We start from the raw sequence: 57,671 nt of genomic DNA, 5'->3' as shown, positions 1-57,671 counted from the left end.
GTCCCGAGACGGTGATCTCGCCCATGTGCGAGAGATCGAAGAGCCCGGCCCTGGTCCGTACGGCGTTGTGCTCGTCGCGCTCGCTGCCGTACCGCAGCGGCATGTCCCAGCCCGCGAAGTCGGTCATGGTCGCGCCCAGCGCGCGGTGCACGGCGTCGAGAGCGGTCGTACGGGGGGTACTGCTCGGCGGGGCGTGATTCATCGGAGTGGCTCCCAGGGCATGACGACGAGGACGGTCCTCCCCATCTGTCATCGGAACCTGAGAGGTTCACCACGACCACCCGTGTCAGGGGTCATGACTTGCACCTTGGGTGGGGCCGCCGCACAGCGGCCCGCTTTTCAGATCTGCCTCATCCACGCGGTACGGGGCCTGAGAGATTCAAGGGAGGAACTTGCTCCTTCGGCGCCCGGTGCACACGGTGACCGGGACTCTCCCGCGCGGATTCAAACGGCCGGTATGCAGTTGGCGGGCACATCATCGCACGCATCCGGGTGGTTCGGAGCGCCTGGCCCGCAACTTGCCGGACGGCGTGAAAAGCTTGTGGCGCATTACCATTTCTTTACACTTTGTGGGCAAGGTTCATGGGCCAGACCGACTGAGCTGACAGGGGGACGGCGAACATGTCGCAGAGGGCGGGGGCATATGTGACGACCGCGGGGGTGCCGGCGCAGCAGGGGGTGTCCGACCGGGAAGCCGTGGCGCGGCCCGTGGCGGTCGTACGGGATCTACGGGGGCGGCGGGGCCGGGTGCCGGAGTCCCTGGTCTTCACCGCCGGGGATCTGGTGGTGGTCTCCGGGCTGCCGGGCAGCGGCAAGTCCACCCTGATCCGGCGGGCCGCCGCGGGCGGCGGGATCGACTCGCAGGACGCCAGGGACCGCTGGGAGCGCAGACTGCCGGGCAGCCTCCCCTATGCCGTCTACCGCCCGCTCGTCCGTATAGCGCATTACGCGGGACTGCGGCGCGCGCTCCGCTCCGGCGAGAGCGTGGTCGTGCACGACTGCGGTACGCAGAGATGGGTACGGCGCTGGCTGGCCCGCGAGGCCCGCAGACGGGGCCGCGGGCTCCATCTCGTCCTGCTGGACGTGGCACCGGAGGTGGCCCGCGAGGGCCAGCGGGAGCGCGGTCGCGGGGTTTCCGGCTACGCGTTCGCCCGCCATCGCAGGGCGGTCCGCCGTCTGCTGGTCGGCGCCGAGTCGGGCCGGCTGCCCAAGGGCTGTGCCACGGCGGTGCTCCTGGACAGGGACGCGGCGGGAGCGCTGGACCGGATCGTCTTCCCCCCGAAGCCCGGCCCCTGACCCCGAAGCCCGGCCCGTGACGGCGCGGTGACCGCCGCACACGCGGGTACGGGCCCCCGCCTGCGGCGTTAGGGTGCTGCGGCAGGCACGAGGGTGGAGGAAGCGACTGTGAACACTGCATGGCCGGGCAATGAGCTGGAAGAGGTGCTCGCCGCCTCGCTCGGCAGCCGGGGGGCGGGCGGACGGCTGGTGGAGGTGCTCGGACGCAGCGAGGTCTGGGTGCCGCTGCCCAACGGCGGGGGGCCGGACAGCCCCGGTCTCGATCTGCCGACCCTGGAGATAGAGGGCGCGCCCTATGTCCCGGTCTTCAGCTCCCAGCAGCAGTTCCTCCAGTGCGTCGGCGCCCATATGCCCTTCACCGTGGCGCCGGCCCGTGATTTCGCCCGGGGCCTGCCCCCGCAGCTCGGTATCGCGGTCAACCCGGGCGGCATGGTCGGACTGCCGCTGCCGCCGCCGGCCGTCGCCGAGCTGTGCCGGGCGGGACGGACCGCGCTCGACGGACAGGCGAGCGGCGCCCGGGTCAGGCTCTTCCAGCCGGACTGGCAGGAGGACCCGGTCGACTTCCTCTCCGCCGCCGCGGAGGAGTTCGAGACATCCGGTGTGGTGCTCTCGGCCCGCCGCGCGCTCGCCAGCGTCGAGGGGGACTCCCCGGCGCTCTTCATCGGCGTACAGCTCTCGTCCTGGGAGAGCGCCGACCGCAACGCGCCGCTGGACGCGCTCGGGCGCGCGCTGGGGCGGGTAGGGGTGGGCTGGCCCGTCAATCTGATCCTGCTGGATGTGGCCCAGGACCCGGTGGGCGACTATCTCCTGGCGAAGGTGCGGCCGTTCTACCAGCGCGCGTAGAGGCGTCGGCCGCGGCGGTCGCGGGTACGAGAGGCGCGATACGCGATACGCGAGGAGCGGTCACCCCGGACGGAGCGCAGGCCCCGTCCGGTCGCCGGCGGGGAGCGCACCGGGCGTCAAGGGTGTGTCAGGGCGGCCCCCTAAGCTGGTTTGATGGCTGGGCCCCCGTGTGCCGGTACGGGCCCTCCCGCACAGGGGCCGACGGGCTCCGGGGGTGCTGGCCGAATGGTGGATCGAAGAGGGGCGGGACCCACAGTGAGCGCGTCAGGCACCGCGGCGGCCGGGCAGGTCGAGCAGATGCTGCGCCAGGTGACGCCAGGACGCTACGACGCGTACGAGGCGCTCCTCCAGGCTCTCGCCGACGACAGCGTCTGGATGCTGCTCTGGCACGGCCGGGCCGGCTCACCGGACTCCCAGTACGGCAACATGGAGGTCGACGGGCTCGGGTACGCCCCGTGCGTCACCTCCGCCCAGGAGCTCGCCGTCAGCGGCTGGACCCGCGCGCACGAGGTGGTCACCGGCCGTGACATCGCCCGCGCGCTCTACCCCGACCGCTGGGGCATCTGGCTCAACCCGCACGCGCCCGGCGGCGGGATCGGCATCCCCTGGCTCGATCTGCGGCGGATCGCCACCGGGCTGGAGCGGATGCCCGCGGGACCGCTGCGGCTCTCCGAACCGGCCATCGCGCTTCCGCAGTTCTACGCCCTGCTCACGCAGAACGCCCACCGCACCCCCGCGGTCCGCTCGCTGCGCCGCGCCTGGGTGCAGCCGGCGCTCGGGGTGCCGTATCTGACGATCGGCCTCGATCTGTACGACACGAGCCCGGCGTCCGTCGACTCCGTACGCGCGATGATGCGGCAGTCGATCACGGCGGTCCCGGACGGACTGCCGGTGTCGACGGTGGCGATGTCCGACGAGTACGACCCGGTGACGATGTGGCTGCGGGCCAATTCCCGCCCGTTCTACGACCGCGAGGCGCACGCGGGGCCGGCGCCGACCTCCGGATACGGCTATCCGCCGCCCGCTTCCCACGCCTACTGAGCCCCCGGGCGTCCCCCGCGTCCGCCGGACGACCTGCCGCGCACGATACGGATGCTCCGATTCCGCCGTAGATCGGACGAGTTGAGTCGTATGTCCGATCTGGTGGAATAGTGACCGAGTTGGTCCGCTGAGACGAGCGTGCCGTCCGGATAACGGAACACCTCTACCCGCATCACGTTTGAGCAAACATTCCCCGTTGGGGCTGGCGGGTGATCGCGAAGTGGTTGAAGACTCCGGGGAGCAGGTGGTCTCGGCCTAGTGTGCGATGCGCTGACAGAAGCAGTTCCCGCCACAGGGAGACCACGTGCGTCATGTGATGTGAAAGTGCCGCTACAGCGGCGGTCATGGGCCGGCCACCGTCGGCCGAGAGGGGTCTCCAGCGCAATGACGGCACCTATCGAGACCACCGGGTCGGCGGCGACAGCGCAGCCGGAAGCGGTCCTGGAGGGCGCCGGGGGCAAGCAGATCGAAGGCCGTTCGCTCGGCCGGATCGCGTGGACGCGTTTCAAGCGGGACAAGGTCGCCGTAGCGGGCGGCGTCATCGTGATCCTGCTGGTTCTTGTCGCCGTACTGTCCAAACCGATCCAGGCGGTGTTCGGTCTCGACCCCAACGCCTTCAACCAGGATCTGGTCGATCCCACCCTGCTGGCGCCCAAGGGGGGCTTCGGCGGTATGAGCTGGGATCACCCGCTGGGCGTCGAACCGCAGACCGGGCGTGACATCCTGGCCCGTATCATCGAGGGCTCATGGGTCTCCCTGGTGGTCGCGGCCGGATCGACGTTGCTCTCGGTCGTCATCGGCGTCGTGATGGGCGTCGTGGCAGGTTTCTACGGCGGCTGGGTGGACAGCGCCATCAGCCGCATGATGGACACCTTCCTCGCCTTCCCGCTACTGCTTTTCGCGATCTCGATCTCGGCGTCGCTCCAGGGCAACGCCTTCGGTCTTGAGGGGCTTCCGCTCCGTATCGCCGTACTGATCTTCGTGATCGGCTTCTTCAGCTGGCCGTACATCGGCCGGATCGTGCGCGCGCAGACGCTCAGCCTGCGTGAGCGGGAGTTCGTGGAGGCGGCCCGGTCGCTGGGTGCGCGGGGACCGTTCATCCTGTTCCGGGAGCTGCTGCCGAACCTGGTCGCGCCGATCCTCGTGTACTCCACCCTGCTCATCCCCACCAACATCCTCTTCGAGGCTTCCCTGAGCTTCCTGGGTGTGGGTATCGCTCCGCCACAGGCTTCATGGGGCGGCATGCTGTCCACCGCGGTCGACCTCTACCAGGTCGACCCGATGTTCATGATCATCCCCGGCATGGCGATCTTCATCACCGTGCTGGCTTTCAATCTGCTGGGGGACGGGCTGCGTGACGCACTCGACCCCCGTGGCAAGTAATAGCGGCCCTGCCGCATCGGTCAATCGAGGGGGCTTTCCTCAGGATGAACAGCAGAAAGACGGCAGCGGCCATCGCCGTGACGCTGGCCATGGCGCTCGGTGCGAGTGCCTGCGGCAGCTCCGACAAGAACGACAGTGACGGCAACAAGGGCGGCGGGGGCGGCAGCGCCAAGGCCGATGCCGCGATGTCGAGCATCGTCAACTCGACCGACAAGAAGGGGGGGACGGTCGTCTTCGAGCACTCCAGCGGCCCGGACTCCCTGGACCCGGGCAACACGTACTACGGCTGGGTGCAGAACTTCTCCCGCCTGTACGGCCGTACCCTGGTCACCTTCAAGCCGGCCGCCGGCAAGGAAGGTCTGGAGGTCGTCCCCGACCTCGCGACCTCGCTCGGCAAGGCCAGCCCCGACGCCAAGACCTGGACGTACACGCTCCGCAAGGGCGTGAAGTTCCAGGACGGCACCGAGGTCACCTCGAAGGACGTCAAGTACGCGATCGAGCGCAGCAACTTCGCGCCCGAGGCCCTCTCCAACGGTCCGACGTACTTCAAGTCGTACCTCGTGGGCGGCGACAAGTACAAGGGTCCCTACAAGGACAAGTCCCCCGAGGGTCTGAAGTCGATCGAGACCCCGGACGACTACACGATCACGTTCAAGCTGAACAAGCCGTTCGCGGACATGGACTACCTGGCCACCTTCTCGCAGACCGCCCCGGTTCCGCAGGCGGCCGACAAGGGTGCCGAGTACGTCCAGAACATCGTGTCCTCCGGCCCGTACAAGTTCGACTCGTACAGCGAGAGCAGCGGTGCGACGCTCTCCCGCAACCCCGAGTGGGACCAGGCCAGCGACCCGATCCGCAAGGCGCTGCCGGACAAGATCGAGCTGAAGCTCAACATCAACGCCACCACGATCGACGAGCACCTGCTCAACGACACGATCACGGCGGACGCCGGTGGCACCGGGCTCCAGTCCAAGACCCAGCCGAAGGTGCTCGTCAAGGCCGACGAGAAGGCCAAGACGGACAACCCGTACGCGGGCGCGCTCCAGTACATGGCGATGAACGTCAACGTGAAGCCGTTCGACAACGTCGACTGCCGCAAGGCCGTGCAGTACGCGGTGGACAAGGCCGGTGCGGTCAACTCCATCGGTGGTTCGGTCAAGGGTGACCCGGCCAGCACGCTGATCCCGCCGTCGGTGAGCGGTTACAAGAAGTTCGACCTGTACGCGACCCCGGGCAACAAGGGTGACGAGGCCAAGGCCAAGGCCGCGCTGACCGCCTGTGGCAAGCCGGGCGGCTTCAAGACCACGCTGACGGCCCGCGCGGACCGTCCCGACGAGGTCACCGTCGCCACCCAGATCCAGGAGAGCCTGAAGAAGGTCGGGATCACGGCGGACATCAAGACGTTCCCGTCCGACAAGTACTTCACGGACTTCGCCGGTGTGCCGGCCTGGGTCCACAAGAACAACGCGGGCCTGATGATGATGGCCTGGGGTGCCGACTGGCCCAGTGGATTCGGCTTCCTCGACCAGATCGTGAACGGTTCGGCCATCAAGCCCTCCGGTGGCACGAACCTGATGGAGCTGAACGACCCGAAGATCAACAAGGCGCTGTCGGACGGCATCGGCACCGTTGACCCGGCCGCCCGTCAGGCCGCCTGGGGCAATGTCGACCAGCTCGTCATGGAGAACGCCTCGGTCGTCCCGCTGTTCTACCGCAAGAACCTGCTCTACCGTCCCGCCTCCGCGGGCAATGTCACGGTCACCGAGGCGTACCTCGGCATGTACGACTACACGCTGCTGACCTCGACCAAGTGACACCGGTGGCACCGGGAGGGACCGGTGCCACCCCGTAACACCTGTAACACCTGTACATCAAAACAGCACCCCCCCGAAAGGCAGGTGAAGGTGCCGGGCCGTCCTGGCGTACCCCGTCAGGACGGCCCGGCACCAAACGGCTGTGGCTGCGTACATCATCCGACGCGTCTTCGCCGCGGTGTTGCTGCTGCTGGTGGTCAGCGCAGTCACGTTCGCGATCTTCTTCCTTGTGCCCCGCCTCGGCGGGCAGACGACCGACTCGCTGGCCGCCCAGTACATCGGCAAGAGTCCCACCCCGGACGCCATCGCCGCTGTCAAGAAGAACCTGGGGCTCGACCAGCCTCTCTACCTGCAGTACTGGCACTTCATCAAGGCCATCGTGGTCGGAGCCGAGTACAACTTCGGCCCCAACCCCTCGATCTGCCATGTGCCCTGCTTCGGCTACTCGTTCAAGACACATGTCGAGATCTGGCCCCAGATACTCGAGCGCGTGCCGGTGACCCTGTCGCTCGCCGTCGGCGCGGCGGTCCTCTGGGTGATCTCCGGTGTCGCGATCGGTGTGCTCTCCGCGCTCAAGCGGGGATCGATCTTCGACCGGCTGGCCATGGGCGTCGCCCTGGCCGGTGTCTCGCTGCCCATGTTCTTCACCGGTCTCGTCTCCCTCGCCCTGTTCAGCTTCCACTGGACGATCTGGGACGGCCTCCACTTCGTACCGTTCACCGAGAATCCCGGTGAGTGGGCGTGGAATCTGATCCTTCCCTGGTGCACGCTCGCCTTCCTCTACTCGGCGCTCTACGCACGGCTCACCCGCGCGGGAATGCTGGAGACGATGGGCGAGGACTACATCAGAACCGCGCGGGCGAAGGGGCTGCGGGAGAGCCGGGTGGTCGTCAAGCACGGTCTGCGCGCGGCGCTGACCCCGCTCGTCACCATCTTCGGCATGGACTTCGCGCTGCTGCTCGGCGGCGCGGTCATCACCGAGAACGTCTTCTCCTTCCAGGGCATGGGCGCCTACGCCATCCTGGGCGTGAAGCAGAGCGACCTGCCCATCGTGATGGGCGTGACACTGGTCGCCGCCTTCTTCATCGTTGTCTGCAACCTGCTGGTGGACCTTGTGTACGCCGCGATCGACCCCCGGGTGAGGCTCTCATGAGCGACGTACAGAAGACCGACGCGGACCAGGCCGCCACGGGTACGGGTACGACGGGTGCGGGCGCGGGTACGGGTTCCGCCGGGGGCGCCGCCGACAAGTTCCTCTCCGTACGCGATCTGCGGATCCACTTCGACACCGACGACGGTCTGGTGAAGTCGGTCGACGGCGTCAGCTTCGATCTGAAGGCCGGCCAGACCCTCGGTATCGTCGGGGAGTCCGGCTCGGGCAAGTCCGTGACCTCGCTGGGCATCATGGGGCTGCACAGTTCCGAGCGGGCCAGGATCTCCGGTGAGATCTGGCTGGACGGCGAGGAGCTGATCGGCGCCGGCACCGAGCGTGTGCGCAAGCTGCGCGGCCAGAAGATGGCGATGATCTTCCAGGACCCGCTGTCCGCGCTGCACCCGTACTACAGCATCGGCGCGCAGATCGTGGAGGCCTACCGCGTCCACAACGCGGTGGACAAGAAGACCGCCAAGAAGCGGGCCGTCGAGATGCTCGACCGGGTCGGCATCCCCGAGCCCGCGCGGCGCTACGACGACTATCCGCACCAGTTCTCCGGCGGTATGCGCCAGCGCGCGATGATCGCGATGGCCCTGGTCAACAACCCGCAGCTGCTGATAGCCGACGAGCCGACGACCGCCCTGGACGTCACCGTCCAGGCGCAGATCCTCGACCTCATCCGGGATCTCCAGAAGGAGTTCCACTCGGCGGTCGTCATCATCACCCACGACCTGGGCGTCGTCGCCGAGATCGCGGACGAGCTGCTGGTGATGTACGCGGGCCGCTGTATCGAGCGCGGGACCGCGGAGAAGGTCTTCTACCAGCCGCAGCACCCCTACACCTGGGGTCTGCTGGGCTCGATGCCGCGTATCGACCGGGAGCAGACCGACCGGCTGGTGCCGGTCAAGGGAACCCCGCCGAGCCTGATCAACGTCCCGTCCGGCTGCGCCTTCCATCCGCGCTGCCCGTACGCCGACGTCCCCAAGGACAACATCACCCGCACCGAGCGTCCTGAGCTGCGGCAGATCACCGACGGGCACTTCTCCGCCTGCCATATGTCGCCGGCGGAGCGGGAACAGATCTGGACCGAAGAGATTGCGCCGAAGCTGTGACTGATCCGAGCAAGAAGATTCCCGAGCAGGGGGCGGGCCAGGGACCGGACGGTTCCGGCCCCGAGCCGCTCCTCAAGGTCACCGGCCTGGCCAAGCACTTCCCGATCACCAAGGGTGTGCTCAAGCGCAAGGTCGGAGCGGTCCAGGCGGTCGACGGGCTGACCTTCGACGTCCGCCCCGGCGAGACCCTCGGTGTGGTCGGCGAGTCCGGCTGCGGCAAGTCGACGATGGGCCGGCTGATCACACGGCTGCTCGAACCGACCGGCGGAAAGGTCGAGTTCGAGGGCCGGGACATCACGCATCTGTCCGCCGGCGCCCTGCGGCCGATGCGCCGTGACGTCCAGATGATCTTCCAGGACCCGTACGGCTCGCTGAACCCGCGCCACACCGTCGGCGGGATCATCGGCACCCCCTTCAAGCTCCAGGGCATCGAGCCCGAGGGCGGTGTGAAGAAGGAGGTCCAGCGGCTGCTGGAGCTGGTGGGCCTCAGCCCCGAGCACTACAACCGCTATCCGCACGAGTTCTCCGGCGGCCAGCGGCAGCGCATCGGTATCGCACGGGCGCTCGCGCTCAACCCGAAGCTGGTCGTGGCCGACGAGCCGGTCTCGGCGCTGGACGTGTCGATCCAGGCGCAGGTCGTGAACCTGCTGGACGACCTCCAGGACGAGCTGGGTCTGACCTATGTGATCATCGCGCACGACCTCTCGGTCATCCGCCATGTCTCGGACCGGATCGCGGTGATGTACCTCGGCAAGATCGTCGAGCTGGCGGACCGCGCGTCGCTGTACGAGTCACCGAAGCACCCGTACACCAAGGCGCTGCTCTCCGCGGTGCCGGTGCCGGACCCGAGCAGGCGCGGGGCGAAGAGCGACCGGATCCTGCTCAAGGGCGATGTCCCGTCGCCGATCAATCCGCCGAGCGGCTGCCGCTTCCACACGCGGTGCTGGAAGGCGACGGAGATCTGCAAGACGACCGAGCCTCCGCTGCTCCAGCTGGCGCCGGGCCACCAGGCGGCCTGCCACCACCCGGAGAACGTGCAGGACACCGTGTCGGTGACGGCGCGGGAGACGGTGGAGGTGCGCGCCGAGGCCGGGTCGGGGGAGACCGGGACCGAGGACGGGCCGAAGGACGCCGGCGCGGGACCGGACGCCGGGGCCGGGGAGTAGCTGGCAGCACGGTGGCGCGCGGGTGCCCGACCCGGGTACCGGAGCGCGCGACAGGCAGGGCCGGCCGGCCCCTGGTCCCCACGGGGCCGGGGGCCGGCGGCATGTGCGCCCCCACCGCGTTCGTGCAGCGGAGGGGCCGGAGTTCTCACGGCTGTAACCCTTGTAAGCTACTGCTTAGTACAGCCATCTTGTAGGGTTGTCTTCCATGGCACAGGCATCCATCGCGTCCATCGGCGACAGCGAGTTCGACCGCGCTACGGCCCTCACCCGGCGGGAACCGGGCGTCCACGACGCGCTGCTCTCCCCGGGATGGACGATCATGAACGTCCTCAACGGGGGCTATCTGCTGGCGCTGATCGGCCGCGCGCTCGGCGACACCCTGCCGCACACGGACCCGTTCGCCGTCTCGGCGCACTACCTCACCCCGTCGACCCCCGGCCCCGCCGTGGTGCGTACGGAGGTGATACGGACCGGCCGTACGCTCTCCACCGGCCAGGCGTCCCTCTTCCAGACCGCCGAGGACGGCTCCGAGGTCGAGCGGATCAGGGTGCTCGCCTCGTACGGCGATCTGGACGCGCTGCCCGACGATGTGCGGACGGCGGCGAAGCCGCCCGAGATCCCACCGCTGGAGCGCTGTGTCGGCTCCGCCGACGGGCCGCCGCCGCCCGGCGACTTCGCGATGATCGACCGGCTCGATCTGCGGCTCGACCCGGGGACGGCCGGCTGGGCCGTCGGCGCTCCCTCCGGGCTGGGCGAGATGCGCGGCTGGTTCCGCTTCGCGGACGGCCGTGACACCGATCCGCTCGCCCTGCTGCTGGTCGTGGACGCGCTGCCGCCGACCGCGTTCGAGATGGGCCTCAAGGGCTGGACCCCGACGGTCGAACTGACCACCCATGTGCGCTGCCGCCCGGCGCCGGGCCCGCTCCGGGTCGCCCTCACCACCCGTAACCTCGCCGGAGGCTTCCTTGAGGAGGACGCGGAGATCTGGGACAGCGCGGACCGCCTGGTGGCCCAGTCCCGCCAACTCGCCCGCGCGCCACGCGGCTGACGCCCCGGCGGGTCACGGCCCCGGCCGGGCGGGCCCCGCGCACCGTCGGCGCGGGAGCCGGTCTCCTCGGGGTGAGGCCAACTCGGTGTCGCGGGCCGGGGATCCGGACGTGCCGTGCCGGGGGTCCGGTCGCGGCGCCGGCGGCCGGTCCGGTGGGGTGCGGGGCGCGGCCGGTGCGGACCGGGCGCGTGTACGGCTTCCGTGACTCGTAGAATCGAGCTCACCATGGCTTACCTCGACCACGCCGCGACCACTCCGATGCTGCCGGAGGCGATCGAGGCGATGACCGCCCAGTTCGGCTTCGCCGGCAACGCCTCCTCGCTCCATGCCGCCGGCCGCCGGGCCCGCCGTACCGTCGAGGAGGCCCGCGAGACGCTCGCGGAGGCCCTTGGCGCACGGCCCAGCGAGGTGGTCCTCACCTCGGGCGGCACCGAGGCCGACAACCTCGCCGTGAAGGGCCTGTACTGGTCCCGCCGCGCCGCGGACCCGGCCAGGACCAGGGTGCTGGCCAGTCCCGTGGAACACCACGCCGTCCTCGACGCCGTGCACTGGCTCGGTGAGCACGAGGGCGCGACCGTCGAGTATCTGGCGGTCGACTCCCACGGCCGGGTGCTGCCGGAGACACTGCGCGAGGCCGTCGCGCGTAACCCGGGGGATGTCGCCCTCGCCACCGTCATGTGGGCCAACAACGAGATCGGCACCATTCTGCCGGTCCGTGAACTGGCCGAGGTGGCCGCGGAGTTCGGGATTCCGCTGCACTCCGACGCCGTCCAGGCCTTCGGTCAGACGGAGTTGGACTTCGGTGCCTCGGGGCTCGCCGCGATGACCGTCTCCGGGCACAAGATCGGCGGCCCGTACGGCATCGGCGCGCTGCTGCTGGGCCGTGAGTACACCCCCGTACCCGTACTGCACGGCGGTGGCCAGGAGCGCCATGTGCGCTCGGGCACCCTCGACGTCCCCGCGATCGCCGCCTTCGCCGTCGCGGGCCGGCTCGCCGCCGAACGGCGCGAGCGGTTCGCCCAGGACATCGGCGCCCTGCGGGACGAGCTGATCGAGGCCGTACGCGCGGCCGTCCCCGATGCCGTGCTCGGCGGAGACCCCGCCCACCGGCTGCCCGCCAACGCCCACTTCAGCTTCCCCGGCTGCGAGGGCGACTCGCTGCTCCTGCTGCTCGACGCCCAGGGCATCGAGTGCTCGACGGGCTCGGCCTGTACGGCGGGTGTGGCGCAGCCGAGCCATGTCCTGCTCGCCACCGGCAGCGACCCCGATCTGGCCAGGGGCACCCTGCGCTTCTCCCTCGGCCACACCTCGACCAGGGCGGATGTGGAAGCGGTGGCGAAGGCCATCGGCCCGGCCGTCGACCGGGCCAGAAGCGCCGGGCTCAGCTAGGCCGGTGCCGGTGCCGGTGCCGGTGGCGCGTCGCTGCCGGGCGCGGCACGAGGTCCGACCGGCTCAACCCGGTCCTGGCCCGCTCGGCCAGGACCTGTCGCGGCCGCACAGGACCACGTCCTGACCCTGCCCTGCCCCGGCCGGCCCGACCGCCCCGGTGTCAGACCGTGCCCGTCCGCTCCCTGTCCGTGCCCGCCTCCCGCACCAGCTCCATATAGCGGTCCCAGTCCCAGTACGGCCCGGGGTCCGTGTGGTCCGTGCCCGGGACCTCCACATGGCCGATGATGTGCTCCCGGTCCACGGGGATGTCGTACCGCGCGCATATCCCGGCCGTCAGCCGCGCCGAAGAGCGGTACATCGCGTCCGTGAAGGACGAGCGCCGGTCCACCCATCCCTCGTGCTCGATGCCTATCGACCGCTCGTTGTAGACGCGATTGCCCGCGTGGTACGCCACGTCCAGCTCGCGGATCATCTGCGCCACATGGCCGTCCTTGCGCACCACATAGTGCGAGGCGGCGCCATGGGACGGATCGCGGAAGACCTTGAGCGCCACCTGATAGCTGCCCTGGACGACATGGATCACCACGCGGTCCACCACATAGTCGTCGGGCCTGTCCGCCCGGCGCCAGTTCGCCGGGGAGGCCGCGACCCACTGCGCCGACGCGTAATCCAGCTCACCTTCCTTGCGCGGCTTGTCGATGCCCGGCACCCGCCACCACAGCCGCGAGACCTTCTCGTGCGCCAGCACACCGCCGCCGAGCAGCGCCGCCGCGCCGCCGATCAGCACCGTCCTGCGATTGATCTCCCCGGAATCCGCGGCCCTGCGATGGCGTCCGCCGCCGCCCCTGCCCCTGGCCGTGCCCGGTGTTTTCTCGCCCATGTGATCGTCAACGCAAACCGGGGCGACTCCGGTTCCCGCCGGGCCGTACTCTGGGGAGGCCATGACTCAGAATCCCCAGCGCCCACTCCGTGTGCTCGCCGCCATGTCGGGCGGCGTGGACTCCGCCGTCGCCGCCGCCCGTGCCGCCGAGGCAGGCCACGACGTCACCGGAGTACATCTGGCGCTCTCCGCGAATCCGCAGTCCTTCCGTACGGGCGCGCGCGGCTGCTGCACCATCGAGGACTCCCGCGACGCGCGCCGCGCGGCCGATGTGATCGGTATCCCGTTCTACGTGTGGGATCTCGCCGAACGTTTCCGTGAGGACGTCGTCGACGACTTCGTCGCGGAGTACGAGGCGGGCCGTACCCCCAACCCGTGTCTGCGCTGCAACGAGAAGATCAAGTTCGCCGCGCTGCTCGACAAGGCGCTCGCCCTCGGCTTCGACGCCGTGTGCACGGGCCATTACGCGACGGTCGTCACCGGCGAGGACGGCACCAGGGAGCTGCATCGCGCGAGCGACATGGCCAAGGACCAGTCGTATGTCCTCGGGGTGCTGGACGAGCGGCAGCTCGCACACGCGATGTTCCCGCTCGGTGACACCCTCACCACCAAGGACGAGATCCGCGCGGAGGCCGAGCGCCGTGGTCTGGCCGTGGCGAAGAAGCCCGACAGCCATGACATCTGCTTCATCGCGGACGGCGACACCCAGGGTTTCCTCGCGAAGCGTCTGGGCCGGGCCGAGGGCGACATCGTGGACGAGTCCGGTACGAAGGTGGGCAGCCACGACGGCGCGTACGGCTTCACCATCGGCCAGCGCAAGGGCCTGCGCATCGGTCATCCGGCCGCCGACGGAAAGCCCCGCTACGTCCTGGACATCTCGCCCGTCGACAACACCGTGACGGTCGGCCCCGCGACCGCGCTGGATGTCGTGGCGCTGACGGCCGTCAAGCCCCGCTGGTGCGGTACGGCGCCCGAGGGCCCCGGTGGCTACACCGCCCAGTTGCGCGCGCACGGCGGTGAGACCGCGGTGACGGCGGAGCTGACGGACGGGACACTGCGGGTCAGCTTCGCGGAGCCGGTCCGCGGGGTGGCCCCCGGCCAGGCGATCGTGCTGTACGACGGCACGCGCGTGGTCGGCTCGGCGACGATCGCGACGACACGGCGGCGTACGACGGCACTGGCCGGCTGACGAGCGGCCGCCCACCGGGTCGGCCGCCCACCGGGTCGGGCGCTCATCGTTCTCGGCCGCCCACCGGGTCGGGCGCTCACCGTGCTGGGTTGCCGCTCGCGAGGTCGGCCGTCCGGCGGAGAGGCCCGTTCCCGTGCGGAGGCCGTGCGGCCCCCGCACGGGGGTGAAGTCCGTGTCCGGGTGACGGGGGCGCCGTCTACCTGCCCGTCTGGAGCGCGGACCAGGTGGCCGCGCCGACGATGCCGTCCGCGCCCAGCCCACGCCCGCTCTGGTAGTCACGGACCGCCTGCGCCGTCCCCGACCCGAACTGTCCGTCGATGGACACCGTCCGTCCGAGCGCGGCGGTCAGCGCGCGCTGGAGACGCTCCACGGCCGCGCCCGTGCTGCCTTCCCGCACCACCGGGGTGCTGCCCGCGGCGAGCAGGGCCGTCCAGGTACGGGCGCCGACGACACCGTCCGAGGTGAGACCCCGGGCGGTCTGGAAGGACCTGGCCGCGTTCACGGTCCGGGTGCCGAAAACGCCGTCCGCGGTGCCCGCGTCGTACCCCTGCTGGTTCAGCAGGGTCTGGACCGCCGTCACCTGGGCGCCGGTGGAACCACTCCTGAGGGTGGAGTACGAGGCGAAGTTGAGCTGCACGCCCCCGCCGCCGGAGCTGCCGCCCACGAGCTGCATGTAGTAGTTCCAGTTCCAGTTCGGCCCCGGATCGGTGTGGTCGTTGCCCGGTACCTCGGCATGGCCGACGACATGCGCCCGGTCCTTGGGGATGCCGTACCGGTCGCACAGATACTTCGTCAGGGCGGCCGAGGAGCGGTACATCGCGTCGGTGAACCAGCTCGGGTCGGCGACGTACCCCTCGTGCTCTATCCCCAGGCTGGAGGAGTTGGCCGAGCGCGCGTGGTACGCGGTGTCGCTGTCGCGGACCATCTGCGTGACCGCGCCGTCCGACGAGCGCACCACATAGTGCGAGCTCACCTGCGAGGACGGGTTCTGGAACCAGCTGATGGTCCCGGCGTACGAGCCCTGGGTGACATGGACGACCACGGTGCTGATCGACGCGCTCCGGCCGGCGGAGTAGTTGGCCGCGTTGGCGGGGACCCAGGCGGCGGGCGGATAGTCGGGGCTGAGCGCGGCGCGCTGCCGGCCGCCGGCCGCGTCGGCCGCGTCCGCCGCGTACCGTCCGCGCTCGGGCTCGACGGCGCGCGGCCGTACGGTGACCCGCTCGCCGCCCGCGACATCGGCGGTGATGCCCTGCCCGAGGAGCGTGTAGACGGTGTCGGCGTAGAGCCGGGCCGTGGCGGTGTCGGTGGCTCCGCCGTAACGGGCGACCACCGGGTACCACTCGTCCACGCTGCGGCGCTCCGCGGCGTCCAGCCCCAGCCCGTCGGCGTAGGAGCGCAGTACGGCCGCGCCGCCGCGGATGTTCGCCGCCGTGTCCGTACGCAGCCCGGTGCTCGGCTCGCCGGTCAGCTCGGCGGCCTTCTCCAGGGTGCGGCTCCGCGGATTGCTCACGAGATGCATCACCCCGTAGCCATTGGCCTGGCTCGGCTCGCCACGGTGCCCGTCGAGGTGGGTCTCGCCGTATCCGACGGCCACCAGCAGATCCCGCGGCACACCGAATTCCGAGGCCGCGCGCGCGAAGGCCCGGTCCATGGAGTCACGGTCCGCCGGGCCGACGGGAGCGGGCGCGGCGCCGGCGGGCTGGGCCGTGGCGATGAGCGCCGCGGTGACCAGAGCACCGAGCGCGGACAGTGCCGTCCGTCTCCATGGCGTCGATCGTCGGTACATGCTTCCTCCTGGTCGGTCGGTTCGACGGTCTCCGCGCGAGCGGATCCGGGGTCTACGCCCGTTGAACGACCAGACCTATCGGTGAGTCATGCCCATGTCAAGAGTCTCCAAGTGGCCCCGCGCTGAACGAGGTTGGGCGATTCTGACATCTCGTCACGCACGGACCTCCGGGTCCACGCGGCGCGCGATGTCCACGCGGCGCGCGATGTCTACGCGGCGAAGAAATCCTCCAGCACCGGTGCCAGCACATGCGGGGCCACATCGTGGGTCTGGCCCGTCAGGGTGCGGTGGCGGCCCCGGGGCAGGGCCCTGGCCACCGACCTCGCCGTGTTCCGCAGGAGGATCGGACTGCATCCGCCGTCCACGACCATCGAACGGGTCCTGATGGACTTCAGCCGCTCGGCCGGGACCAGCCCCGGGCCCAGCACCGCGTTGTCGTACGCGAGCGTCTCCGCGAGCGCCGTCAGATCCGCCCACATCGGCGACCGCCGCATGCCGCTGATCATCTCGGGCGCCACTCCCACGACGGTCATGAACAGCTCGACCGCCTCGGTCCTCCGCCCGCGTGCCAGCAGACCGGGAAGGCGCTCGGCGTAGGCCGCGTACTCCGCCAGGTCGGTCGGATCGGTGGCGTACGGCGGTTCGTACACGGCGAGCTGAGTGACCGTCAGCCCGGCCGCCGCCGCTTCCAGTACGAGTGCCGCGCCCGAGGAGACGCCGTACACGGACGCGCTGCCGCCCGCCTCCGTGATCAGGGCCGCCAGATCCTCTATCTCCCTCTCCACGGCGTACGGAGCGGTGTCACCGCTCGCGCCGCGCCCGCGCCGGTCGTATATGAGCACTTCGAAGACCGGCGCGAGCAGCTTCGCCAGCGGAGCCTGTGATTCCGCCGTATTGAGCGCGCCACCGACCAGAATCACCGGTGGGCCCTCGCCCGTCCGCCGGTAAGCGATGGAGGTACCGTCCCCCGATTTGGCAGTACACACGTGGTCCATGGTGATGCAGACCGGCGCGCCGCGTACAACTCATCGCCCAACGGCGAAGATTTTTCCCGGTCCCTTCCCTCCCGGTCCCGGACTTCTTCTCAGTCCGGGACGATCTCGGTGTCGTAGAAGCAGAAGTGGCCCTTGATCTGCGCGACTTCGGCCTTGGGCGTGGGATAGCCCCAGACCAGATCGGCGGCGTCGGGCAGCGACCAGTAGGAGGCGTCGCCCTTGAACGGGCAGTGGGTGGTGGTCGCCGAGGGGGTCAGCAGCTCCGTACGCACATCCTCCGGCGGGAGGTAGTAGCGCACCGGGCAGCCGGTCTCCCGCAGCACCAGCGGACTGCGGCTCTCGGCGAGCACCTGTCCGTCGCGTACGACGCGTACATGCTCGGTGCCCTGCTCGACGGTGATGGTGTGTCCCGTGGCCATGGTGTTCCGTCCCTTCGGTGTTCCCGGCTCATGCGTTTGCCGTGTTTCCCGGCTCTCGCCACTCTCTTCAGCAACGATCCGGCGCGCGGTCTTCCCGGCCGGACCGTACCGGCCCGTACCGTTGCCCCATGAATATCTGTGTCTTCCTCTCCGCCGCCGATCTCGACGAGCGCTACACCCGCCCCGCCCGTGAATTCGCCGAGCTGATCGGCAAGGGCGGCCACACCCTGGTGTGGGGCGGCTCCGACAGCGGACTGATGAAGGTCGTGGCCGACGGGGTGCAGGAGAGCGGCGGCCGGCTGGTCGGGGTCTCGGTGGACTTCCTCGGCGAGTCCGCGCGGCCCGGCGCCGACGAGATGGTGATCGCCAAGGATCTCGCCGAGCGGAAGGCACTGCTCCTCGCCAAGTCCGACGCGGTCGTGATCATGGTCGGGGGCGCGGGCACGCTGGACGAGGCCACGGAGATCCTGGAGCTGAAGAAGCACGCCCTGCACACCAAGCCCGTGGTGCTGCTCAACACGGCGGGCTTCTACGACGGGCTGAAGCAGCAGTTCCGGCGGATGGACGAGGAGGGCTTCCTGCCGGTGCCCCTCACCGACCTGGTCTTCTTCGCGGAGGACGGGGTCGGCGCGCTCGCCTATCTGGAGGAGAACGCGGGCGTGCGCTGAGCGGTCCGGGGCGGGAGTACGGGGGGCGCGGGGCGGTCCTGAGCGGGAGCGCCGGTCTGTCCGGAGGGGGAGCGCCGGTCTGTCCGGAGAGGCGTGCGCGGGCCTGCGCGGGCCTGTCAGGGGTGGGGTGCGCGGGTGTGCGCGGGGCGGTCCGCGGTGATGCGACCATGACCGCATGGCTACCCATCTCATCACCGGTGCGGGCTCGGGCATCGGCGCCGCCGTCGCGCGCCGTCTGCACGAACGCGGCGACGACCTGCTGCTTCTCGCCCGTGACGCCGGCCGCGCCAAGGAACTCGGCGCGGACTTCCCCGGTGCCCGTACGCTCGTCGGCGATCTCGCCGCCCCGGACCGGCTCTCCTGGGCGCTCGCCCAGCAGCCGCAGCCCGACCGGCTCGACTCGCTCCTGCATATCGCGGGTGTGGTCGATCTCGGTCCGATCGGCGAGCTGACCCCCAAGGTCTGGCAGCACCAGCTCACCGTGAATCTGGTCGCCCCGGCCGAGCTGACCCGGCTCTTCCTGCCCCAGCTCCGGATCTCCCAGGGCCAGGTGATCTTCGTCAACTCGGGTGCCGGGCTCAACGCGCACGCCGAGTGGGGCGCGTACGCCGCCTCCAAGCACGGTCTGAAGGCGCTCGCCGACTCGCTGCGCCGCGAGGAGATGCCGAACGGGCTCCGGGTGACCTCCGTCTATCCGGGCCGTACGGCGAGCCCCATGCAGATCAAGGTCCATCAGCAGGAGGGCAAGGAGTACGACGCGTCGCGCTGGATCGACCCCGGTTCGGTGGCGACGACGATCCTCGCCGCGCTCGATCTGCCGCGTGACGCGCGGATCGACGATGTGACCGTACGGCCCGGCCGATGAGCGATCTCGTCTGGGGACCCGCCACCGGCGTCGGCTCGATGCCCGGTGGTGACGCGCGGGAGACCGCCAAGGCCGTCACCGGCACCTTCGAGGACTTCCCGTATCTGCCGGAACTGCCCGCGCGGGGGCCGGGCGCCGACATGATCGGCCGTACGGCGGGGCTGCTCGTCGAGGTCTACGCGCGGGTGGAGCCGAGCGGCTGGCGGATCGGCGACCGGCCGGGACGGGACACCCGGCGGGCCTGGTCCTGGCTGGGCGAGGATCTCGACGCGCTGGAGGAGTTCACCCAGGGCTACGAGGGCCCGCTCAAGATCCAGGCCGTCGGGCCGTGGACGCTCGCCGCCTCGCTGGAACTGCGCAACGGCGAGTCCGCGCTCGGCGACCCGGGAGCCTGCCGTGATCTGACCGGATCGCTGGTGGAGGGGCTGACCGGGCATCTCGCGGAGGTACGCCGCCGGATCCCGGGGGCCGTACCGGTGCTCCAGCTCGACGAGCCGTCCCTCACCGCCGTACTGCGCGGCCAGGTCAGGACGGCCAGCGGTTACCGCACCCACCGGGCTGTGGACCGCCAGGTGGTCGAGAGCGCGCTGCGGGAGGTGACCGCGGTGAGCGGGGGTACGGCGGTCGTGCACTCCTGCGCGCCCGACGTGCCGTTCGCGCTGCTGCGGCGGGCGGGCGCCGCGGCCGTCTCGTTCGACTTCGGACTGCTCACCGAGCGTGACGAGGAGTCGATCGGTGAGGCGGTGGAGGGCGGTACGAAACTCTTCGCCGGGATCGTGCCGGGCACCGACGGCCCATTGTCGGACCCGGCCGGTAGCGTCATGGGTGTCAGAACGTTGTGGCGCAGGCTGGGGCTGAATCCGGGGACTCTCGCCGAGTCCGTGGTGCTCACCCCCTCGTGCGGGCTCGCGGGCGCTTCACCCGCGTACGCGCGCGCTGCGCTCGCGCACTGTGCCAGGGCCGCGAGATCCCTCGCGGACAACCCTGAGTGACAATCCCGGGTGACGGGCCATGGTGAACGGGAGGACGAAACGGTGGCTGGCGAAGAGCGGACCGGAGTACCGGCACAGGCGCGTTCGAGCGTGCCCGCGGAGGCGCGGGACCAGCACGCCCAACTCGCCGAGCAGATCGAGGAGCACCGCTTCCGGTATTACGTGAAGGACCAGCCCGTCATCAGCGACGGCGAGTTCGACCGGCTGCTCAGATCGGTGGAGGCGCTGGAGGAGACCTATCCGGAGCTGCGTACGCCCGACTCACCGACCCAGAAGGTCGCGGGCGCCTATGAGACGGACTTCACGGCGGTGCAGCACCGCGAGCGGATGCTCTCCCTGGACAACGCCTTCGACGACGAGGAGCTGGCCTCCTGGGCCGATCGTGTCGCCAAGGACGTGGGCACCACCGACTACCACTTCCTGTGCGAGCTGAAGGTCGACGGGCTCGCGGTCAATCTCACCTACGAGCACGGCAGACTGACCCGCGCCGCCACCCGCGGCGACGGGCGCACGGGCGAGGACATCACGCCCAATGTCCGTACGATCGCGGAGATTCCGCACCGTCTGGCGGGGGAGCGCGTGCCGGCCCTCGTGGAGATCAGGGGCGAGGTCTACTTCCCGATGGAGGCCTTCCAGGAGCTGAACGCGCGGCTGGTGGAGGCCGGGGACAAGCCCTTCGCCAATCCGCGGAACGCGGCGGCGGGTTCACTGCGCCAGAAGGACCCCAAGATCACCGCGACCCGTCCGCTGCACATGGTGGTGCACGGCATCGGGGCGCGCGAGGGGTTCGGCATCGACTGCCTGTCGCACGCGTACGGCCTGCTGCGCGAGTGGGGTCTGCCGACCGCCCGGTACAACAAGGTGGTCGACGGCCTGGAGGGCGTGCGGGAGTTCATCGCGTATTACGGGGAGCACCGCCACTCGGTGGAGCACGAGATCGACGGGGTGGTCGTCAAGCTCGACGAGATCCCGCTCCAGGGCCGGCTGGGCTCGACCTCACGCGCCCCGCGCTGGGCGATCGCCTGGAAGTACGCGCCGGAGGAGGTCAACACCAAGCTGGTCAACATCCGCGTGGGCGTGGGCCGTACGGGGCGCGTCACACCGTACGCGCAGGTCGAGCCGGTCACCGTCGCCGGTTCCGAGGTCGAGTTCGCCACCCTGCACAACCAGGACGTGGTGAAGGCCAAGGGTGTCTGGATCGGCGACACGGTGGTGCTGCGCAAGGCCGGTGATGTCATCCCGGAGATCCTCGGCCCCGTCATCGATCTGCGGCCCGACGACGCCTACGAGTTCGTGATGCCGGCCGTGTGCCCGGAGTGCGGCACGGAGCTGCGGGCCATGAAGGAGGGCGATGTCGATCTGCGCTGCCCCAACGCGCGTAGCTGCCCCGCCCAGTTGCGCGAGCGGCTGTTCTATCTCGCCGGCCGCAAGTGTCTGGACATCGAGAACTTCGGCTATGTGGCCGCCGCCGCGCTGACGAAGCCGCTGGAGCCGGAGACGCCCCCGCTGCTGGACGAGGGCGATCTCTTCGATCTGACGGCCGATCAGCTCCTGCCCATCAAGGCGTATGTCCTCGACCAGGACAGCGGACTGCCCAAGCGCGATCCGAAGACCGGCGAGGAGAAGATCGCCACGGTCTTCGCCAACCAGGAGGGCGAGCCCAAGAAGAACGCCCTGGCGATGCTGGAGAACATCGCGGCGGCCAAGGAGCGCCCGCTGGCCCGGATCATCGCCGGGCTCTCCATCCGCCATGTGGGGCCCGTCGCGGCCGAGGCGCTGGCCAGGGAGTTCCGTTCGATCGACCGGATCGAGCGGGCCACGGAGGAGGAGTTGGCGGCCGTCGAAGGTGTCGGTCCCACCATCGCCGCCTCCCTCACCCAGTGGTTCGAGGTCGACTGGCACCGCGAGATTCTGCGCAAGTGGCGTGCGGCCGGGGTCCGTATGGAGGACGAGGGCGCGGGCGAGGACGAGGGCCCGAGGCCGCTGGCGGGACTGACGGTGGTCGTCACCGGCACCCTGGAGCGGTACACCCGGGATGGCGCGAAAGAGGCGCTCCAGAGTCTTGGCGCGAAAGTGACCGGCTCCGTTTCGAAGAAGACCGGATTTGTGGTCGTCGGTGAGAACCCAGGTTCGAAATACGACAAGGCGATGCAGCTCAAGGTGCCCGTGCTGGACGAGGAGGGCTTCGCCGTACTGCTCGAACAGGGCCCGGACGCCGCCCGGGAGGTCGCGCTCACGGCCGAGGAGCCCGAGGAGGCCGCCGAGGGGACGGCCGAGGTCCCCGGCACGGGGACGACCGGCGGGACGGACGGGGAGACCCCCGAAGGGACCAGCGGGGACACCCCTGAGGGGACCACGGGGGAGACGTCCGCGGAGCCGGCCGCGAAGAGCCCTCAGGAGTAGTGCGCGACCGTCGGGTTCGGGCCGCAAAGCTCACCCGTTCGGCGCATACCAGATGGATACGGATGGGCAGGTCGCATTCGGGCAACAGCTGTAGAGCGCTGCCCGTTGACGCCTTTCGCGGCCTACTGTTGGGATGTGCGCCTGTCGTGCACGGCTGCGTGGTGCGATTTCAGCCGTGATGGCATGACAACGTGCCATCGCGTGGCATCGGCTCCGCCGGCTGTGAGAGGGACGGGAATGAAACCGACCGAGAGCGCCGCCCCGGTCTCACCCCCGCGTGGTTTCGCGGGAATTGCGGGCACTGCGGCGAAAACGCCCGTTCTTGTGGTGGGACTCGCCGGGATCCTGCTGGCCGCCGGCCTCATCCGCACGGTGCGGGACGGCCATGCGCTCTTCCCGGGCGGTTCGACGGGCTGGGCGATGGCCGTGCTGACCGGCATCATCGTCGGCCATCTCGTGGCGCTCGGCCGCGACCGCTGGTGGGGCGGCACGGGCTCGGGCGCGGCCCTCACCCTGGCCGTCCTGCTGCTGTACGGCTGGGTGCCCGCCGTGCTCGTCAGCCTCTCCGTCGTGGTGCTGGTCGGTATGGCACGCAGACACCGCTGGCGGCAGGGCGTCCTGCACGGCGCGGCGGACATGCTGGGCATCGGCGCCGCCGCGCTCGTCCTGAGACTCTTCGATGTGCTGCCCACCGTCGAGGAGCCCTGGGACCCGCTCGACTGGGGGATCGAGGCCGTCCCGGAGATCGTGCTGGCGGCCGGGGTCCATCTGCTCGTGACCCGGCTGCTGTTGTGGTACGCGCTGGCCCCGCAGGGCGGCGGGCTCCCGACCGTGGCCCGTACGGCCCTGTACCGCCAGGGACTTGTCGCGGTCGCCCTGCTCGGTATCGCCCCGCTGATCTGTGTGGTGGCGATGACCGTGCCGGTACTGCTGCCGCTCTTCTCCATCCCGCTGATCGCCCTGGACTCCACGCTGTGGATCGCCAGGGCACGGGCCGAGGAGCAGCTCCGTGACCCGCTGACGGGTCTGCCGAACCGGCAGTGGCTGCTGGAGCGGACCTGGTCGGCGCTGGAGGACGCGGAAAGCCTCGGCGCCCGATCCGCGCTGGTCCTGATCGACCTCGACCGCTTCCGCTCGGTCAATGACACGCTCGGCCATCTCGCGGGTGACCGGCTGCTGCTCCAGATAGCCGACCGGCTCCGGCTGGCGCTGCCGCGCGGGGCGGAGGCCGCGCGCCTCGGCGGCGACGAGTTCGCGGTTCTCCTGCCGACCTGCGACTCCACGACCAGCGCCCAGCGCGTCGCCCGCCATCTCGTGGCCGAACTGTCCTCGCCGCTGGACCTCGACGGTCTGACGCTGGTCCTGGAGGCCAGCGCCGGAGTCGCCGTCTACCCCGATCACGCGCTCGACGCGGAGGGGCTGCTGCGCCGGGCCGATGTCGCGATGTACCAGGCGAAGCGGGACCGTACGGGAGTCGAGGTGTACGAGTCCAAGCGGGACTCCAACACCCCCGACCGCCTCGGTCTGCTGGGAGATCTCAGACGCGCGCTGGACGCCGGCGAGGTGGAGCTGCACTACCAGCCCAAGGTCCGGTTCGACGGCCAGGTCGCGGGCCTGGAAGCGCTGGTGCGCTGGGTGCACCCGGAGCGCGGCCGGGTCCCTCCCGACGAGTTCATCGCCATCGCCGAGTCCTCGGGCCTGATGCCGCATCTCACCGAGTACGTCCTCGAAAGCGCCCTCGCCCAGGTCGCGCGGTGGCGTTCCCAGGGACTGAAGGTGCCGGTCGCCGTCAATGTCTCGCCGCGCGATGTCCACACCCCCGGTTTCGCGGGGGCGGTCGCGGCGCGGCTCGCCCGCCACGGTGTGCCGGCCGGCTCGCTCCAGCTGGAGATAACGGAGCATGTCCTGCTGGAGGACCCGCAGCGCGCCGCCGACACCCTGGCGGGGCTGACCGGGCACGGCGTGAAGATGTCGCTCGACGACTTCGGCACCGGGTACTCCTCGCTGGTGCATCTGCGGCGGCTGCCGGTGAGCGAGCTGAAGATCGACCGCTCCTTCGTGGCCCGGCTGGCCGTCGACACCGAGGACGCGGAGATCGTTCGCTGCACCGTCGATCTGGCGCACTCGCTGGGCCTGCTGGTCGTCGCGGAGGGTGTCGAGGACGACGAGACCTGGGAGCGGCTGCGGGACCTGGGCTGCGACGCGGTCCAGGGCTGGCTGGTGGCCGCCGCGATGCCGCCGTCCGAGGCGACGGCCTGGCTGCTGGCCAGGGGCGAGCGCGGCTGGCAGCGTCCGGCGGAGCTGGAAGCGGCCCGCCGCAAGCAGTCGGGCCAGGTCGTGGAGCAGTCCGGCCACGTGGTGCAGTAGCGCCCGGCCCGCCCCCCCGGCGGCCGGGAAAGGGCCGGCGGCCTCAGCGGGCGGAAAGGGCTCCTGCGGCCCCTGCGGCCCCCGGCGCCCCGGCCATCGAGCGGCCCGCCGCCGCACGCCGCCGCACGCCGCGGTCGCTCACAGAAAGCGACGGTCCGCGCACGCGGAGACGTTCTTCCCGCCAGGACGCGGCCCGGTCGCCCAGGAGCCCGTCCCCCGGCGGCGGGGGCGATTTATCTGTTGCGTGGTGAGGTGACCGCGCCCTCTAGGATTGGGCTCAAAGAAGCCATCAACCCCTGAGGATCGCTGAATGCCTGGCATCACGCGCGAGGAGGTCGTTCACCTCGCTCGGCTGGCGCGTCTGGAGCTGTCCGGCTCCGAGCTCGACCACTTCGCCGGACAGCTCGACGACATCATCGGCGCGGTCGCCCGCGTATCCGAGGTCGCCGACCAAGACGTACCGCCGACCTCCCACCCGCTGCCGCTGACCAATGTCATGCGCGCGGACGAGGTCCGTCCGTCGCTCACCCCCGAGCAGGCGCTCTCCGGCGCCCCTGCCCAGGAGCAGCAGCGTTTCAAGGTGCCGCAGATCCTGGGGGAGGACTAACAGCCATGACGGACCTGAGCAGGACCGAGAACATCATCAGGCTCACCGCCGCCGCGATCGCCGGGAAGATCGCCGCCGGCGAACTCACGGCCGTGGAGGTCACCGAGGCCCATCTCGCCCGTATCGAAGCGGTCGACGAGAAGGTCCATGCCTTTCTCCATGTGGACCGCGAGGGCGCGCTGGCCCAGGCCCGCGCCGTGGACGCCAAGCGCGTGGCCGGGGAGAAGCTCGGCCCGCTGGCCGGAGTCCCTCTCGCGCTCAAGGACATCTTCACCACCGAGGGCGTCCCGACCACCGTCGGTTCCAAGATCCTCGAAGGCTGGATCCCGCCCTACGACGCGACCGTCGTCAAGAAGCTCAAGGACGCGGACGTCGTCATCCTCGGCAAGACCAACATGGACGAGTTCGCCATGGGGTCCTCCACCGAGAACAGCGCGTACGGCCCGACCGGCAACCCCTGGGACCTGACCCGGGTCCCCGGCGGCTCCGGCGGCGGTTCGTCCGCCTCGCTCGCCTCGTACCAGACGCCCCTCGCCATCGGCACGGACACCGGCGGCTCCATCCGCCAGCCCGCCGCCGTCACCGGCACGGTCGGCGTCAAGCCCACCTACGGCGGGGTCTCCCGCTACGGCATGGTCGCCTTCTCGTCCTCCCTCGACCAGGGCGGCCCCTGCGCCCGTACGGTCCTGGACGCGGCCCTGCTGCACGAGGTGATCGCCGGCCACGACCCGATGGACTCGACCTCCATCGACGCCCCGGTCCCGTCGGTCGTCGAGGCCGCGCGCAACGGCTCGGTCGCCGGGATGCGCGTCGGTGTCGTCAAGCAGTTCCGCGGCGAGGGCTACCAGGCCGGAGTCGTCCAGCGCTTCGAGGAGTCGGTGGAGCTGCTCAAGGAGCTCGGCGCCGAGGTGGTCGAGCTGGACTGCCCGTCCTTCGACCTCGCGCTCGCCGCGTACTACCTGATCGCGCCGTCCGAGTGCTCCTCCAACCTCGCCCGCTTCGACGCCATGCGCTACGGCCTGCGGGTGGGCGACGACGGTACGAAGTCCGCCGAGGACGTCACGGCCCTGACCCGTGAGGCGGGCTTCGGGGACGAGGTCAAGCGCCGCGTCATGCTCGGCACGTACGCGCTCAGCTCCGGTTACTACGACGCGTACTACGGCTCGGCGCAGAAGGTCCGTACGCTCATCACCCGGGACTTCGAGAAGGCCTTCGAGCAGGTCGACGTGATCGTCTCCCCGACGACCCCGACCACCGCCTTCCCGATCGGTGAGCGCGCCGACGACCCGGTGGCGATGTATCTGGCGGACCTGTGCACCATTCCGACCAACCTGGCCGGCAACGCCGCGATGTCGCTGCCCTGCGGCCTCGCGCCGGAGGACGGCCTCCCGGTCGGTCTCCAGATCATCGCCCCCGCCCTGAAGGACGACCGTCTCTACAAGGTCGGTGCCGCCGTCGAGGCCGCCTTCGTGGAAAAGTGGGGGCACCCGCTGCTGGAGGAGGCACCGTCACTATGACCAGTGCAATGAGCAAGGCCAAGGGTTTCAAGAAGTCCAAGGCCGGCACGTACCTGTCGATCGGGACCACCGCTTTCGGCGCGATCAGCGTCGTCAAGCAGGCCAGGACGGCCCGCCAGGACAATGACACGCTCCGGCTGGTCGACGCGGTCGTCTCCGCCGCCGCCATCGTCACGGGCGTCGCTCTGCTCCTGCGTGAGCTGAAGCGCCTGGGCGACGACGACGTCCTGCTGGGCTGAGAGGGAAAGTTTCACTGTGACCGTCATTGAACTCGTGTCGTACGAGGACGCCCTCGCGACGTACGACCCCGTCATGGGCCTGGAGGTCCATGTCGAGCTCGGCACGAAGACCAAGATGTTCTGCGGCTGCTCGACCGAGCTGGGCGCCGCGCCCAACTCACAGACCTGTCCGATCTGTCTGGGCCTGCCGGGATCGCTCCCGGTCGTCAACGCGATCGGTGTCGAATCGGCGATCAAGATCGGGCTCGCGCTCAACTGCGAGATCGCCGAGTGGTGCCGCTTCGCCCGGAAGAACTACTTCTATCCGGACATGCCGAAGAACTTCCAGACCTCCCAGTACGACGAGCCGATCGCCTTCAACGGCTATCTGGACGTCCAACTGGAGGACGGCGAGATCTTCCGGGTGCAGATCGAGCGCGCCCACATGGAGGAGGACACCGGCAAGTCGACCCATGTCGGCGGTGCCACCGGACGGATCCATGGCGCCTCGCACTCCCTGCTCGACTACAACCGCGCCGGAATCCCGCTGATCGAGATCGTCACCAAGCCCATCGAGGGCGCCGGCGCGCGGGCCCCCGAGGTCGCCAAGGCGTATGTCGCCGAGCTGCGTGAGCTGATCAAGACGCTCGGTGTCTCCGAGGCCCGGATGGAGATGGGCCAGATGCGGTGCGATGTGAACCTCTCGCTGCGCCCGCACGGACGCGAGAGGTTCGGTACGCGCTCCGAGACGAAGAACGTGAACTCGCTGCGCAGTGTCGAACGCGCCGCGCGCTTCGAGATCCAGCGCCATGCCGCGGTGCTGAACTCCGGCGGCACGATCATCCAGGAGACCCGGCACTTCCACGAGGAGGACGGTTCCACCACCTCGGGACGGGTGAAGGAGGAGGCCGAGGACTACCGGTACTTCCCGGAGCCCGACCTCGTACCGGTGGCGCCCTCCCGTGAGTGGGTCGAGGAGCTGCGCCAGGGGCTGCCGGAGCTGCCGCGCGTGCGCCGCAACCGGCTGCGTGAGGAGTGGGGCGTCTCCGAGCACGACATGCAGTCGATCCTCAACGCGGGCGCGATCGATCTGATCGTGGCCACGATCGACACGGGTGCCCCGGCCGACCAGGCCCGTAAGTGGTGGATGGGCGAGCTGGCCCGGCACGCCAACGAGTCGGGCCGCCCGCTGGACGAACTGCCCATCACCCCGGAGCAGGTCGCCCGGGTCGGCGCGCTCGTCGCGTCCGGCGATCTCAACGACAAGCTGGCCCGTCAGGTCATCGAAGGCGTGCTCGCGGGCGAGGGCGACCCGGACACCGTCGTGGAGAAGCGCGGTCTCAAGGTCGTCTCCGACGACAGCGCGCTCGGCGCGGCCGTGGACGAGGCCATCGCGGCCAACGCGGCCGTCGCGGACAAGATCCGGGCCGGCAAGGTCGCCGCCGCGGGCGCGCTGGTGGGTGCCGTCATGAAGGCCACCCGTGGTCAGGCCGACGCGGCGCGTGTGCGTGAGCTGATCCTTGAGCGGCTCGCCCCGGCGGAGTAACGGGTAACGGGCCGGGGCCCGGGGCGGCCGGGCGTCGCGGGCCGCCGGCTCCGGCTTACCCGTACGCCGGGCTCCGGGCCCGTCCGTACCCGTACGTCATGGGGCGGCGCACCCAGTGGTGCGCCGCCCCCGACCGTCCCCGGAACCCGGAGTGCCAGTCTGAACACCGTCGCCGCCGAGGCACTCTCGATCGCCCTGCTGCTCGCCGTGCTGGCGTTCGCCGTCGTACGCCCGCGTGGCTGGCCCGAGGCGGTGGCCGCCGTGCCCGCCGCGCTGCTCCTCGTCGGCTTCGGCGCGCTCTCGCCGCAGGAGGCGGGGGAGCAGACCCGCACCCTGCTGCCCGTCGTGGTGTTTCTCGCGGCGGTGCTGGTGCTGGCTCAGCTCTGCGACGAGGAAGGGCTGTTCACCGCGGCCGGCGATCTGGTGGCGCGGTTCTGCGGCGGCCGGCCGAAGCGGCTGCTGGGCGGGGTGTTCGCGGTCGCCGCCGTCATCACCGCCGTACTCAGCCTGGACGCGACGGTCGTCCTGCTCACGCCGGTGGTCTTCGCGACCGCGGCCCGGGTCGGCGCCCGTCCCCTGCCGCATGTCTACGCCTGTACGCATCTCGCGAACTCGGCGTCACTGCTGCTGCCGGTCTCCAATCTCACCAATCTGCTGGCCTTCACCGCCAGCGGGCTCTCCTTCACCCGGTTCGCCGCGCTGATGGCGCTGCCCTGGCTGGCGGCGATCGCCGTCGAGTACGTCGTCTTCCGCCGCTTCTTCGCCGCCGATCTGGCGGCCGGGGCGCACACCCCGAGGACGGACGAGCGGCGCGAGCTGCCGGTGTTCACGCTGGTGGTGCTGGGACTGACGCTGGCGGGATTCGTGGTGACGTCGTTCGCCGGGATCGAACCGCTGTGGGCCGCCGTCGCCGGTGCGGCCGTGCTCGCCGCCCGCGCGCTGCGCCGTCGCCGTACGACGGTGACGGGACTGGTCCGGGCCGCGTCGCCGCTGTTCTGTCTGTTCGTCCTCGCGCTGGGTGTCGTCGTCAAGGCGGTCGTCGACAACGGGCTGGACACCGGGATCGCCCGGCTGCTGCCGGACGGCTCGTCCCTGCCCACGCTGCTGGCGATCGCCGCGATCGCCGCCGTACTGGCCAATGTGATCAACAACCTGCCCGCGATCCTGGCGCTGCTGCCGGTCGTCGCGCCCGCCGGACCGGGGCCGGTGCTGGCCGCGCTGATCGGCGTCAACCTGGGACCCAATCTGACCTACGTCGGATCACTGGCCACCCTGCTGTGGCGGCGCGTGCTCCATGAGCACGCCACCGAGCCGAAGTTGGGGCACTTCACCCGGCTCGGGCTGCTGACCGTGCCTGCCGCGCTCGTCGCTTCGACCGTGGCACTGTGGGGCACGCTGCAAGTGATCCGAGGCTGACCCCGCGTCGGCCGAGCCCATGCCGATGAGCCCGTGTCGGAGGCTGACCCCGTGACCGTACCGATGCCCGATTCCCCGGAGACCGGTCCGCCGGAGACCGGTCCGCCCGGTCCGCCCGTGACGGATCCGAAGCGGACCGATTCCAGGTGGACGGATTCCAGGTGGACGGATCCGAAGGGAGCGGATCCGAAAGGGACCGTTCTCGTCTGGATCACCGAATCCACCTGGCCCGCCTGTGTGGACGCGGCCCGTGAGCGCGCCCCGCACGACGCGGTGGTGCTGCTCCATGTGAGCGACGACGAGGTCGCCGCCGCCGCGCACCACGCCTACGAGGGGCTCCTCGGCCGCGGTCACCGGCCCGACCGCGACCCCGGCGCCCGTCTGGAAGCCCTCTCGGGGACGGCGGCGGCCGATCTGCTGGAGGCCGCGGCGCACCGGCTCGGACGGCCCTGCGAACTGCTCGACCACCACGGCCGCGCGGAGCACGAGGTCGTACGCGCGGCGGCGGACGCGGCTCTGCTGATCTGCGCGCGGGACGGCGAGCGCGGCCACCCGGGACCGCACAGCCTCGGTCGCGCCACCCGCTTCGTGGTCGACCACGCGGAGTGCCCGGTGCTGCTGGTGTGGCCGTAGCCGTAGCCGTAGCCGTAGCCGTCCCGGGACCGGGTCGTCAGTTCGTGGAGTCGTAGTCGATCGACTCGGTCAACTCACGCCACTTCGCGTCGGATTCGCTACGGGCCCGGTCGGAGTCCGTCACATACCGGTACGCGTCGCTGCCCAGCAGCAGATGGACCGGGGGCTCGTCCAGATCCGGCAGACCCAGGATGACCTGTGCCGCCCTGGCCGGGTCGCCCGTCTGCCGGCCGTCCATGGTGCGCACCATCTCGGCCATCGCGCCGACCGTCTCCCGGTACGGCGCGCTGATCTCGGGGATCGTCATCGACGACCCGGCCCAGTCGGTGCGCAGACCGCCCGGCTCGATGACGGTGACCCGTACACCCAGCGGGGCCAGTTCGCGGGAGAGCACCTCGGAGAAGCCGGCCACCGCCCACTTGGCGCTCTGGTAGGCACCGAGGCCGGCGGTGGTCATCCGGCCGCCGCTGGACGAGATCTGGACGATATGTCCGGACCCCTGCTCGCGCAGGATCGGTACGGCCGCCTTGGTGACGTAGTAGACCCCGTAGAAGTTGGTGTCGATCTGCGCGCGGAAATCGGCGTCGGTGACGTCCTCGACGGCGGCGATGTCGCCGTATCCGGCGTTGTTGACGACGACGTCCAGCCGTCCGAACGTCTCGACCGCGCCCCGGACCGCCGCGCGCGCCGCGTCCGCGTCGGTGACATCGAGCGCCACGGCGCGCACCCGCTCGCCGTACTGATGGACGAGATCGTCGAGCTGGCCGGGCTTGCGCGCCGTGGCCACGACCCGGTGGCCGGCGGCGAGGGCGGCCTCGGCGATGGCGCGGCCCAGACCGCGCGAGCTGCCGGTGATGAACCAGACCTGTGACATGGTGGAGCCCTTCAGTGAAGTAACTGACTATCCAGTTACTTCACCGTAAACCCGGATCCGCGTGCATGCAAGGAGCGTCGATCGGCGGTGACGCACAGGTCAGTCGGTTTGCATGGAAGTAACCGTACGGTCAGTTACCGCTCGCGGCACGGGGTGATCGACCGGTCCCGCCGTCCTGGGCGCTGATTACGATGAGGGCGTGGCCAGAGACTCCCGAACCACCAAGAGCGGTCTGCTGCGCGCCGCGACCGAAGAGTTCGCCGCGTACGGCATCGCCGGCGCGCGCGTCGACCGCGTCGCCGCGGCGGCCGGATACAACAAGAACCTGATCTATGTGCACTTCGGGAGCAAGGAACAGCTCTTCGACGCGGTGTACGAGGCCGCCGTCCAGGAGATCCTCGAAGCGGCGCCGTTCGACGCCGGGGATCTGCCCGGATACGCGGGCGCGCTCTTCGACTTCCACTACGCGCACCCTCATCTCATGCGGCTGACGCGCTGGCACAGTCTGGAGCGGCCGGGAGCCGTCCTGCCGATCGCGGCGAAGGCCAACGACGCCAAGCTCCGGGCCCTCGCCGCGGCCCAGGGAGAGGGGAAGGTCGACGCGGGGCTGCCGCCCCGTCTCCTGCTGGCGCTGCTCGTGGCGCTCACGAGCACATGGAGCGAGGGCACTCCCGAGCCGCTCGGCGAACTGACGGGCGCCACCGAGATCGCCGCCAGACGCCACGCGGTGGTGGTCTCGGTGGGCAGGCTGACCCGCCCCGGCACGCAGAGCTGACCCGCCCCGGCACGTACGGCTGACGCGCCCCGGCACCTACGGCTGACCCGTCCCCGCACGTACGGCTGATCCGCGCCGGCGCACACGGCCGACCTGCCCTGCTACGTATGGCCGACCCGCTCCGGTTCCGCCCCTGGCCGCCCCCGTAGCCGCCCCGGCGCCCCCGTGCCGGCTCCCGGGGACGTTCACCTCGTAGTCGCACCTGGGACTCTTCTCTGCCATTCGCTCTCATTACCGTCCGGCGCATGTCAGCGGAGATATCGCGGAGAAGAATGGTCACCCTCGGCACAGGAGCCCTCGGTGCGGCGGCGGTCGGATCCGTCCTGCCGCCGTCCCTGCGGACCGCCCTCGCGGCGGAGCCCCCCGCCGGCGGGATGCGGGCGATCAAGCACGTGGTCATCCTGATGCAGGAGAACCGCTCGTTCGACCACTACTTCGGGACGCTGCGCGGCGTACGCGGCTTCGGTGACCGCAACGCGGTGCGGCTTCCCTCCGGCAGGCCCGTCTTCGAGCAGCCCGGCCCGCTGACCAGCGTCCTGCCGTTCCCCATCAGGGACGCGGCGGCGACCCAGCACAAGGACCTCCAGTACATCGACGCCCTCGACCACTCCTGGGACGGCGGGGCCAAGGCCTGGAACAACGGCTGGATGGACCGCTGGGTCTCCGCCAAGACCGCCGCCACCATGGCCTACTACGACCGGCGTGACATCCCGCTGCACTACGAGCTGGCGGACACGTTCACGGTCTGCGACGCGTACCACTCGTCCGTCCACACCTCGACGAGCCCCAACCGCAACCATCTGTGGAGCGGCTGGACCGGCTACGAGGCCGACGGCCGGCGGGCCGTGGGCAATGACGCGTACGAGGAGGACACCCACCCCGGCTATCCGTGGCCGACCTACGCCGAGCGCCTCGAACGGGCCGGCCGGAGCTGGCAGACGTACACGGAGTGGGAGAACTTCACCGACAACAACATCGAGTTCTTCACCACCTTCAAGGACATCGCCCGCAAGGCGCTCACCGAGGCGCGTGCGCTGCCGGGAGTGCCCGGCGCGGCCGGCTTCACCTACATGGAGGCCTTCTACGCAGCCGTCCGCGACACGGAGGACACCGCCGGGCGCGCGCGGCTGCTCGCCGCGCTGGACGCGGGCGTCGCCCTGCTGACCGAGCATGAGCGGTCGCTGTTCGAGCGCGGGCTGCGCCGGGTCGAGAGCGGCACGCTGGCCGAGCGGTTCCGCGCGGACGTGGCGGCCGGGACGCTGCCCGAGGTGTCGTATCTGGTGCCGTCCGCGATCGACTCGGAACACCCCGGCTCCTCGTCGCCGATCGCCAGCGCCACCCTCGTCTACCAGGTGCTCGACGCGCTCGGTGCCCATCCCGATGTCTGGCGGCACACCGTCGTACTGATCAACTACGACGAGAACGACGGCTTCTTCGACCATGTGCCGCCGCCCGTACCGCCCGCCGAGGGGCCCACCGGGTCCGCGGAGCGCTGGGAGGGACGGCCGACCGGGCTCGGTATGCGCGTCCCGCTGCTGGTCGTCTCGCCCTGGACCGTCGGCGGCTATGTCTGCTCACAGGTCTTCGACCACACCTCGGTCATCCGCTTCCTGGAGAAGTGGACGGGGGTGGACGAGCCCAACATCACCGCGTGGCGGCGCAATGTCACCGGCGATCTGACCTCCGCCTTCGACTTCCAGCGCGGCCGGACCCAGCCCGAGGTGGAACAGCCGCGCGCGATACCGCCGTTCACCGGCCGCTGGCTGCCCGTACCGCCGGACCGGCAGCGGATGCCCGTACAGGAGCCGGGCGCGCGCCCGGCCAGACCGCTGCCGTACCAGACCGACGCGTACGGCCATCTCGACGCGGACGGGCGGACGTTCACCGTCGCGCTCAGCAACACGGGCCGTTCGAGCGCGCACTTCGCGCTCTATCCCTACGCCGGTGAGTTCGCGATCCCGCAGCACCGCGATGTAAGGGGCACGGGGCAATGGACGGTGCCCCTTACCGGGCTGGGCGGTGACGGGTACCGCTTCACCATCACCGGGCCGAACGGCTTCCGCCGCGAGTTCGCGGGGCCGGTGACCGGATTCGGCGCCGAGGTCTCCTCCGCCGTCGACCACCATGACCGCGATCTCCAGCTCACCCTGCGCAACAAGGGTGGTCTGCCGGTCACCTTCACGGTGCGGCCCCTGGGCTATGTCGACGAGGCCGATCTGAACGGCTGGACCCGCCGGATCACGGTGAAACCGGGCCGCAGCCGCAGTGTCGTGCACTCGGCGGCCGACGCGCACGGATGGTACGACATCGAGATCACCGCCGAGCCGTCCACGCACGGCGGCCCCGGTGTCACCGGTGACACCGGGACGGGCTTCCGCCGTCGTCTGATGGGACACATCGAGAACGGCCGTCCGAGCGTCTCCGGCTGAGCCGTCCGCCGGTGTGCGGCGCTCCCGTACCGTGCCCGCCGGTGTGCGGCGGGCACGGTACGGCGGCGCCCCGTGGTCTTCGAAGGTATATGAGGCGCCCGAAAGCCGCGGACGTGCGAGGATCCCTGGGCTCGTAACGGTACACAGTGCACAGGAGGACCCCGATGTTCGCGATATCCCTGGGTGACGGGGCGGAGCTACGGCCGCTGGAGCCGTGGCAGGCCGAAGAGTTCCTCGCCCATGTCGACCGCGCCAGGGACCTGGTCGATCAGCACATCGGGTTCGCCCGCGCCGCCGCGGATCTCGTGTCGGCCGAGGCGCTGCTCACCTCGTACGCGGAGAAGCAGGCCGCCGACAGCGGACGGCTCTACGGGATCTGGCTCGACTCCACCCTGGTCGGCGGGGTGCTCTTCCGGGTCTTCGACGCCAAGGGGGGCAACTGCGAGGTCGGCTGCTGGCTGGAGCCGGCCGGGACGGGACGCGGGCTGGTCACGCGCGCCGCGCGGGTACTGATCGACTGGGCGGTCGAGGAGCGCGGGATCCACCGGGTGGAGTGGCGTGTGTCGTCGGCCAACGAGCCGAGCGTCAATGTCGCGCGGCGGCTCGGTATGACGCGCGAAGGGGTGCTGCGCGAGAGCTATCTCTTCGACGGGATACGGCAGAACACCGAGATCTGGTCGGTCCTGGCGCCCGAGTGGCGCGAACAGAAGAGCGCCACCGCACTCTGAGCCGCGTGCGCGACGGCCGGGCCAGCCGCGAGCACGGGGCCGCGAGCCGGGGGCCGCGAGCCGGGGGCCGCGAGCCGGGGGCCGCGAGCCGGACCGGCCGCGAGTGCCCGTGCTTTCCGCGCGGGGTGCTGGAACGGTGGAAGCTGGAAGGCGGAAGCTGGAACGGTGGAACTGCCTCGTTCGGGGACGTTCCGCCGTTCTCAGGAAGTTCTCAGACGAGGCCCCTAGCGTGCGGGTATGAACCCCACCCCCGAGACCCAGAGCCCCGAGCCGGAGACGGCAGAGGCCCCCACCACCAAGGCACCCGAGGTGCTGTCCGACTCGGCCTCGGAGGCCGAGGGTCCTTCCCTCGTCAAGGCCGGCAGCACCACCGACGACCCTGAAGGCGTCCACGACCTGGACGACGACGAGGACCTGGACGACGACCTCGCCGCCGATGAGCGCCGTCCGTCCGGACTCGGTGCCGCCGCCGCGGCCGTCGTGGCGGCCTGCCTCGGCATCGTCGCCCTGACCGGCACCTGGACCGGCCGGGTCATCTCCGAGCGCGAGGCCCTCGTCGGCCAGATCACACTCGGCCAGACCGCCACCCCGGAGCAGCAGATCGCCGAGGGCTACGGCGACGCGTGGCACGCCACCGCCGCCGCCAACGGTGTGGTGGCCCTGGTGGCGCTGCTCATCGCCGTGATCGTGCTGGTCCTGCCCCAGCGGGCCGGCTCCGGCTGGGTACGCCCCGTGGCCGTGGCCGCGACGGTCCTCGGTCTGCTCGGTGTGCTGGTGTCCGTCGGGATGTACTTCGATCTCTTCGCGGCCCTGCCGGCCCCGCCCGCACCCGCCCCCGCACCCGCCCCCGCCGGCTGAGGCCGTCGGCCTGAGGACCCTCAGACGTCGGCGAGGGGCGCCTTAGGCCCTCAGGGCTGTACCAGACCCTCCCTGGTCCTTTTCTAAGGCCCGGGGGCCCGCCAGGATGCGGAACTCTCCCGATGTGCCGGTACCCCCTGGGAGACGAAGGTGGAGACGTCCACAGGACGCCAGCACACCTTCGCACCAGGGGGAGCCCGATGTTCGAGTTCGAACTCCAGAGGATTCACACGGCCGAGCTGATCCGCAGGGCCGACAACCAGCGGCTCGTACGCGCGGTCCGTGAGGCGGGCCGCGAGGCACGCCGCCAGGCCCGGAGGGCCGCCAAGGAGACGGGGGAGGAGCGGGACAAGGGACCCGGCGGCCGGTTCGCCCGCGCGGCATGACGCCGTGCGCGCCCCGCCCGCGAGCACCCCGCCCGCGCGCGTTCCGATGACGGGCGCCCCGCCCGTGCGCGCCCCGAGCCCGAGCACCTCGCCCGTGCGCGTTCCGATGACGGGCGCCTCCGTCGCGGGCGCCTCGATAACGGGTGCCGCGTTGTCGGAGGCCTGTGCGATGCTCGGGCCTGTGGAGACCAGGTCCGTCAGCCCGGTGTTCGTCGGCAGGGCCGGCGAGCTGACCGCGCTCACCCAAGCCGTCGCCCGCGCCACCGCGGGCGAGCCGCAGGCGCTGCTCATCGCCGGTGAGGCCGGGGTCGGCAAGACCCGGCTCGTCGAGGAACTGCACAGGGTCGCCTGTGCGCGCGAGGCCGTCGTCGCGGTCGGCGGGTGTGTCGAGATCGGCGCGGACGGACTGCCGTTCGCACCCTTCTCCGCGGCCCTGCGCTCCCTGCGCCGCCAGTTGCCCGACGAACTGGCCGCCGCGGCCGAGGGCCAGCAGGACGAGCTGGCCAGGATCCTGCCCGAGCTGGGGCAGTCCGACCGGGGCGCGCTGGGCGAGGACGGCACGGCCAGGCTCTTCGAGCTCACCGCGCGGCTGCTGGAACGGCTGGCGGCCGACCGTACGGTCGTGCTCGTCCTGGAGGATCTGCACTGGGCGGACGCCTCCACCCGCCATCTCCTGGCCTATCTCTTCCGCGCGCTGCGCCGGGGCCGGCTCGTCGTGCTCGCCACCTATCGCGCCGACGACATCCACCGCCGCCATCCGCTCCGTCCGCTGCTGGCCGAGCTGGACCGGCTGCGGTCCGTACGGCGCATCGAACTCTCTCGCTTCACCCGCGCCGAGGTACGGCGTCAGCTCACCGGCATCCTCGCTGCCGAACCGGATCCGGCCCTGCTGGACCAGATCTTCGAACGCTCCGACGGCAACGCCTTCTTCGTGGAGGAACTGGCCTGTTCCCTCGGCACCAGGTCCGGGACCGGTTCCGGTTCCGGGTGCGGCAGCGGGCTGAGCGACTCCCTGCGCGATCTGCTGCTCGTACGGGTCGAGGCACTGCCCGAGGACGCCCAGCGGGTCGCCAGGATCGTCGCCGAGGGCGGCACCACCGTGGAGTACCCCCTGCTGCTGGCCGTCGGCCGACTCGCCGAGGACGATCTGATCGAGGCCCTGCGGGCCGCCGTCGGTGCCAACATCCTGCTGCCCACGGTGGACGGCGACGGGTACCGCTTCCGGCACTCCCTGGTGCGCGAGGCGGTCAGCGACGATCTGCTCCCCGGCGAGCGGTCCCGGCTCAACCGCCGTTACGCGCAGGTGCTGGAGGCCGATCCCTCGCTCGTACGGGCCGATGAGCGCACCACCCGGCTGGCCAGCCACTGGTATCACGCGCATGAGGTCGCCAAGGCCCTTCCCGCCGTTCTGAGGGCCTCTGTGGAGGCACGGCAGCGCTATGCCTACTCCGAGCAACTGAAGCTGCTGGAACGGGCCATGGAGCTGTGGGACGACGCTCCCGCGAGCGTGCGCGGCACGCTGCGGCCCCCGGACGCCGCCGACACCGAGGTCTATCCCCTCTGCGGGCGCGACCCCGCGCCGCTGACCTATCTGGATCTGATGGCGGAGGCGACGGTCGCCGCCCGGCTCGGCGGCGAGCGTGAGCGCGCCTACGCGATAGCCAAGAAGGCCATCCGGTCCCTGGACGGCGAGGACGGCGAGAAGGATCCGCTGCGCGCCGCGTGGTTCTGGATCCAGCGCTCCAAGATGATGCAGGAGCTGACACGCGGCGACGGTTGGCAGGAACTGGCCACCGCCCAGGAACTGGTACGGGGACTCCAGCCGTCCGCCGTGCACGCGGAGGTCCTCGCCAGTGTCGCCGCGTGGGGCGCCCTGCACCGGCCGGGACCCGACAGTCTGGTCGCCGCCAACCGCGCCGTGGAGTACGCCCGGCTCGTCGGCGCGGAACAGACCGAACTGCACGCCCGCCTCACCCGTGGCTGGCTCACCGCGGACGCGGGCGGTGTCGAGGAGGGCATCGCCGAGATGTACGCGGTGCGCGACCGGGCCGGCGAACTGGGCGCGGCCGGGGTGCTCGGCCGCGCCAGCATCAATCTGCCGTCCACGCTGGAGAGCATGGGCCGCTCCGAGGAGGCGGTGGCGACGGCCGACTGGGGCATCGCCGTCACCCATCGGCGCGGTCTCGCCGACACGGAGGCCTGGGTCCGGGGCAATCAGGCCCTGTCGCTCCACTCGCTGGGCCGCTGGTCCGACGCGGACGCCGTCCTCGATGTCGCGGACGGGCTCGCCCACTCGCACAAGGCCCGCGGAGTCGTCGCCGTGTGCCGGGCGGAGCTGGCCCTGACCCGCGGTGAACTCGACGAGGCCCGGCGCCAGGTGGAGCTGACCCGGGGCTTCATGGGCACACACGACCCCCAGCCGCAGCACTTCATCACACCGGCCCGGCTGATGGTGGCCATCGCCGCGCGCGGGGGTGCGCCGGCCGACGCCAGAGCCGAGTTCGAGCGGGTGGCGGAGGGGGGCTTCCCGCCGGGCACCCAGCGGTACGCGCTGCCGCTGCTGTGCGCCGTGGCGACGATGGAGGCCGACACCAGGGGTCTGCCCGGCACCGAGGAGGGACGGGCGGCCGTGCTCGCGGCCGTGCGCTCCCACGCCAAGCGGCTGCCCACGCTCGTGCCCGTCTGGCGTGCGTACGGCCTCATGCTGGAGGCCGAGCTGGCCCGCGCGGAGGGCACCGGCACTCCGGACCACTGGGCGAGCGTCCTCGCGGCCTTCGAGGAGACCGGGCGCCCCTACGAACGGGCGCTCGCCCGGCTGCGCCGGGCGTCCGCCCTGCTGGACGCCCACACCGACCGCGCGGAAGCGGCAGGCCTGCTCGCCCAGGCGCACACCACGGCCCGGCTCCTCGGCGCCCGGCCCCTCGCCGAGGACATCGCGCTTGTCGCGGGCCGGGCCCGTATCAGCCTCTCGGCCGGCCCCGACGGCGCTTGTGAGGGCGGGGCTCCCGCAGAGCCCGCCCAGGACGCCGTCCGGTCACTGGGTCTGACTCCTCGGGAGCGGGACGTCCTGCGTCTTGTCGCCGCCGGTCACAGCAACCGCCGGATCGCCGAGGAGCTGTACATCTCGCCCAAGACCGCGAGCGTCCATGTCTCCAACATCCTGGCCAAACTGGGGGTCTCGGGCCGCACGGAAGCGGCGGCTCTCTCCCACCGCCTCCGCCTCTTCCCCGACCCGGCGGACGCGTCCGTCCACTGACTCAGGCAGCCCGGGGCAGACTCCGGCCAGTCCCGGGCAGTCCCGGCCAGTCCGCGGTCAGTCCTCGGTCCGCGCCGGGACCCTTATCGTGACCTTCCCCGAGGCGAGGTCTATGGGGCCCCGGCCCGGGGCGTTGTCATCGATGTCCACCCGGCTGACTTCCAGCCGCTTCTGCTCGTCATCGGTGTGCTTGCGGCCCGGAGCGAAGATCTCCTCGATCATGTTGAACACAGACTGCTCACCGTCCTCACGGCAATACCGCTACGCGACCTCCAGCAGGAGGATCCTGTCGTCCCCCGGCTTCGGTGTGCCCCGGCCGTCCGTATTGTTGGTCACCAGCCACACCTTGCCGCCGCCCGCCGAAAGCACCGTGCGCAGACGGCCGTACTTTCCTCCGAGGAACGCCTCGGGCGGCGCCGCCAATTCCCTTCCCGCCAGTGGAGCACGCCACAGCCGCTCTCCGCGCAGCGTGGCCAGCCAGATGGAACCCTCCGCGAAGGCGATACCGCTGGGTGACGCCTCGCTCGGCGGCCACTGCGCGACCGGACTCACCGCGCCGGGCCTGTCGGACTTTCCCTCGACGTCCGGCCAGCCGTAATTCTTCCCGGGCTCGATCAGATTCAGCTCGTCCCACTGGTCCTGGCCGAACTCCGAAGCCCACAGCCGTTTCCCGGAGTCCCAGGCCAGACCCTCCACATTGCGGTGGCCATAGGAATACACGACCGAATCCGCCTCGGGATTTCCATGCACGGGCTGTCCGTCCGGGGTCATCCGGAGGATCTTGCCCGCCAGCGATTTCCGGTCCTGGGCGAGCTGCCCGTCACCCGTCTCACCCGTGCCCGCGTACAGCATTTTGTCCGGGCCGAAGGCGATCCGTCCGCCGTTGTGAATCGTGCCCTTGGGGATACCGCGCAGCACCGTGTCGGGCGCGCCCATCTGCTGCCCTACGGGCTTCCTCTCGTCGTAGAGCATCCGGGCGATGCGGTTGTCCGACTCGGTGGTGAAGTACGCGTACACAAGACGGTCCGCGCCATAGGCGGGGGAGAGGGCGATCCCGAGCAGCCCGCCCTCGCCCGAGGCGGAGACCCCCGGCACCGTCGAGACCAGGGTCTTCTTCCCGCTCTCCGTGTCGACTCGGGTGATCGTCCCCTCGTCGCGTGAGGAGACCAGCAGATCGCCGTCGGGCAGGGCGGCCAGTCCCCAGGGTGAGGCCAGCCCCTCGGTCACGGTCGACACCACCCTCACCGAGCCCTTCGCGGGCGCGGCCGACGGGCTGGGCGCCCCGCCCTCCGGCGAGGCGGCGGGAGCCGACACCGACCGCCGGCCCGGACCGGGACCGGACCCGTCGCCACCGGAGGAGCATCCGGTCACCACGAGAAGAGCGACAGCGGCCCACACGGCCGTCACTGCTGAACGATGCACGGTTCCGATCCCTTCAACGGCGGCGCTTCCACTGTTCATACACCGCTGCCCCCGCTCAGGTTCCCACCGACGGCGCCTGCCCGGCCGAACGTACGGATCCGGCCAATCAGCGGCCGTCCGCACACCGCGACCGACCGCCGACGAAGGCCCCGGCGAGGGCCGCCGCTCGCCGGGACCTCAGTCCCATGACCCCCGCGCCGGGGGCAGTGCCGCGATCTCCGCCAGATCCCGCGCCGTCAGCCGCACCTCGGCCGCGCGCGCGTTCTCCACCGCCCACCGCTCCCGCTTCGTCCCCGGCAGCGGCACCACATGGCGCCCCCGGTCCAGCACCCACGCCAGCGCCACCTGCGCGGGAGTCGCGCCATGCCGCTCCGCGATCCGCCGCAACCCGGCCACCAGCGGCTGGTTCGCGGCCATCATCTCCGCCGTGAACCGCGGATGCCGCGCCCGCAGATCGTCCGGTTCGAACCCCTGCCCAGGGGTGAGCGTGCCGGTCAGAAAGCCGTTGCCCAGCGGCATCGCCGCCAGGAACCCGACCCCGCGCGCCTCGCACCACGGCAGCAGCCGCTCCAGCGCCTCCGGCGACCACACCGAGAGCTCCGCCTCCACCGCGCTCACCGGAAAGACCTGCTGCACCCGCTCCAACTGCCGGATCGTCGCCTCGTGCAGATGCGCGCCCGATCTGCGCCGTGACGCGCGCGCCCCCACCGCGCACAGCCCCAGCGCCCGTACCTTCCCGGCGCCCACCAGCTCCGCCATCGCGCCCCAGGTCTCCTCGACCGGGATCTCGGGATCCGCGCGATGGAGCTGATAGAGATCGATGACATCGGTCTGGAGCCGCCGCAGCGAGGCGTCGCACGCCCGCCGTACATACCCGGGGCTGCCATTGGCGACGATGTGCTGATCGCCCACGAGCAGACCGCACTTGGTGGAGACGAAGGCCTCCGCCCGCCGCTGCCCGAGCACCCGCCCCAGCAGCAGTTCATTGGTGAACGGCCCGTACATGTCGGCCGTGTCGAGCAGGGTCGTACCGGCGTCGAGCGCCGCGTGCACCGTACGGAGCGAACGGTCGCCGCGCTGCTGCGAGCCGGTGTACGCCCAGTGCATCGGCATACAGCCGAGCCCGACCGCTCCCACTTCCAGCGCCGCCGCACCGATTGTCCTGCGCTCCAACGCCGTACCCCTCCCTGTGCCCTCCTCAAGCTAACCGCATCGGTCCGGCACGCTTCGCATAGCCTCCTGACCATGACTTCTTCAGACGTGTGGATCCCGTTTCCGGCAGGGGAGTTCGAAGGGCTCCCCCCGGGGCTCGACCTCCATTTCTGGGACGGCGGCCAGGACTTCCCCGCCGATCCGGCCGACTGCGCCTTCTACGTCGTCCCGTACATGAAGGGCATGGAGATCGCCATACGGCCGCTCGCCGCGATGACGTCGGTACGTGTCGTACAGACCCTCTCGGCGGGAATCGACCATGTGACCCCCGGGCTCGGCTCGCTGCCCGCCGGGGTCCGGCTCTGCAACGCCAAGGGTGTTCACGAGGCGAGCACGGCCGAACTCACCCTCGCCCTGATCCTCGCCTCCCTGCGCGGCGTTCCCGGCTTCGTCCGGGGCCAGGACCGGGAGGAATGGCGGTCGGGCTTCTATCCCGCGCTCGCCGACAAGTCCGTACTGATCGTCGGTTACGGATCGATCGGCGCCGCCATCGAGGACCGGCTCGCGCCCTTCGAGTGCGCGCGGGTGGCGCGCGTCGCGCGCTCCGCACGCACTACGGAGCGCGGTGCGGTGCACGCCTTCACCGAACTGCCCGCGCTGCTCCCCGACGCCGATGTCGTGGTCCTCTCGACCCCGCTCACCGAGACCACGAAAGGCCTGGTGGGAGCGGAGTTCCTGGCGCGGATGAAGGACGGCGCGCTCCTGGTGAACGTCGCGCGGGGACCCGTCGTCGACACCGAGGCGCTGCTCGCCGGGACGAAGAGCGGAAGGATCACGGCCGCTCTCGATGTCACCGATCCCGAACCCCTCCCGGCGGGGCATCCGCTCTGGCATGCTCCGGGTGTCCTCATCAGCCCCCACGTCGGAGGATCGACCTCGGCGTTCCCGCCGCGCGCCAGACGTCTGCTGATGGAGCAGCTCACCCGGTTCGCCACCGGGGAGGAGCCGCTCAACACCGTCCTCGTCACCGGACCGCCGTCCTAGCCACCGGAGGAATCCCGTAGCCGAGCCCGCCGGTCCTCGGCCGCCCCCCGGTCTTCAGCCACTCTCCGCAGCCGCCCGGACACCTTCGTGGCCGACAACCGCCCTGGTCGTCACGGAGAGTAGAAGAACTATGTCCCTGAGTGACGAGACTGGTGTATCGTCCCGATCTGGGGGCCGCACCACGCCTGGGGCGGCACGGCGGAGCGATCAGAATCCGAGGGGGGCGACGGGCGATGTACGGCCGATGGACCAGCGATCCGACGCGGCAGGGACGCCGACGGCGACCTCCGGACATCCCGGCGCGCACGCCGGCCCCGTCGGCGGTGACAGCGAAGACCTCAGGGACGATCCGGTGAGCGCCGGGGGCGTGGCCCTCCGCCGGCGGGCGCTCCCCGGCAGCGGCACGGGGCTGCTGGCCCAGCTTCTCCTCGCGCTGATCTGCGGAGGGTACGCGGCAGGGGCCGCGCTCGGCTGGGGTTCGGAGGAACTGGCCCTTTTCATGGGCGATTTCGGGCTGAGTCTCGCCGCCATGATCGCCGCCGTCTCCTGCTTCTTCTACGCACGTGTCCGTCGCGGCCCGTTCCGCCCGGCCTGGCTGCTGTTCTCGTTCTCCTCGGCGATGGCCTCCGGCGGAAACGCGGTCTGGGGCTGGTACGAAGTGATCCTGGACAAGCCCGTGCCGAGCCCCTCCCTCGCCGATCTCTTCTTCCTCTGCTTCGCGCCGCCCGCCATCGTGGGCCTGCTCGTCCTCGCCAAACGTCCGGTCAGCAGGGCCGGCTGGGTCTGTCTCGCGCTCGACTCCTGGCTGATCGGCGGCTCGCTGCTCACCCTCTCCTGGAGCCTGGCCCTCGCGCGCACCACACAGGTCAGGGGTGAGAGCGTGACCCAGGCCGCCCTCTCCCTCGCCTATCCGCTGCTCGACATCGTCCTGGTCAGCATGGTCCTCGCCCTTCACTTCCGGCGGGTCACCGGCAGCCGCTCCGCGGTGAACACCGCGATCGCCGCACTCGCCCTGACGGTCCTGTGCGACGCCCTGTTCACCTCGCCGCTCCTGCGCGAGACCTATCGCTCCGGCCAGCTCCTGGACGCCGGCTGGTTCGCGGGCTCGCTGCTCCTCGCCTACGCGCCCTGGGGTGTGCGCCGGGCCGCCGAGAGCGTTCCGCATCCGCGCCCGAGCCGGCAGAGCCGCCCTTCCGGCCATCCGATCGCGGGCTCGCTGGCCGCGATCACCCCGTATCTCGCCGCGGCCGTCTGCACCCTCGGGATCCTCTACAACGTCATCGAGGGCCGCCAGGTCGACCGGGTGGTGGTCCTCACCGGCTGTACGGTCGTGCTCGCCCTCGTCGTGCGCCAGGGCATCATGCTCGTCGACAACATCGCCCTCACCCATGAACTGGCCCAGAAGGAGAACCACTTCCGCTCCCTGGTCCAGGGATCCAGCGATGTGATCATGATCGCCGCGCCCTCCGGCATACTGCGCTACGTCAGCCCCGCCGCGGCGGGTGTGTACGGACGCGAGGCCGAGGATCTCGTCGGCGCCGAGCTGGCCTCGATCATCCACCCGGACGATCTCGGCCGGGTCGTCCACGAAGTGCGGCGGTTCCTGGCCGCCCCGCCCTCCGAGGAGCCCACCACCCGGATCGAATGCCGCTTCAGGTCCGGCGCCGGCGACTGGCTCAATGTGGAGTCCACCGTCAACCGCCACCAGGGCGGGCTGATCTTCAACAGCCGGGATGTCACCGAACGGGTGCGCCTCCAGGCGCAGTTGCAGCACAACGCCGAGCACGACCCGCTGACCGATCTGCCCAACCGGGCCCTGTTCACCGAGCGCGTGCGCCAGGCCCTCTCCGGCCGCCGTACGACCGATCCCGGCACCGCCGTGCTCTTCATCGACCTCGACGGCTTCAAGGGCGTCAACGACCGTCTGGGCCATCAGGCCGGGGACGAGCTGCTGATCCTTGCCGCGCAGCGGCTCCAGGACTCGGTACGGGCCGGGGACACCGCCGCCCGGCTCGGCGGGGACGAATTCGCGGCGATCGTCCTCGGCGACGGAGGCGGCGACCAGCGGGCCCGGGAGTACCAGGTCCACGAGATCGCCGACCGGCTCCGGCTCAGGCTCTCCCAGCCGTACCGCATCGACGGCAACGATGTCCGGGTCGCCGCCTCCATCGGGGTCGCCTTCGCCGAGCCCGGTATAACCCCCACCGATCTGATGCGCAACGCCGACCTCGCGATGTACCGCGCCAAGGCGGGCGGCAAGGACCGCGTCGAGCTGTACGCGCCCCAGATGCAGGCGGATGTCGTCCGCAGGACGGAGCTGGCCGCCCGGCTGCGCTCCGCGCTCCACGACGGCGAGTTCGCCCTGCTCCACCAGCCCGTGGTGCATCTCGCCACCGGCCGGGTCTCCTCCGTCGCCGCCCAGGCCCGCTGGCGCTCGGCCCAGGGCATCCTCTTCACCCCGGCCGAGTTCCTGCGGGTCGCCGACGACAGCGACCGCACCGCGGAACTCGGCCGCTGGCTGCTCGAAGAAGCCGTCTCCCAGGCCGCGGAGCGCACCAGGACGGGCCATGCCGTACCGGTGGCGGTCCGGCTCCCGGCCCGCAGACTGCTCGACCGGTCCATGCCGCTCGGCTCCATCGAGGCCCTGCTGACCCGCCATGGACTGCCCTCCGGGGCCCTGGTGATCGAGCTGGCCGACACCGACCCGCGCGCCTCCCTGGACGAGCTGGAGCACCGTCTCGTCGCGCTGCGCCGGCTCGGGGTGCGGATCGCGCTCGACGGCTTCGGCAGCGGTTACGCGGCGATAAACGCACTGCGGCGGCTCCCCGTCGACGTACTGAAACTGGACCGCGGTCTGGTGGAGGGGGTCGTGGAGTCCGCCCGGCTGCACAAGATCACCGCGGGACTGCTGCGGATCGCCGGTGATCTGGGGATGCAGTCGGTGGCCGACGGTCTGGACGTACCCGAGCAGGTGCTCGCTCTGCGCGCCATGGGATGCACCCACGGCCAGGGGATGGCCTTCTCCGGACCGCTCGACGAGTACCGGCTGCGCCGGGCCCTGGTGGGCGGCGCGTACACCCTGCCGGGCGGCGCCGTCCTGCCCGTCCTGACCGGCGGCGCGCTGCCGTTGGGCCATCCGCGCCAGCAGGTTTCCGACCGGATCCCGCGTCCGCTCGATCCGCTCAAATAATGAGACTCCCGTCCCACCGGCTTGACAGTCAGGGCGCGCCGGAGGGATTGTCTCTGCCATGCGCACCCGAATTCTCGTACTTGGACAGCGCGTCGGTTGAGGCAGAGCCCGGCACCCGCTCTGCAGTCCGCACCGACGCGCTCCCCTCGCTTGCCTCACGGCACGAGGGGTTTTTTGTTGCACCGGCACACCACAAACCTCGCAAAAACCCTCAGCTTCGAGAAGAGAATGCCGATGACCGAGCAGGCCACCGGGGCCCACCATCCGCAGCCGCGGGCCCGTAACGGCGGATCGTCGTCCGCCCCCGTCGAGAACGTCACGGGAGCGCAGTCCCTCATCCGTTCGCTCGAGGAAGTGGGCGCCGACACGGTATTCGGCATCCCCGGCGGCGCGATCCTCCCCGCGTACGACCCGATGATGGACTCCACCCGGGTCCGGCACATCCTGGTCCGCCATGAGCAGGGAGCGGGCCACGCGGCCACCGGTTACGCCCAGGCCACCGGCAAGGTCGGTGTCTGCATGGCCACTTCGGGCCCCGGCGCCACCAATCTGGTCACCCCGATCGCCGACGCGCACATGGACTCCGTGCCGCTGGTCGCGATCACCGGCCAGGTGGCCAGCAAGGCCATCGGTACGGACGCCTTCCAGGAGGCGGACATCTGCGGCATCACGATGCCGATCACGAAGCACAATTTCCTGGTCACCAAGGCCGAGGACATCCCGCGCACCATCGCGGAGGCCTTCCACATCGCCTCCACGGGCCGCCCGGGTCCGGTCCTGGTCGATATCGCCAAGGACGCGCTCCAGGCCCGTACGACCTTCTCCTGGCCGCCCACCCACGACCTGCCCGGCTACCGCCCGGTGACCAAGCCGCACGCCAAGCAGATCCGTGAGGCCGCCAAGCTGATCACCCAGGCCAGGCGGCCGGTGCTCTATGTCGGCGGCGGAGTCATCAAGGCCGGCGCGACCGCCGAGCTGAAGGTCCTCGCCGAGCTGACCGGCGCCCCCGTCACCACCACCCTGATGGCGCTGGGCTCCTTCCCCGACAGCCACCCGCTGCATGTGGGGATGCCGGGCATGCACGGTTCGGTCACCGCCGTCACCGCGCTCCAGAAGGCCGATCTGATCGTCGCCCTCGGCGCCCGCTTCGACGACCGCGTCACCGGCAGGCTCGACAGCTTCGCGCCCTACGCCAAGATCGTCCACGCCGATATCGACCCGGCCGAGATCGGCAAGAACCGCACCGCCGACGTGCCGATCGTCGGTGACGCGCGCGAGGTCCTCGCCGATCTGGTCCAGGCGGTCCAGGCCGAGCACACCGAGGGGCGGGTGGGGGACTACAGCGCCTGGTGGACGGATCTCAACCGCTGGCGCGAGACCTATCCCCTCGGCTACAACCTGCCCGAGGACGGCAGTCTCTCCCCGCAGCAGGTCATCCAGCGGATCGGGCAGCTCGCCCCGGAGGACACCATCTACGCCGCGGGCGTCGGCCAGCACCAGATGTGGGCCGCGCACTTCATCGAGTACGAGAAGCCCGCCACCTGGCTGAACTCGGGCGGCGCGGGGACCATGGGCTACGCCGTCCCGGCCGCCATGGGCGCCAAGGCCGGACAGCCCGGCCGTACGGTCTGGGCGATCGACGGCGACGGCTGCTTCCAGATGACCAACCAGGAACTGACCACCTGCGCGCTCAACAACATCCCGATCAAGGTCGCGATCATCAACAACGGCGCGCTGGGCATGGTCCGCCAGTGGCAGGCCCTCTTCTACAACCAGCGCTATTCGAACACCGTGCTGCACTCGGGCCTGGACGCGGAGGGCGGCCCCAGCGGCGGCACCCGTGTGCCCGACTTCGTGAAGCTCTCCGAGGCCATGGGCTGTGTCGCGATGCGCTGCGAGTCGCCCGACGAGCTGGACGCGGTCATCGCCAAGGCGAACGCGATCAACGACCGACCGGTCGTGGTCGACTTCATCGTCCACGAGGACGCCCAGGTGTGGCCGATGGTCGCCGCAGGCACCTCCAACGACGAGGTCATGGCCGCCCTGGGCGTCCGCCCCGACTTCGGCGACAACGAAGACGACTGAGCCGGGAACGAGAGCCCGAGAGACCGAGAGCACGAGAGAAGAGACCGACACATGACCAGGCACACGCTCTCCGTTCTGGTGGAGAACACCCCCGGCATCCTCGCCAGGATCGCCGCCCTGTTCTCCCGCCGCGGCTTCAACATCGACTCCCTCGCCGTCGGTGTCACCGAACACCCCGACATCTCCCGCATCACCATCGTGGTCAATGTCGAGGAACTGCCCCTGGAGCAGGTGACGAAGCAGCTCAACAAGCTGGTGAACGTCCTGAAGATCGTCGAACTCGAGCCCGGCGCCGCGATCCAGCGCGAGCTCGTCCTGGTGAAGGTCCGCGCCGACAACGAGACCCGCTCCCAGATCGTCGAGATCGTCCAGCTCTTCCGCGCCAAGACCGTCGACGTCTCACCCGAGGCCGTCACGATCGAGGCCACCGGATCGAGTGACAAGCTCGACGCCATGCTCAAGATGCTGGAGCAGTTCGGCATCAAGGAGCTGGTGCAGTCCGGGACGATCGCCATAGGGCGTGGCGCGCGGTCCATCACGGACCGCAGCCTGCGGGCGCTCGACCGCAGCGCGTAGGCCGACGGGACCCTGGGCCCTGCCCGGTCCCGCCGCGCCCGCCCGTCCCTGTCAACCCGGGTCCGGTTCCGGTTCGTATGGCGAGACCGGAAGGCCGTCCCCACCCGCCCCGCCGTACGGTGGGACGCGAGCTGCGCATCACACGACAAGCCGCGAATTCACAGAAGTGCACACCAAGGAGAAGACCCAGTGGCCGAGCTGTTCTACGACGACGATGCCGACCTGTCCATCATCCAGAACCGCAAGGTCGCGGTCATCGGTTACGGCAGCCAGGGCCACGCCCACGCGCTGTCGCTCCGTGACTCGGGTGTCGATGTCCGGGTCGGTCTGCACGAGGGCTCCAAGTCCAAGGTCAAGGCCGAGGAGCAGGGCCTGCGCGTGGTGACGCCCGCCGAGGCCGCCGCCGAGGCCGACGTCATCATGATCCTGGTGCCGGACCCGATCCAGGGCGAGGTCTACGAGAAGTCCATCAAGGACAATCTGAAGGACGGCGACGCGCTGTTCTTCGGCCATGGCCTCAACATCCGCTACGGCTTCATCAAGCCGCCGGCCAATGTCGATGTCGCGATGGTCGCCCCCAAGGGCCCCGGCCACCTGGTGCGCCGCCAGTACGAGGAGGGCCGCGGCGTCCCGTGTATCGCCGCCGTGGAGCAGGACGCCACCGGCGGTGCCTTCGCGCTGGCCCTCTCGTACGCGAAGGGCATCGGCGGCACCCGGGCCGGCGTCATCAAGACAACTTTCAAAGAGGAGACCGAGACCGACCTGTTCGGTGAGCAGGCCGTGCTCTGCGGTGGTGCGGCCGCGCTGGTCAAGGCGGGCTTCGAGACGCTGACCGAGGCCGGCTACCAGCCGGAGATCGCGTACTTCGAGTGCCTCCACGAGCTGAAGCTGATCGTGGACCTGATGTACGAGGGCGGCCTGGAGAAGATGCGCTGGTCGGTCTCCGAGACCGCCGAGTGGGGCGACTACGTCAGCGGCCCGCGCATCATCAACGACCAGACCAAGGTCGAGATGAAGAAGATCCTGGGCGAGATCCAGGACGGTACGTTCGCCAAGAACTGGATGGACGAGTACCACGGCGGTCTGAAGAAGTACAACGAGTACAAGAAGGCCGACAGCGACAGCCTGCTGGCGACCACCGGCGCCGAGCTGCGCAAGCTCATGAGCTGGGTCGACAACGACGACGCGTGACACCGCGCGGGAGCGGCCCCGGTCCGTCCGGGCCGGGGCCGCTCCCGCGGGCACGACGCGGGACCGCGACGCGGGACCGCGACGGGGAACCTGGACGCCGGATCGTACGACGCCGGGTCGCAGGCGGACGCCGGGTCGCACGTATGAGTGATCCTGTCGCTCGGACGGATCACCCGACCCGTGACAGCACTACACTGCTCAACACATACGCGTCAGGCCCACAGCGTTGTGCGTCTTCCACGCGGCTAGGTTCTGTCCTGTCCGACCGGGCACACCCTAGGACCCCTCCACCGCCTGCGGCCGTCGGGACGGCCGTCCGCAATGGGACTTGTGAGGACTCACGTGAGCTCGAAACCTGTCGTACTCATCGCCGAAGAGCTTTCGCCCGCCACTGTCGACGCGCTCGGTCCGGACTTCGAGATCCGGCACTGCAACGGCGCCGACCGCGCGGAGCTGCTGCCCGCCATCGCCGATGTGGACGCCATTCTCGTCCGTTCCGCGACCAAGGTCGACGCCGAGGCCGTCGCCGCGGCCCCGAAGCTCAGGGTGGTCGCCCGCGCCGGGGTCGGTCTCGACAATGTCGATGTCTCCGCCGCCACCAAGGCCGGCGTGATGGTCGTCAACGCGCCGACCTCCAATATCGTCACCGCCGCCGAGCTGGCCTGCGGACTGCTGGTCGCCACCGCGCGCAATATCCCGCAGGCGAACGCCGCGCTGAAGAACGGCGAGTGGAAGCGCTCCAAGTACACGGGCGTCGAGCTGAGCGAGAAGACACTCGGTGTGGTGGGCCTGGGCCGGATCGGCGTGCTGGTTGCCCAGCGTATGTCCGCCTTCGGAATGAAGATCGTCGCGTACGACCCCTATGTACAGCCCGCCCGTGCCGCCCAGATGGGTGTCAAGCTGCTGACGCTGGACGAGCTGCTGGAGGTGTCGGACTTCATCACCGTGCATCTGCCCAAGACCCCCGAGACACTGGGTCTGATCGGCGACGAGGCACTGCACAAGGTGAAGCCGACGGTACGGATCGTGAACGCCGCGCGCGGCGGGATCGTGGACGAGGAGGCGCTGGCCTCCGCGCTCAAGGAGGGCCGGGTCGCCGGCGCCGGTCTGGACGTGTACGCGAAGGAGCCCTGCACGGACTCCCCGCTGTTCCAGTTCGACCAGGTCGTCTGCACCCCGCACCTCGGCGCGTCCACCGACGAGGCGCAGGAGAAGGCCGGTATCGCGGTCGCCAGGTCCGTACGGCTCGCGCTCGCCGGTGAGCTGGTGCCGGACGCGGTCAATGTCCAGGGCGGGGTCATCGCCGAGGACGTCAGGCCGGGGCTGCCGCTCGCCGAGAAGCTCGGCCGTATCTTCACCGCGCTGGCGGGCGAGGTCGCGGTCCGGCTCGATGTCGAGGTGTACGGCGAGATCACCCAGCACGATGTGAAGGTGCTCGAACTCTCCGCGCTCAAGGGCGTGTTCGAGGATGTCGTCGCCGAGACGGTGTCCTATGTGAACGCTCCGCTCTTCGCGCAGGAGCGCGGTGTCGAGGTCCGGCTCACGACATCGAGCGAGTCCCCGAACCACCGCAATGTGGTGACGGTGCGCGGCACGCTCTCCGGCGGCGAGGAGGTCTCGGTCTCCGGCACGCTGGCGGGTCCCAAGCACCTCCAGAAGATCGTCGCGATCGGCGACTACGACATCGATCTGGCGCTGGCCGATCATATGGTCGTTCTGCGCTATGAGGACCGTCCCGGCGTGGTCGGCACGGTCGGCCGGATCCTCGGCGAGGCCGGGCAGAACATCGCGGGGATGCAGGTCTCCCGGGTGGAGGAGGGCGGCGAGGCGCTGGTCGTGCTCACCGTCGACGGCACCGTGCCGCAGTCCGTGCTCACCGAGATCGCGGAGGAGATCGGCGCGACGTCGGCCCGCTCGGTGAACCTGACCGACTGATCCGAAGCAGAGGAAGGGCCCGGTTTCCGCCGGGCCCTTCGTGCTGTGCTCGGAGGTCCGTGACTCGGAGGTCCGTGGGCTCAGAGGTCCGTGGCTCTGAGGTGGTAGGTCGTGTCGACCCAGAAGCCGTCCCCGGTGTCCGCCTTGATCTCCAGCACATACTGTCCCGGGGCCAGGGGCGCGATACCCGCCCAGATACCCCAGGCGCTGCGGCGGATCAGTGTCGCCCAGAACGGCGGCGCGGTGAACTCCCGCAGCGGGAGCGGTGCGCCGTTCAGATACGCCTCCGCCCGCGCCACCGGCAGGGTCAGCGGCACCCGTGAATACAGCCGCGCGTGCTGGATGTTGAGAACGGGGAAGAAGAGCGGCCGGTCGGTGGGCACATCGCACCGCCGCTCGACCCGGCCGCCGTACGTCCCGGCGAGGAACCAGAGATCCTCCGGCTGTTTCCAGCCCGCGTGCACGCCGGTCGCATCCGCGACCGGGCTGCGGCTTTCAGGCGCCGACAGCGCCCACTTCCACCAGCGGGCCGACAGAGCCCCGCCCTCCTCGTCGGTCAGCGCCCATGAACTGTCCCCCGGCTTCGCGTCACTCATGTACGTCCCCTCCCCTGAACGGCCTTGCGGCCGCGCCCACTTGGGCCCACTCGAACGGACAGACCCTACGAGGGCGTCAGAGCCGGGCCGCCTTCAGGGCCATGTGGAGGAGCAGGCGGTCCTCGCCGGAGTCCAGGTCGAGACCGGTGAGCTGTTCGATGCGGGACAGGCGGTAGTAGAGCGTCTGACGGTGGATACCGAGGGCGGCGGCGGTACGGCCCGCCTGCCCCGCGTGATCGAGGAACACCTCGGCGGTACGGGCGAGTTCGGTGTGGGCCGGGGCCAGCAGGGGGCGGACCGCGGGGTCGGGGCCGTGGGGAAGCGCGGTGAGCAGACGGTACGGGCCGATCGCGGACCACTCCGCCACCGGACCGAAACGCGGCTCGGCCAGGGCCGCGCGGGCCGCCGCGGCCGCCTCCCGCCAGGCGTCGGGCAGCTCGGCCAGCCCCCGGCGCGGGGCGCAGGCGCCGGCGGCGACCGCCGGGCCCGCACTCCCGCAGAGCCGGGTGACGGCCGCGAGCACCGGCGCGAGCGCGTCCACCGAGCGGAGCCGTACGAGGAGCGCCACCGCCTCCGGGGCACCTTCCTCAGCCGGACCCGCCGCCCCGCCGGAGCCGCCTGTCCCGCTGGAGCCGCCGCCCGTCCATCCGGTCACCTCGCCGGACTCCGCCGCACGGCCCGCCGGCCCGCTCCCGGCCACTGCCCGAGCCTCCCGCCGCCCGTCCGTCGTCCGCCGTCCGTCGGCCGCCGACCCGCTCGACAGCACCGGCCCCGCCTGCCCAGCGGCCCGCGTCGTCCGGTCGGCCGTGCCTTCCGGCGGCCCGCCGGGTTCGTCGCTCCGGGGCCGTCCGCCGGAGTGGCCGGATCCGGCGCCCGCCCCCGCCCCCGCCCGCGCGCGCCCGTCCGGATACGGCAGCGCGCACAGGGCCGCCGTGCCCGGGACCGCCCGCAGACGGGGTTCCTCCAGTCGCCAGGGGGCCACGCACACCAGGACATGCAGACCGTCCGCGCTCGGCCCCAGGGCCGTGCGCAGCGTGGCCAGGGCCATGTCGCGCCGCCAGCCACGCTCCGCCGTGAGCGCGGCGCGCAGCTCGCGCGCCAGATCCGCGCCCGCCTTCGCCTCCTCGGCGAGCAGGTCCCCGATCCGGGCCGTCACCTCCATGGCCGCCGCCAACCGGGAGTCGCCCGGCCCCGGGTCGGAGTCGTCGAGCAGCCATACGTAACCCAGCACCACGCCCCGGTGCCGCACGGGCAGACAGATCCGGCCGCGGAAGACCCCCGCGTCCGGAGCGGCCGGGATACGGACCGGACCCCTCGCCCGGGTGATACCGAAACCCTCGAACCACGCGCGCACCGCCGGTGTGGACTTCCGGGTCAGGATGGAACGTGTCCTGACCGGGTCCGTCGCCGTGTCGTCGTCACTGTCGTGCGCGCCGAAGGCGATCAGTCCGAAATCCCGGTTCTCCAGCGTCGTGGGGACGCCGAGCAGCGCCGTGATCTCGTCGACCAGCTCCTGGTAATCGCCCTTCATCCGGCCATTCTCGCACCGCCTTCAGACATGTGTCTGAGGTCCTGGCCACGGATGCGTGACACCTGTCGATGGCAGAGGATCGGAGCGATCCCTAGGTTTCACCGTGGTACTCCGCGCCGCACGGATCCGGTCCGGTCCGCCCCGTCCCGGCCCACCGGCCCGCTCCGCCCCGGCCTGTTCGATCTCACCATGGAGGTGCCCTGTGCTGGGTCCCGTGATCCTCGCCGCCTCGCGCAGCGACAGAATGCGCCGCGTCGTCTCGGCCGCGCCGGTCACCAAGCCCGTGGTGAACCGTTTCATCGCCGGTGAGTCGATCGAGGAGACCGTCCCGGTCATCGAGGCGATGGCCGGCCGCGGTCTTGAGGTCACGCTCGACGTCCTCGGCGAGGACATCACCGATCCGGCCGAGGCCCTGCTCGCCCGTGACGCCTATCTGCGGCTGATCGAGGCCCTCACCCCGCTGGAACTGGGCGCCCGCGCCGAGATGTCGGTCAAGCTCTCCTCCTTCGGCCAGGCGCTCCCCGGCGGACACGACCTCGCCCTGAAGAACGTCACCGCCGTCGTCGAGGCCGCCGCCGCGATCGGCACCACGGTCACCCTCGACATGGAGGACCACACCACCATCGACTCGACGCTCGCCATCCACGCCGAGCTGCGCGAGCGCTTCCCGGAGACCGGCGCCGTCGTGCAGTCGTATCTCTTCCGCACCGAGGACGACTGCCGCGCGCTGGCCGCCGCGGGCTCGCGCGTACGGCTGGTCAAGGGCGCCTACAAGGAGCCGGCCTCCGTCGCGTACCAGGACAAGGCCGAGGTCGACCGGGCCTATGTCCGCTGTCTGAGGATCCTGATGGACGGCTCGGGCTATCCGATGGTCGGCTCCCACGATCCGCGTGTCATCGCGATCGCCCAGGATCTCGCGCACCGCGCGGGACGCAAGCTCGACGAGTACGAGTTCCAGATGCTGTACGGCATCCGCGAGGCCGAGCAGCACCGCCTCGCGGACGAGGGACACCGGATGCGTGTCTACATCGCGTACGGCACCGACTGGTACGGGTACTTCATGCGCCGTCTCGCCGAGCGCCCCGCCAACCTCGCGTTCTTCCTGCGTTCGCTGGTCAGCCGCGGCTGAACCCCCGACTGCCAACTGACCTACTGATGAAGGAGATTCGGCAACCATGGACGCTGTGACCCAGGTTCCCGTACCGGTCAACGAGCCGGTGCGCGGCTACGCGCCCGGCTCCCCCGAGCGGGCCCGGCTGGAGGTCAGGCTCAAGGAGCTGGCCGAGAATCCCGTCGACCTGCCGATGACCATCGGCGGCGAGAAGCGGATGGGCGGCGCCGAACGCGTCGATGTCGTACAGCCGCACAACCACCGGGCCGTGCTCGGTACCTTCGCCGGCGCCACCCAGCGGGATGCCGAGGACGCGGTCGAGGCCGCCCTGGCCGCGGCCCCCGGCTGGCGCGCCATGGCCTTCGACGACCGCGCCGCGATCATCCTGCGCGCCGCCGAACTGCTCGCGGGTCCGTGGCGCGAGACGATCGCCGCCGCCACCATGCTCGGCCAGTCGAAGACCGCGCAGCAGGCCGAGATCGACGCGCCCTGTGAGCTGATCGACTTCTGGCGCTTCAATGTCGCGTACGCCCGTGATCTGCTCGCCGAGCAGCCGGTGGCCAACTCGCCGGGTGTCTGGAACCGGCTCGACCACCGCCCGCTCGAAGGCTTCGTCTACGCGATCACGCCGTTCAACTTCACCGCGATCGCGGGCAACCTGCCCACCGCGCCCGCGCTGATGGGCAATGTCGTGGTCTGGAAGCCGTCCCCGACGCAGACGCTGGCCGCCGTGCTGCTGATGGAGCTGCTGGAGGAGGCCGGGCTGCCCAAGGGCGTCATCAATCTGGTGACTGGGGACGGTATCGCCGTCTCCGAGGTGGCCCTGAACCACCCCGACCTGGCCGGTATCCACTTCACCGGCTCGACCAGGACCTTCCAGCACCTGTGGAGGACGGTCGGCGAGAACATCGAGAAGTACCGTTCCTACCCGCGCATCGTCGGCGAGACGGGCGGCAAGGACTTCGTCGTCGCCCACCCGAGCGCCGACCGCGCCGTCCTCAAGACCGCGCTGACCCGGGGCTCCTTCGAGTACCAGGGCCAGAAGTGCTCGGCCTCCTCCCGCGCGTACGTACCCGCGTCGATCTGGAACGAGGGCTTCCAGGAGGAGTTCGCGGCCGAGGTCGACGGGATCGCCATGGGCGATGTCACCGATCTTTCCAACTTCATCGGGGCCGTCATCGACGAGCGCGCCTTCGCCAAGAACAAGGCCGCGATCGACCGCGCCGCCGCCGACCCGACCTGCACGATCGTCGCGGGCGGTACGTACGACGACTCCGTCGGCTACTTCGTACGGCCCACCGTCATCGTGTGCACCGACCCGGAGAACGAGGTCTTCACGACCGAGTACTTCGGCCCGATCCTCGCGGTGCATGTCTACGACGACGCCGACTACGAGGCGGTGCTCGCCCAGATGGAGTCCGTCTCGGCGTACGCGCTGACCGGCTCGGTCATCGCCAACGACCGTGCGGCGGCGGCCGACGCGATGGCGAAGCTGCGGTACGCGGCGGGCAACTTCTACATCAACGACAAGTCGACCGGCGCGGTCGTCGGCCAGCAGCCCTTCGGCGGCGGCCGGGCGTCCGGCACCAACGACAAGGCGGGCGCGCCGCAGAACCTGATGCGGTGGACGCTGACCCGTTCCATCAAGGAGACGCTGGTCCCGCCGACCGACTACCGCTACCCGCACATGGGCTGACGGCTCCGCCCCGGCGGACCCGACGGCTCCGCCCCCACAGACCCGCCCCCGTACCGGCGCCCCCTCGCCGGTACGGGGGCGGTTCCATGA

Annotated in this window: 47 protein-coding genes and 1 riboswitch (1 of these 48 running past the window's edge); of the genes, 36 read left to right on the top strand and 11 right to left on the bottom strand. The window is 70.7% G+C overall.

Annotated features, from left to right (window positions below; translation table 11 throughout):
- Positions 1 to 202, bottom strand: the 5' portion of a protein-coding gene (gene gcvT, locus ACWGDX_RS29385) for a glycine cleavage system aminomethyltransferase GcvT (RefSeq protein ID WP_453630357.1). Its footprint begins 938 nt before the window's first position; the window shows 202 of its 1,140 coding nt (coding positions 1–202); its start codon is at positions 200 to 202; its stop codon lies off the left edge, out of view.
- Between the two features lie 147 nt (positions 203 to 349).
- A riboswitch (glycine riboswitch) is annotated at positions 350 to 447 on the bottom strand.
- Between the two features lie 174 nt (positions 448 to 621).
- Between gcvT and ACWGDX_RS29380 the strand changes: the two genes are divergently transcribed.
- From ACWGDX_RS29380 to ACWGDX_RS29335, 10 genes are all read left to right on the top strand, one after another.
- On the top strand, positions 622 to 1,296 hold the full coding sequence (locus tag ACWGDX_RS29380) for an AAA family ATPase (protein WP_453630355.1): 675 nt from the start codon (positions 622 to 624) through the stop codon (positions 1,294 to 1,296).
- 108 nt (positions 1,297 to 1,404) lie between these two features.
- On the top strand, positions 1,405 to 2,139 hold the full coding sequence (locus tag ACWGDX_RS29375) for an enhanced serine sensitivity protein SseB (protein ID WP_453630353.1): 735 nt from the start codon (positions 1,405 to 1,407) through the stop codon (positions 2,137 to 2,139).
- 255 nt (positions 2,140 to 2,394) lie between these two features.
- Positions 2,395 to 3,180, top strand: coding sequence for an enhanced serine sensitivity protein SseB C-terminal domain-containing protein (locus tag ACWGDX_RS29370; protein ID WP_453630351.1), 786 nt, complete (start codon positions 2,395 to 2,397; stop codon positions 3,178 to 3,180).
- Positions 3,181 to 3,564: 384 nt separating this feature from the next.
- The gene (locus ACWGDX_RS29365; RefSeq protein WP_066945608.1) at positions 3,565 to 4,563 is read left to right on the top strand and encodes an ABC transporter permease; all 999 of its coding nucleotides are present in this window, start codon (positions 3,565 to 3,567) and stop codon (positions 4,561 to 4,563) included.
- Between the two features lie 44 nt (positions 4,564 to 4,607).
- Entirely contained in the window at positions 4,608 to 6,377 is a 1,770-nt protein-coding gene (locus ACWGDX_RS29360; protein WP_453630348.1) for an ABC transporter substrate-binding protein, read from the top strand.
- 142 nt (positions 6,378 to 6,519) lie between these two features.
- Positions 6,520 to 7,530, top strand: coding sequence for an ABC transporter permease (locus ACWGDX_RS29355; protein ID WP_383032951.1), 1,011 nt, complete (start codon positions 6,520 to 6,522; stop codon positions 7,528 to 7,530).
- Complete coding sequence (locus tag ACWGDX_RS29350; protein WP_453630346.1) at positions 7,527 to 8,642, top strand: ABC transporter ATP-binding protein; 1,116 nt, start codon at positions 7,527 to 7,529, stop codon at positions 8,640 to 8,642. The genes ACWGDX_RS29355 and ACWGDX_RS29350 overlap by 4 nt, the downstream gene beginning before the upstream one ends.
- Positions 8,639 to 9,808, top strand: a complete 1,170-nt coding sequence (locus tag ACWGDX_RS29345) for an ABC transporter ATP-binding protein (RefSeq protein WP_453630344.1) — start codon at positions 8,639 to 8,641, stop codon at positions 9,806 to 9,808. The genes ACWGDX_RS29350 and ACWGDX_RS29345 overlap by 4 nt, the downstream gene beginning before the upstream one ends.
- Before the next feature lie 205 nt (positions 9,809 to 10,013).
- Complete coding sequence (locus tag ACWGDX_RS29340) at positions 10,014 to 10,856, top strand: thioesterase family protein (RefSeq protein WP_453630342.1); 843 nt, start codon at positions 10,014 to 10,016, stop codon at positions 10,854 to 10,856.
- A 225-nt stretch (positions 10,857 to 11,081) separates the two neighbouring features.
- Positions 11,082 to 12,245, top strand: coding sequence for a cysteine desulfurase family protein (locus tag ACWGDX_RS29335; RefSeq protein WP_453630340.1), 1,164 nt, complete (start codon positions 11,082 to 11,084; stop codon positions 12,243 to 12,245).
- A 160-nt stretch (positions 12,246 to 12,405) separates the two neighbouring features.
- On the opposite strand, the gene ACWGDX_RS29330 is transcribed toward ACWGDX_RS29335, so the two are convergent.
- Entirely contained in the window at positions 12,406 to 13,125 is a 720-nt protein-coding gene (locus ACWGDX_RS29330) for an N-acetylmuramoyl-L-alanine amidase (RefSeq protein ID WP_453630338.1), read from the bottom strand.
- Between the two features lie 61 nt (positions 13,126 to 13,186).
- On the opposite strand from ACWGDX_RS29330, the gene mnmA reads away from it, so the two are divergent.
- Complete coding sequence (gene mnmA / locus ACWGDX_RS29325) at positions 13,187 to 14,314, top strand: tRNA 2-thiouridine(34) synthase MnmA (RefSeq protein ID WP_453630336.1); 1,128 nt, start codon at positions 13,187 to 13,189, stop codon at positions 14,312 to 14,314.
- Between the two features lie 196 nt (positions 14,315 to 14,510).
- Here the strand turns inward: mnmA and ACWGDX_RS29320 are convergent, their stop codons facing one another.
- From ACWGDX_RS29320 to ACWGDX_RS29310, 3 genes are all read right to left on the bottom strand, one after another.
- Positions 14,511 to 16,100, bottom strand: coding sequence for an N-acetylmuramoyl-L-alanine amidase (locus ACWGDX_RS29320; RefSeq protein WP_453630334.1), 1,590 nt, complete (start codon positions 16,098 to 16,100; stop codon positions 14,511 to 14,513).
- Positions 16,101 to 16,309: 209 nt separating this feature from the next.
- Positions 16,310 to 17,095, bottom strand: a complete 786-nt coding sequence (locus ACWGDX_RS29315; RefSeq protein WP_453630332.1) for an alpha/beta fold hydrolase — start codon at positions 17,093 to 17,095, stop codon at positions 16,310 to 16,312.
- 89 nt (positions 17,096 to 17,184) lie between these two features.
- Entirely contained in the window at positions 17,185 to 17,514 is a 330-nt protein-coding gene (locus tag ACWGDX_RS29310; protein WP_365903223.1) for a DUF427 domain-containing protein, read from the bottom strand.
- Between the two features lie 128 nt (positions 17,515 to 17,642).
- On the opposite strand from ACWGDX_RS29310, the gene ACWGDX_RS29305 reads away from it, so the two are divergent.
- The 11 genes from ACWGDX_RS29305 (at position 17,643) to ACWGDX_RS29255 (ending at position 30,746) form a co-directional block, all read left to right on the top strand.
- Positions 17,643 to 18,182 carry an LOG family protein gene (locus tag ACWGDX_RS29305; RefSeq protein WP_453630330.1) on the top strand — a complete coding sequence of 180 codons (540 nt, stop codon included), beginning with the start codon at positions 17,643 to 17,645 and terminating at the stop codon, positions 18,180 to 18,182.
- Positions 18,183 to 18,357: 175 nt separating this feature from the next.
- Positions 18,358 to 19,047, top strand: coding sequence for an SDR family oxidoreductase (locus tag ACWGDX_RS29300; protein ID WP_453630328.1), 690 nt, complete (start codon positions 18,358 to 18,360; stop codon positions 19,045 to 19,047).
- Positions 19,044 to 20,039, top strand: a complete 996-nt coding sequence (locus ACWGDX_RS29295) for a methionine synthase (RefSeq protein WP_453630326.1) — start codon at positions 19,044 to 19,046, stop codon at positions 20,037 to 20,039. Before ACWGDX_RS29300 ends, ACWGDX_RS29295 begins: the two co-directional genes overlap by 4 nt.
- Positions 20,040 to 20,081: 42 nt before the next feature.
- A complete protein-coding gene (ligA, locus tag ACWGDX_RS29290) occupies positions 20,082 to 22,442 on the top strand; it encodes an NAD-dependent DNA ligase LigA (protein ID WP_453630324.1) in 2,361 nt (786 codons plus the stop codon).
- 237 nt (positions 22,443 to 22,679) lie between these two features.
- A complete protein-coding gene (locus ACWGDX_RS29285) occupies positions 22,680 to 24,809 on the top strand; it encodes a putative bifunctional diguanylate cyclase/phosphodiesterase (protein ID WP_453630322.1) in 2,130 nt (709 codons plus the stop codon).
- A 310-nt stretch (positions 24,810 to 25,119) separates the two neighbouring features.
- Positions 25,120 to 25,416 (top strand): Asp-tRNA(Asn)/Glu-tRNA(Gln) amidotransferase subunit GatC, encoded by a 297-nt coding sequence (gatC, locus tag ACWGDX_RS29280; RefSeq protein WP_066945642.1) that lies wholly within the window; start codon positions 25,120 to 25,122, stop codon positions 25,414 to 25,416.
- Between the two features lie 5 nt (positions 25,417 to 25,421).
- On the top strand, positions 25,422 to 26,933 hold the full coding sequence (gatA, locus tag ACWGDX_RS29275; RefSeq protein WP_453630319.1) for an Asp-tRNA(Asn)/Glu-tRNA(Gln) amidotransferase subunit GatA: 1,512 nt from the start codon (positions 25,422 to 25,424) through the stop codon (positions 26,931 to 26,933).
- Positions 26,930 to 27,172: a hypothetical protein gene (locus tag ACWGDX_RS29270; RefSeq protein ID WP_093602362.1), complete on the top strand. Its 243-nt coding sequence runs from the start codon at positions 26,930 to 26,932 to the stop codon at positions 27,170 to 27,172. The genes gatA and ACWGDX_RS29270 overlap by 4 nt, the downstream gene beginning before the upstream one ends.
- A 16-nt stretch (positions 27,173 to 27,188) precedes the next feature.
- Positions 27,189 to 28,697, top strand: coding sequence for an Asp-tRNA(Asn)/Glu-tRNA(Gln) amidotransferase subunit GatB (gene gatB / locus ACWGDX_RS29265; RefSeq protein WP_453630317.1), 1,509 nt, complete (start codon positions 27,189 to 27,191; stop codon positions 28,695 to 28,697).
- 159 nt (positions 28,698 to 28,856) lie between these two features.
- Positions 28,857 to 30,113: an SLC13 family permease gene (locus ACWGDX_RS29260; protein WP_453630378.1), complete on the top strand. Its 1,257-nt coding sequence runs from the start codon at positions 28,857 to 28,859 to the stop codon at positions 30,111 to 30,113.
- Positions 30,114 to 30,164: 51 nt separating this feature from the next.
- Positions 30,165 to 30,746: a universal stress protein gene (locus ACWGDX_RS29255; RefSeq protein ID WP_453630315.1), complete on the top strand. Its 582-nt coding sequence runs from the start codon at positions 30,165 to 30,167 to the stop codon at positions 30,744 to 30,746.
- A gap of 37 nt (positions 30,747 to 30,783) precedes the next feature.
- Here the strand turns inward: ACWGDX_RS29255 and ACWGDX_RS29250 are convergent, their stop codons facing one another.
- Positions 30,784 to 31,620, bottom strand: coding sequence for an oxidoreductase (locus tag ACWGDX_RS29250; RefSeq protein WP_453630313.1), 837 nt, complete (start codon positions 31,618 to 31,620; stop codon positions 30,784 to 30,786).
- 199 nt (positions 31,621 to 31,819) lie between these two features.
- On the opposite strand from ACWGDX_RS29250, the gene ACWGDX_RS29245 reads away from it, so the two are divergent.
- From ACWGDX_RS29245 to ACWGDX_RS29220, 6 genes are all read left to right on the top strand, one after another.
- On the top strand, positions 31,820 to 32,395 hold the full coding sequence (locus ACWGDX_RS29245; protein ID WP_453630311.1) for a TetR family transcriptional regulator: 576 nt from the start codon (positions 31,820 to 31,822) through the stop codon (positions 32,393 to 32,395).
- A 245-nt stretch (positions 32,396 to 32,640) separates the two neighbouring features.
- Positions 32,641 to 34,824, top strand: a complete 2,184-nt coding sequence (locus tag ACWGDX_RS29240) for a phosphocholine-specific phospholipase C (protein WP_453630309.1) — start codon at positions 32,641 to 32,643, stop codon at positions 34,822 to 34,824.
- Between the two features lie 164 nt (positions 34,825 to 34,988).
- Positions 34,989 to 35,552: a GNAT family N-acetyltransferase gene (locus ACWGDX_RS29235; protein WP_453630307.1), complete on the top strand. Its 564-nt coding sequence runs from the start codon at positions 34,989 to 34,991 to the stop codon at positions 35,550 to 35,552.
- 237 nt (positions 35,553 to 35,789) lie between these two features.
- Positions 35,790 to 36,410: a hypothetical protein gene (locus tag ACWGDX_RS29230; protein WP_453630305.1), complete on the top strand. Its 621-nt coding sequence runs from the start codon at positions 35,790 to 35,792 to the stop codon at positions 36,408 to 36,410.
- A 200-nt stretch (positions 36,411 to 36,610) separates the two neighbouring features.
- On the top strand, positions 36,611 to 36,796 hold the full coding sequence (locus ACWGDX_RS29225) for a hypothetical protein (RefSeq protein WP_453630303.1): 186 nt from the start codon (positions 36,611 to 36,613) through the stop codon (positions 36,794 to 36,796).
- Between the two features lie 169 nt (positions 36,797 to 36,965).
- Positions 36,966 to 40,052, top strand: a complete 3,087-nt coding sequence (locus tag ACWGDX_RS29220; protein WP_453630376.1) for a helix-turn-helix transcriptional regulator — start codon at positions 36,966 to 36,968, stop codon at positions 40,050 to 40,052.
- A gap of 57 nt (positions 40,053 to 40,109) precedes the next feature.
- Here ACWGDX_RS29220 and ACWGDX_RS29215 read toward each other — a convergent pair whose 3' ends face one another.
- The 3 genes from ACWGDX_RS29215 to ACWGDX_RS29205 all read right to left on the bottom strand — a co-directional run bounded on the left by ACWGDX_RS29215 (position 40,110) and on the right by ACWGDX_RS29205 (position 42,647).
- Entirely contained in the window at positions 40,110 to 40,274 is a 165-nt protein-coding gene (locus ACWGDX_RS29215; RefSeq protein ID WP_453630374.1) for a DUF6191 domain-containing protein, read from the bottom strand.
- A gap of 39 nt (positions 40,275 to 40,313) precedes the next feature.
- A complete protein-coding gene (locus tag ACWGDX_RS29210) occupies positions 40,314 to 41,513 on the bottom strand; it encodes a PQQ-dependent sugar dehydrogenase (RefSeq protein WP_453630302.1) in 1,200 nt (399 codons plus the stop codon).
- 138 nt (positions 41,514 to 41,651) lie between these two features.
- Positions 41,652 to 42,647, bottom strand: a complete 996-nt coding sequence (locus tag ACWGDX_RS29205) for an aldo/keto reductase (protein WP_453630300.1) — start codon at positions 42,645 to 42,647, stop codon at positions 41,652 to 41,654.
- A 72-nt stretch (positions 42,648 to 42,719) separates the two neighbouring features.
- On the opposite strand from ACWGDX_RS29205, the gene ACWGDX_RS29200 reads away from it, so the two are divergent.
- From ACWGDX_RS29200 to serA, 6 genes are all read left to right on the top strand, one after another.
- On the top strand, positions 42,720 to 43,670 hold the full coding sequence (locus ACWGDX_RS29200) for a 2-hydroxyacid dehydrogenase (protein ID WP_453630298.1): 951 nt from the start codon (positions 42,720 to 42,722) through the stop codon (positions 43,668 to 43,670).
- A 352-nt stretch (positions 43,671 to 44,022) separates the two neighbouring features.
- Positions 44,023 to 46,860 carry a putative bifunctional diguanylate cyclase/phosphodiesterase gene (locus ACWGDX_RS29195; RefSeq protein ID WP_453630372.1) on the top strand — a complete coding sequence of 946 codons (2,838 nt, stop codon included), beginning with the start codon at positions 44,023 to 44,025 and terminating at the stop codon, positions 46,858 to 46,860.
- 234 nt (positions 46,861 to 47,094) lie between these two features.
- The gene (locus tag ACWGDX_RS29190) at positions 47,095 to 48,945 is read left to right on the top strand and encodes an acetolactate synthase large subunit (protein WP_453630297.1); all 1,851 of its coding nucleotides are present in this window, start codon (positions 47,095 to 47,097) and stop codon (positions 48,943 to 48,945) included.
- Positions 48,946 to 48,996: 51 nt separating this feature from the next.
- Positions 48,997 to 49,521 (top strand): acetolactate synthase small subunit, encoded by a 525-nt coding sequence (gene ilvN / locus ACWGDX_RS29185; protein ID WP_066945691.1) that lies wholly within the window; start codon positions 48,997 to 48,999, stop codon positions 49,519 to 49,521.
- A 156-nt stretch (positions 49,522 to 49,677) separates the two neighbouring features.
- Positions 49,678 to 50,712, top strand: coding sequence for a ketol-acid reductoisomerase (gene ilvC, locus ACWGDX_RS29180; RefSeq protein ID WP_453630370.1), 1,035 nt, complete (start codon positions 49,678 to 49,680; stop codon positions 50,710 to 50,712).
- A 342-nt stretch (positions 50,713 to 51,054) separates the two neighbouring features.
- Positions 51,055 to 52,647, top strand: a complete 1,593-nt coding sequence (serA, locus tag ACWGDX_RS29175) for a phosphoglycerate dehydrogenase (RefSeq protein ID WP_453630294.1) — start codon at positions 51,055 to 51,057, stop codon at positions 52,645 to 52,647.
- 80 nt (positions 52,648 to 52,727) lie between these two features.
- Here serA and ACWGDX_RS29170 read toward each other — a convergent pair whose 3' ends face one another.
- Both ACWGDX_RS29170 and ACWGDX_RS29165 read right to left on the bottom strand, forming a co-directional pair.
- Positions 52,728 to 53,243, bottom strand: a complete 516-nt coding sequence (locus ACWGDX_RS29170) for a hypothetical protein (protein ID WP_453630293.1) — start codon at positions 53,241 to 53,243, stop codon at positions 52,728 to 52,730.
- Positions 53,244 to 53,319: 76 nt separating this feature from the next.
- Positions 53,320 to 54,774 carry a PucR family transcriptional regulator gene (locus ACWGDX_RS29165; RefSeq protein WP_453630291.1) on the bottom strand — a complete coding sequence of 485 codons (1,455 nt, stop codon included), beginning with the start codon at positions 54,772 to 54,774 and terminating at the stop codon, positions 53,320 to 53,322.
- Positions 54,775 to 54,976: 202 nt separating this feature from the next.
- Between ACWGDX_RS29165 and ACWGDX_RS29160 the strand changes: the two genes are divergently transcribed.
- Together ACWGDX_RS29160 and pruA are read left to right on the top strand one after the other, a co-directional pair.
- The gene (locus ACWGDX_RS29160; protein ID WP_453630289.1) at positions 54,977 to 55,903 is read left to right on the top strand and encodes a proline dehydrogenase family protein; all 927 of its coding nucleotides are present in this window, start codon (positions 54,977 to 54,979) and stop codon (positions 55,901 to 55,903) included.
- 46 nt (positions 55,904 to 55,949) lie between these two features.
- Positions 55,950 to 57,581: an L-glutamate gamma-semialdehyde dehydrogenase gene (gene pruA, locus ACWGDX_RS29155; protein WP_453630287.1), complete on the top strand. Its 1,632-nt coding sequence runs from the start codon at positions 55,950 to 55,952 to the stop codon at positions 57,579 to 57,581.
- Positions 57,582 to 57,671 lie beyond the last annotated feature (90 nt).

The sequence above is a fragment of the Streptomyces sp. NPDC055025 genome, assembly GCF_053608565.1.
The sequence above is the reverse complement of the archived record's forward strand: the minus strand, read 5'-3'. Positions and strand labels throughout refer to the sequence as shown.

Coding starts and splice junctions, on each gene's coding strand:
- ACWGDX_RS29210 (WP_453630302.1), bottom strand. CDS start 41,513: ATGAACAGTGGAAGCGCCGCCGTTGAAGGGATCGGAACCGTGCATCGT.
- ACWGDX_RS29200 (WP_453630298.1), top strand. CDS start 42,720: ATGACTTCTTCAGACGTGTGGATCCCGTTTCCGGCAGGGGAGTTCGAA.
- ACWGDX_RS29360 (WP_453630348.1), top strand. CDS start 4,608: ATGAACAGCAGAAAGACGGCAGCGGCCATCGCCGTGACGCTGGCCATG.
- ACWGDX_RS29215 (WP_453630374.1), bottom strand. CDS start 40,274: ATGATCGAGGAGATCTTCGCTCCGGGCCGCAAGCACACCGATGACGAG.
- ACWGDX_RS29170 (WP_453630293.1), bottom strand. CDS start 53,243: ATGAGTGACGCGAAGCCGGGGGACAGTTCATGGGCGCTGACCGACGAG.
- mnmA (WP_453630336.1), top strand. CDS start 13,187: ATGACTCAGAATCCCCAGCGCCCACTCCGTGTGCTCGCCGCCATGTCG.
- ACWGDX_RS29235 (WP_453630307.1), top strand. CDS start 34,989: ATGTTCGCGATATCCCTGGGTGACGGGGCGGAGCTACGGCCGCTGGAG.
- ACWGDX_RS29320 (WP_453630334.1), bottom strand. CDS start 16,100: ATGTACCGACGATCGACGCCATGGAGACGGACGGCACTGTCCGCGCTC.
- ACWGDX_RS29300 (WP_453630328.1), top strand. CDS start 18,358: ATGGCTACCCATCTCATCACCGGTGCGGGCTCGGGCATCGGCGCCGCC.
- ACWGDX_RS29285 (WP_453630322.1), top strand. CDS start 22,680: ATGAAACCGACCGAGAGCGCCGCCCCGGTCTCACCCCCGCGTGGTTTC.
- ACWGDX_RS29365 (WP_066945608.1), top strand. CDS start 3,565: ATGACGGCACCTATCGAGACCACCGGGTCGGCGGCGACAGCGCAGCCG.
- ACWGDX_RS29250 (WP_453630313.1), bottom strand. CDS start 31,620: ATGTCACAGGTCTGGTTCATCACCGGCAGCTCGCGCGGTCTGGGCCGC.
- ACWGDX_RS29335 (WP_453630340.1), top strand. CDS start 11,082: ATGGCTTACCTCGACCACGCCGCGACCACTCCGATGCTGCCGGAGGCG.
- ACWGDX_RS29350 (WP_453630346.1), top strand. CDS start 7,527: ATGAGCGACGTACAGAAGACCGACGCGGACCAGGCCGCCACGGGTACG.
- ACWGDX_RS29220 (WP_453630376.1), top strand. CDS start 36,966: ATGCTCGGGCCTGTGGAGACCAGGTCCGTCAGCCCGGTGTTCGTCGGC.
- ACWGDX_RS29270 (WP_093602362.1), top strand. CDS start 26,930: ATGACCAGTGCAATGAGCAAGGCCAAGGGTTTCAAGAAGTCCAAGGCC.
- ACWGDX_RS29305 (WP_453630330.1), top strand. CDS start 17,643: ATGAATATCTGTGTCTTCCTCTCCGCCGCCGATCTCGACGAGCGCTAC.
- gatC (WP_066945642.1), top strand. CDS start 25,120: ATGCCTGGCATCACGCGCGAGGAGGTCGTTCACCTCGCTCGGCTGGCG.
- pruA (WP_453630287.1), top strand. CDS start 55,950: ATGGACGCTGTGACCCAGGTTCCCGTACCGGTCAACGAGCCGGTGCGC.
- ACWGDX_RS29240 (WP_453630309.1), top strand. CDS start 32,641: ATGTCAGCGGAGATATCGCGGAGAAGAATGGTCACCCTCGGCACAGGA.
- ACWGDX_RS29190 (WP_453630297.1), top strand. CDS start 47,095: ATGACCGAGCAGGCCACCGGGGCCCACCATCCGCAGCCGCGGGCCCGT.
- ACWGDX_RS29165 (WP_453630291.1), bottom strand. CDS start 54,774: ATGAAGGGCGATTACCAGGAGCTGGTCGACGAGATCACGGCGCTGCTC.
- gatA (WP_453630319.1), top strand. CDS start 25,422: ATGACGGACCTGAGCAGGACCGAGAACATCATCAGGCTCACCGCCGCC.
- ACWGDX_RS29380 (WP_453630355.1), top strand. CDS start 622: ATGTCGCAGAGGGCGGGGGCATATGTGACGACCGCGGGGGTGCCGGCG.
- ACWGDX_RS29230 (WP_453630305.1), top strand. CDS start 35,790: ATGAACCCCACCCCCGAGACCCAGAGCCCCGAGCCGGAGACGGCAGAG.
- ACWGDX_RS29295 (WP_453630326.1), top strand. CDS start 19,044: ATGAGCGATCTCGTCTGGGGACCCGCCACCGGCGTCGGCTCGATGCCC.
- ACWGDX_RS29310 (WP_365903223.1), bottom strand. CDS start 17,514: ATGGCCACGGGACACACCATCACCGTCGAGCAGGGCACCGAGCATGTA.
- ACWGDX_RS29225 (WP_453630303.1), top strand. CDS start 36,611: ATGTTCGAGTTCGAACTCCAGAGGATTCACACGGCCGAGCTGATCCGC.
- ACWGDX_RS29340 (WP_453630342.1), top strand. CDS start 10,014: ATGGCACAGGCATCCATCGCGTCCATCGGCGACAGCGAGTTCGACCGC.
- ACWGDX_RS29330 (WP_453630338.1), bottom strand. CDS start 13,125: ATGGGCGAGAAAACACCGGGCACGGCCAGGGGCAGGGGCGGCGGCGGA.
- ACWGDX_RS29315 (WP_453630332.1), bottom strand. CDS start 17,095: ATGGACCACGTGTGTACTGCCAAATCGGGGGACGGTACCTCCATCGCT.
- ilvN (WP_066945691.1), top strand. CDS start 48,997: ATGACCAGGCACACGCTCTCCGTTCTGGTGGAGAACACCCCCGGCATC.